48 protein-coding genes are annotated in these 57,671 nt (G+C 73.7%); 35 read left to right on the forward strand and 13 right to left on the reverse strand.

Features of this window, described 5'->3' with window-relative positions; translation table 11 throughout:
• Window positions 1-146: 146 nt before the first annotated feature.
• From I8N68_RS06630 to I8N68_RS06665, 8 genes are all read left to right on the forward strand, one after another.
• Window positions 147-1,127, forward strand: coding sequence for a hypothetical protein (locus I8N68_RS06630; protein ID WP_200208972.1), 981 nt, complete (start codon window positions 147-149; stop codon window positions 1,125-1,127).
• 290 nt (window positions 1,128-1,417) lie between these two features.
• The gene (gene rpsB / locus I8N68_RS06635; protein ID WP_200208973.1) at window positions 1,418-2,308 is read left to right on the forward strand and encodes a 30S ribosomal protein S2; all 891 of its coding nucleotides are present in this window, start codon (window positions 1,418-1,420) and stop codon (window positions 2,306-2,308) included.
• 134 nt (window positions 2,309-2,442) lie between these two features.
• A complete protein-coding gene (gene tsf / locus I8N68_RS06640) occupies window positions 2,443-3,270 on the forward strand; it encodes a translation elongation factor Ts (protein WP_200208974.1) in 828 nt (275 codons plus the stop codon).
• Between the two features lie 163 nt (window positions 3,271-3,433).
• A complete protein-coding gene (pyrH, locus tag I8N68_RS06645) occupies window positions 3,434-4,201 on the forward strand; it encodes a UMP kinase (protein WP_234038927.1) in 768 nt (255 codons plus the stop codon).
• A gap of 83 nt (window positions 4,202-4,284) precedes the next feature.
• Window positions 4,285-4,842 (forward strand): ribosome recycling factor, encoded by a 558-nt coding sequence (gene frr / locus I8N68_RS06650; protein ID WP_200208975.1) that lies wholly within the window; start codon window positions 4,285-4,287, stop codon window positions 4,840-4,842.
• Window positions 4,843-5,100: 258 nt separating this feature from the next.
• Window positions 5,101-6,591 (forward strand): phosphatidate cytidylyltransferase, encoded by a 1,491-nt coding sequence (locus I8N68_RS06655; protein ID WP_200209287.1) that lies wholly within the window; start codon window positions 5,101-5,103, stop codon window positions 6,589-6,591.
• Between the two features lie 104 nt (window positions 6,592-6,695).
• A complete protein-coding gene (gene rlmN, locus I8N68_RS06660) occupies window positions 6,696-7,844 on the forward strand; it encodes a dual-specificity RNA methyltransferase RlmN (RefSeq protein WP_200208976.1) in 1,149 nt (382 codons plus the stop codon).
• A 31-nt stretch (window positions 7,845-7,875) separates the two neighbouring features.
• Complete coding sequence (locus tag I8N68_RS06665) at window positions 7,876-8,922, forward strand: DivIVA domain-containing protein (RefSeq protein WP_200208977.1); 1,047 nt, start codon at window positions 7,876-7,878, stop codon at window positions 8,920-8,922.
• A gap of 76 nt (window positions 8,923-8,998) precedes the next feature.
• On the opposite strand, the gene I8N68_RS06670 is transcribed toward I8N68_RS06665, so the two are convergent.
• On the reverse strand, window positions 8,999-9,223 hold the full coding sequence (locus I8N68_RS06670) for a DUF2631 domain-containing protein (RefSeq protein WP_200208978.1): 225 nt from the start codon (window positions 9,221-9,223) through the stop codon (window positions 8,999-9,001).
• Window positions 9,224-9,460: 237 nt separating this feature from the next.
• Between I8N68_RS06670 and I8N68_RS06675 the strand changes: the two genes are divergently transcribed.
• The 3 genes from I8N68_RS06675 to I8N68_RS06685 all read left to right on the forward strand — a co-directional run bounded on the left by I8N68_RS06675 (window position 9,461) and on the right by I8N68_RS06685 (window position 13,345).
• Window positions 9,461-11,050: a Rieske 2Fe-2S domain-containing protein gene (locus I8N68_RS06675; RefSeq protein WP_200208979.1), complete on the forward strand. Its 1,590-nt coding sequence runs from the start codon at window positions 9,461-9,463 to the stop codon at window positions 11,048-11,050.
• Between the two features lie 141 nt (window positions 11,051-11,191).
• Window positions 11,192-12,544: an RNA-guided endonuclease InsQ/TnpB family protein gene (locus I8N68_RS06680; protein WP_307812696.1), complete on the forward strand. Its 1,353-nt coding sequence runs from the start codon at window positions 11,192-11,194 to the stop codon at window positions 12,542-12,544.
• 171 nt (window positions 12,545-12,715) lie between these two features.
• The gene (locus I8N68_RS06685) at window positions 12,716-13,345 is read left to right on the forward strand and encodes a TMEM175 family protein (RefSeq protein ID WP_200209288.1); all 630 of its coding nucleotides are present in this window, start codon (window positions 12,716-12,718) and stop codon (window positions 13,343-13,345) included.
• A 13-nt stretch (window positions 13,346-13,358) separates the two neighbouring features.
• Here I8N68_RS06685 and I8N68_RS06690 read toward each other — a convergent pair whose 3' ends face one another.
• Both I8N68_RS06690 and I8N68_RS06695 read right to left on the reverse strand, forming a co-directional pair.
• A complete protein-coding gene (locus tag I8N68_RS06690) occupies window positions 13,359-14,960 on the reverse strand; it encodes a phytoene desaturase family protein (RefSeq protein WP_200208981.1) in 1,602 nt (533 codons plus the stop codon).
• Window positions 14,961-15,024: 64 nt separating this feature from the next.
• Window positions 15,025-15,888, reverse strand: a complete 864-nt coding sequence (locus I8N68_RS06695; RefSeq protein ID WP_200208982.1) for a YhjD/YihY/BrkB family envelope integrity protein — start codon at window positions 15,886-15,888, stop codon at window positions 15,025-15,027.
• A gap of 51 nt (window positions 15,889-15,939) precedes the next feature.
• Between I8N68_RS06695 and I8N68_RS06700 the strand changes: the two genes are divergently transcribed.
• The 5 genes from I8N68_RS06700 (at window position 15,940) to ispG (ending at window position 20,915) form a co-directional block, all read left to right on the forward strand.
• Entirely contained in the window at window positions 15,940-16,485 is a 546-nt protein-coding gene (locus tag I8N68_RS06700; RefSeq protein ID WP_200208983.1) for a GNAT family N-acetyltransferase, read from the forward strand.
• 95 nt (window positions 16,486-16,580) lie between these two features.
• Window positions 16,581-17,132 (forward strand): hypothetical protein, encoded by a 552-nt coding sequence (locus tag I8N68_RS06705; protein ID WP_200208984.1) that lies wholly within the window; start codon window positions 16,581-16,583, stop codon window positions 17,130-17,132.
• A 142-nt stretch (window positions 17,133-17,274) separates the two neighbouring features.
• The gene (gene dxr, locus I8N68_RS06710; protein ID WP_200208985.1) at window positions 17,275-18,486 is read left to right on the forward strand and encodes a 1-deoxy-D-xylulose-5-phosphate reductoisomerase; all 1,212 of its coding nucleotides are present in this window, start codon (window positions 17,275-17,277) and stop codon (window positions 18,484-18,486) included.
• Window positions 18,486-19,733 carry a M50 family metallopeptidase gene (locus I8N68_RS06715; RefSeq protein ID WP_200208986.1) on the forward strand — a complete coding sequence of 416 codons (1,248 nt, stop codon included), beginning with the start codon at window positions 18,486-18,488 and terminating at the stop codon, window positions 19,731-19,733. The genes dxr and I8N68_RS06715 overlap by 1 nt, the downstream gene beginning before the upstream one ends.
• 9 nt (window positions 19,734-19,742) lie before the next feature.
• Window positions 19,743-20,915, forward strand: a complete 1,173-nt coding sequence (gene ispG, locus I8N68_RS06720) for a flavodoxin-dependent (E)-4-hydroxy-3-methylbut-2-enyl-diphosphate synthase (protein WP_200208987.1) — start codon at window positions 19,743-19,745, stop codon at window positions 20,913-20,915.
• Between the two features lie 163 nt (window positions 20,916-21,078).
• Here the strand turns inward: ispG and I8N68_RS06725 are convergent, their stop codons facing one another.
• Complete coding sequence (locus I8N68_RS06725) at window positions 21,079-21,663, reverse strand: PadR family transcriptional regulator (RefSeq protein WP_200208988.1); 585 nt, start codon at window positions 21,661-21,663, stop codon at window positions 21,079-21,081.
• 115 nt (window positions 21,664-21,778) lie between these two features.
• On the opposite strand from I8N68_RS06725, the gene I8N68_RS06730 reads away from it, so the two are divergent.
• From I8N68_RS06730 to I8N68_RS06755, 6 genes are all read left to right on the forward strand, one after another.
• Entirely contained in the window at window positions 21,779-22,066 is a 288-nt protein-coding gene (locus tag I8N68_RS06730) for a hypothetical protein (RefSeq protein ID WP_234038930.1), read from the forward strand.
• Between the two features lie 55 nt (window positions 22,067-22,121).
• Window positions 22,122-22,961: a GNAT family N-acetyltransferase gene (locus tag I8N68_RS06735; RefSeq protein ID WP_200208989.1), complete on the forward strand. Its 840-nt coding sequence runs from the start codon at window positions 22,122-22,124 to the stop codon at window positions 22,959-22,961.
• Between the two features lie 118 nt (window positions 22,962-23,079).
• On the forward strand, window positions 23,080-23,823 hold the full coding sequence (locus tag I8N68_RS06740) for an ATP-binding cassette domain-containing protein (protein ID WP_200208990.1): 744 nt from the start codon (window positions 23,080-23,082) through the stop codon (window positions 23,821-23,823).
• Window positions 23,820-25,970: a YhgE/Pip domain-containing protein gene (locus I8N68_RS06745; RefSeq protein WP_200208991.1), complete on the forward strand. Its 2,151-nt coding sequence runs from the start codon at window positions 23,820-23,822 to the stop codon at window positions 25,968-25,970. The genes I8N68_RS06740 and I8N68_RS06745 overlap by 4 nt, the downstream gene beginning before the upstream one ends.
• 86 nt (window positions 25,971-26,056) lie before the next feature.
• Window positions 26,057-26,650 carry a TetR/AcrR family transcriptional regulator gene (locus tag I8N68_RS06750; RefSeq protein ID WP_200208992.1) on the forward strand — a complete coding sequence of 198 codons (594 nt, stop codon included), beginning with the start codon at window positions 26,057-26,059 and terminating at the stop codon, window positions 26,648-26,650.
• A 105-nt stretch (window positions 26,651-26,755) separates the two neighbouring features.
• On the forward strand, window positions 26,756-30,256 hold the full coding sequence (locus I8N68_RS06755) for an ATP-binding cassette domain-containing protein (RefSeq protein ID WP_200208993.1): 3,501 nt from the start codon (window positions 26,756-26,758) through the stop codon (window positions 30,254-30,256).
• A gap of 14 nt (window positions 30,257-30,270) precedes the next feature.
• On the opposite strand, the gene I8N68_RS06760 is transcribed toward I8N68_RS06755, so the two are convergent.
• The 4 genes from I8N68_RS06760 to I8N68_RS06775 all read right to left on the reverse strand — a co-directional run bounded on the left by I8N68_RS06760 (window position 30,271) and on the right by I8N68_RS06775 (window position 34,567).
• A complete protein-coding gene (locus I8N68_RS06760; protein WP_200208994.1) occupies window positions 30,271-31,338 on the reverse strand; it encodes an NADH:flavin oxidoreductase/NADH oxidase in 1,068 nt (355 codons plus the stop codon).
• 98 nt (window positions 31,339-31,436) lie between these two features.
• Window positions 31,437-32,744 carry a dicarboxylate/amino acid:cation symporter gene (locus I8N68_RS06765; RefSeq protein WP_200209289.1) on the reverse strand — a complete coding sequence of 436 codons (1,308 nt, stop codon included), beginning with the start codon at window positions 32,742-32,744 and terminating at the stop codon, window positions 31,437-31,439.
• 241 nt (window positions 32,745-32,985) lie between these two features.
• Window positions 32,986-33,609, reverse strand: a complete 624-nt coding sequence (locus tag I8N68_RS06770; RefSeq protein WP_200208995.1) for a DUF998 domain-containing protein — start codon at window positions 33,607-33,609, stop codon at window positions 32,986-32,988.
• Window positions 33,602-34,567 carry a glutathione S-transferase family protein gene (locus I8N68_RS06775; RefSeq protein ID WP_200208996.1) on the reverse strand — a complete coding sequence of 322 codons (966 nt, stop codon included), beginning with the start codon at window positions 34,565-34,567 and terminating at the stop codon, window positions 33,602-33,604. Before I8N68_RS06775 ends, I8N68_RS06770 begins: the two co-directional genes overlap by 8 nt.
• A gap of 104 nt (window positions 34,568-34,671) precedes the next feature.
• Here I8N68_RS06775 and pcaF point away from each other — a divergent pair, with 104 nt between their 5' ends.
• The 11 genes from pcaF to I8N68_RS06830 all read left to right on the forward strand — a co-directional run bounded on the left by pcaF (window position 34,672) and on the right by I8N68_RS06830 (window position 50,702).
• Entirely contained in the window at window positions 34,672-35,877 is a 1,206-nt protein-coding gene (gene pcaF / locus I8N68_RS06780) for a 3-oxoadipyl-CoA thiolase (protein WP_200208997.1), read from the forward strand.
• Between the two features lie 200 nt (window positions 35,878-36,077).
• Window positions 36,078-36,896 carry an SAM-dependent methyltransferase gene (locus I8N68_RS06785; protein WP_200208998.1) on the forward strand — a complete coding sequence of 273 codons (819 nt, stop codon included), beginning with the start codon at window positions 36,078-36,080 and terminating at the stop codon, window positions 36,894-36,896.
• Between the two features lie 6 nt (window positions 36,897-36,902).
• On the forward strand, window positions 36,903-39,068 hold the full coding sequence (locus I8N68_RS06790; RefSeq protein WP_200208999.1) for a putative bifunctional diguanylate cyclase/phosphodiesterase: 2,166 nt from the start codon (window positions 36,903-36,905) through the stop codon (window positions 39,066-39,068).
• Window positions 39,069-39,182: 114 nt separating this feature from the next.
• Window positions 39,183-39,683, forward strand: a complete 501-nt coding sequence (locus tag I8N68_RS06795) for a DUF456 domain-containing protein (RefSeq protein ID WP_200209000.1) — start codon at window positions 39,183-39,185, stop codon at window positions 39,681-39,683.
• Between the two features lie 46 nt (window positions 39,684-39,729).
• A complete protein-coding gene (locus I8N68_RS06800) occupies window positions 39,730-40,476 on the forward strand; it encodes an MBL fold metallo-hydrolase (protein WP_200209001.1) in 747 nt (248 codons plus the stop codon).
• Between the two features lie 320 nt (window positions 40,477-40,796).
• Window positions 40,797-42,386, forward strand: a complete 1,590-nt coding sequence (locus tag I8N68_RS06805; RefSeq protein WP_200209002.1) for an amino acid permease — start codon at window positions 40,797-40,799, stop codon at window positions 42,384-42,386.
• Window positions 42,387-42,585: 199 nt separating this feature from the next.
• Window positions 42,586-43,950, forward strand: a complete 1,365-nt coding sequence (locus I8N68_RS06810; RefSeq protein ID WP_200209003.1) for a glutamine synthetase family protein — start codon at window positions 42,586-42,588, stop codon at window positions 43,948-43,950.
• Between the two features lie 107 nt (window positions 43,951-44,057).
• Window positions 44,058-45,413, forward strand: coding sequence for an aldehyde dehydrogenase family protein (locus I8N68_RS06815; RefSeq protein ID WP_200209004.1), 1,356 nt, complete (start codon window positions 44,058-44,060; stop codon window positions 45,411-45,413).
• Between the two features lies 1 nt (window position 45,414).
• On the forward strand, window positions 45,415-46,182 hold the full coding sequence (locus I8N68_RS06820; protein ID WP_200209005.1) for a 3-oxoacyl-ACP reductase: 768 nt from the start codon (window positions 45,415-45,417) through the stop codon (window positions 46,180-46,182).
• Window positions 46,179-46,892 carry a gamma-glutamyl-gamma-aminobutyrate hydrolase family protein gene (locus I8N68_RS06825; RefSeq protein ID WP_200209006.1) on the forward strand — a complete coding sequence of 238 codons (714 nt, stop codon included), beginning with the start codon at window positions 46,179-46,181 and terminating at the stop codon, window positions 46,890-46,892. The genes I8N68_RS06820 and I8N68_RS06825 overlap by 4 nt, the downstream gene beginning before the upstream one ends.
• A gap of 141 nt (window positions 46,893-47,033) precedes the next feature.
• Window positions 47,034-50,702, forward strand: a complete 3,669-nt coding sequence (locus I8N68_RS06830) for a SpoIIE family protein phosphatase (RefSeq protein WP_200209007.1) — start codon at window positions 47,034-47,036, stop codon at window positions 50,700-50,702.
• 7 nt (window positions 50,703-50,709) lie between these two features.
• Here the strand turns inward: I8N68_RS06830 and I8N68_RS06835 are convergent, their stop codons facing one another.
• Window positions 50,710-51,024, reverse strand: a complete 315-nt coding sequence (locus I8N68_RS06835) for an STAS domain-containing protein (RefSeq protein WP_307812659.1) — start codon at window positions 51,022-51,024, stop codon at window positions 50,710-50,712.
• A 94-nt stretch (window positions 51,025-51,118) separates the two neighbouring features.
• Between I8N68_RS06835 and map the strand changes: the two genes are divergently transcribed.
• Together map and I8N68_RS06845 are read left to right on the forward strand one after the other, a co-directional pair.
• Window positions 51,119-51,976: a type I methionyl aminopeptidase gene (gene map / locus I8N68_RS06840; protein ID WP_200209009.1), complete on the forward strand. Its 858-nt coding sequence runs from the start codon at window positions 51,119-51,121 to the stop codon at window positions 51,974-51,976.
• Window positions 51,973-52,689, forward strand: a complete 717-nt coding sequence (locus I8N68_RS06845) for a VIT1/CCC1 transporter family protein (protein WP_200209010.1) — start codon at window positions 51,973-51,975, stop codon at window positions 52,687-52,689. Before map ends, I8N68_RS06845 begins: the two co-directional genes overlap by 4 nt.
• 21 nt (window positions 52,690-52,710) lie before the next feature.
• Here the strand turns inward: I8N68_RS06845 and I8N68_RS06850 are convergent, their stop codons facing one another.
• The 4 genes from I8N68_RS06850 to I8N68_RS06865 form a co-directional block, all read right to left on the reverse strand.
• Window positions 52,711-53,433, reverse strand: a complete 723-nt coding sequence (locus I8N68_RS06850) for a nucleotidyltransferase domain-containing protein (RefSeq protein ID WP_200209290.1) — start codon at window positions 53,431-53,433, stop codon at window positions 52,711-52,713.
• A gap of 115 nt (window positions 53,434-53,548) precedes the next feature.
• Window positions 53,549-54,040 carry a nitroreductase/quinone reductase family protein gene (locus tag I8N68_RS06855; protein ID WP_200209011.1) on the reverse strand — a complete coding sequence of 164 codons (492 nt, stop codon included), beginning with the start codon at window positions 54,038-54,040 and terminating at the stop codon, window positions 53,549-53,551.
• A 27-nt stretch (window positions 54,041-54,067) separates the two neighbouring features.
• Window positions 54,068-56,779 carry an FtsX-like permease family protein gene (locus I8N68_RS06860; RefSeq protein WP_200209012.1) on the reverse strand — a complete coding sequence of 904 codons (2,712 nt, stop codon included), beginning with the start codon at window positions 56,777-56,779 and terminating at the stop codon, window positions 54,068-54,070.
• Window positions 56,776-57,510, reverse strand: coding sequence for an ABC transporter ATP-binding protein (locus I8N68_RS06865; RefSeq protein WP_200209013.1), 735 nt, complete (start codon window positions 57,508-57,510; stop codon window positions 56,776-56,778). The genes I8N68_RS06860 and I8N68_RS06865 overlap by 4 nt, the downstream gene beginning before the upstream one ends.
• Window positions 57,511-57,671 lie beyond the last annotated feature (161 nt).

The following is a 57,671-nucleotide window of genomic DNA, read 5'->3' on the forward strand; positions in this document are numbered from 1 at the left end:
CGGCCGGACGATCATGCCGGTGCCGTGTTAGGGGCGGACTCCGTCGTGACGGAGGGTGCGCCCGTGATGACTCGGCTCGCCGCCGTACTGACCTGGGGCGTCGGGGTGGGCGGCCCGGATGGCGCGGGTGGACCCCGTCGCATAACGTGCCCGTCGTGGACGGACGACGGAGCTTTCCCGAGGATCAGCAGGGGGCGCGCTGGAGCGACCCTGGGTACGCCGAATCGGACTGGCGCGCGGCGGGCGACCCGCGCTACCGCGACGACGACTTCCGGACGCCGGAGCAGCGCGCCGGCGCCGACGAGGGCCGCTACGGCGACCCGACGACTTCCCGGTACGGCGATTCGGGACGCTTCGGTGCGACCGACCCGCTCGGTGACGGACAGCCGGAGGGCGAGGGTTACCGGCCGTCCCGGTCCCGCCGTGCGGAGGACCCGGCCGAGATCTCCGGTGAGCTGCCCGGTGAGCGCGGCGGCCGGCGGGCGGCCCGGGAGGGCGATCCGCTCGCCACCGGTGTCCGGGAGGGCGCGGCCGGGCTGGACCCGCTCGCCATGGACCGGACCTCGGACGCGCAGCGACCCGCCCCGCTCGGCGGCTACCCGATCGTCGAGCCGACCCACGCCGCTCCGCCGCCGTTCATGGTGGGGGAGCGCCCGAGCGGCCCGAGCCACGGCGGTCCGATCCCGCTCACCGTCGGCGACCGCCCCGGCGGTCCGGGCGCGATCTCCGAGCCGGGGGTGGGGCCGGCCCCGCACCCGCTGGAGATGCCGACCGGCCCGATGCCCGCGGTCGGGCCCCGGCTGGACGCCCCGCCGGCCGGCGACGGCGTCTACCGGACCCGCCGGCCGGCGCTGGCGGTGCTCCTCGTCGTGCTGACGATCGTCTTCGAGATCCCGGCCCTCCGGGTCCTCCTGCACGGCCTGGTCGGCGACCCCGTCTCGGCCTCCGACGTGGTGGTGGGGACGTTCCTGGTGGCCGGGCTGCCGATCTTCGCCGCCGGCCTGTACGGGCTGCGCACCGGTGGGCTGGCCCTGGCCGACGGCAGCCGTGGCTGGCTGCGCCCGCCGACGGCCTACCTGACCGTGGGGCTGGTGCTCTTCGTCGCCGCCGCGCTCGGCGCCGGCTGAGCCGCGTCCGGGCCGGCAAGGACGCCGGGGACCGTCCGGGGCGTACGCCCGGAAAGTGACGGTCCGGGGCGTTCCCGCACCCCGGGACTGGCGGGCGGAGAAGGCGCGTACACTGGTCGACTGGCGACCGCCTCGCGCGGTCGACCTCGCGCGCCCTCTCCACGTTCCTCGTGGGGCGACGGCCTCCCTGGTCCCGATCCTGTCGGGCCCGTCACGGCCGCCGACCGGGCGCCAGGACGCCCGGCCGCCGGCCGGGCGGGACAACCAGGGAACACGAGGAGTACCCCACCATGGCCGTCGTGACCATGCGTCAGCTGCTGGAGAGCGGTGTCCACTTCGGGCACCAGACCCGGCGCTGGAACCCGAAGATGAAGCGCTTCATCTTCACCGAGCGCAACGGTATCTACATCATCGACCTGCGCCAGACCCTGGACTACATCGAGAAGGCGTACGACTACGTGCGCACCACGGTGGCCGAGGGCGGCAGCATCCTCTTCGTCGGCACCAAGAAGCAGGCCCAGGAGGCCATCGCCGAGCAGGCGACCCGGGTCGGCCAGCCGTACGTCAACCACCGCTGGCTCGGCGGCATGCTGACCAACTTCCAGACGGTGTACAAGCGGCTGCAGCGGATGAAGGAGCTGGAGGGCCTGGGTGACCTGAGCGGCACCGCCGCCGGCTACACCAAGAAGGAGACGCTGCAGCTCTCCCGGGAGAAGATCAAGCTGTCCCGCACCCTGGGTGGTCTGCGGGACATGCAGAAGCTGCCGGCGGCAATCTGGGTGGTCGACACCAAGAAGGAGCACATCGCCGTCGACGAGGCCCGCAAGCTGGGTATCCCGGTGATCGCGGTGCTGGACACCAACTGCGACCCGGACGAGGTCGACTTCCCGATCCCGGGTAACGACGACGCCATCCGCTCGGCGGAGCTGCTGACCAGGGTCGTGGCCGCCGCCGTCGCCGACGGCCTGATCGCCCGTTCCGGCCGTCGCCGGGGTGGCGACGAGAAGCCGGAGCCGGGTCAGGTCGGCTCCGACGAGCCGCTGGCCGAGTGGGAGCGCGAGCTGCTGGAGGAGCCGAAGAAGGCCGACGAGCAGCAGCCGGCCGTGCAGCAGCCGGCCGTGCAGCAGCAGCCGGGCGAGCAGCCGCAGACCGAGCAGCCGGCGGCCGCCGCCGCGGAGTGATCGCGCGCCGCGTCCCCACCGTCCGATTTCGCGGTCGGTGGGGCGCGGCGGGTACGCCGGGCACATCCGGCCCGGATTCGGGTAACCCGGCAGCCAGACCATCCCACCGCAGTCTCAACACCGAAGAGAGAGTCATGTCCAACTTCACCGCCGCGGACGTCAAGAAGCTCCGCGACCTCACCGGCGCCGGCATGATGGACTCCAAGAAGGCGCTGACCGAGGCCGAGGGCGACTTCGACAAGGCCATCGAGATCCTGCGCGTCAAGGGTGCCAAGGACGTCGGCAAGCGGGCCGGCCGCACCGCCGCGAACGGCCTGATCGCCCACTCCGGCAAGGCGCTGCTCGAGCTCAACTGCGAGACCGACTTCGTCGCCAAGAACGACGCCTTCATCGCCCTGGCCCAGCAGCTCGTCGAGCACGGCGAGCGCAGCGGCGTCAGCACCGCCGAGGAGCTGCTCGCCAGCTCGATCGACGGCAAGCCGGTTGCCGAGCTGATCCAGGAGCAGTCCGCCAAGATCGGCGAGAAGCTGGTGCTGAACCGCTTCGCCAAGCTGGACGGCAACGTCGCGGTCTACCTGCACCGCAAGAGCCAGGACCTGCCGCCGGCCGTCGGCGTGCTGGTGGAGTACGCGGGCAAGACCGACGAGGCCGGCGACGCCGACGCCCGCGGTGTCGCCATGCAGGTCGCCGCCATGCGGCCGAAGTACCTCACCCGGGACGAGGTGCCGGCCGAGGTCGTCGAGTCCGAGCGGCGCATCGCCGAGCAGACCGCCCGCGAGGAGAACAAGCCCGAGGCCGCGCTGCCGAAGATCGTCGAGGGTCGGGTGAACGCCTTCTTCAAGGACTATGTCCTGGTCGAGCAGGCGTCGGTGGCCGACAACAAGAAGTCGGTGAAGCAGATGCTGGCCGAGGCCGGCATCGAGGTGACCCGCTTCCTGCGGTTCGAGGTCGGCCAGGCCTGAGCCGCCAGCTCGGGCGCGTGACGCGCCCGTGGGCAAGCAACGTCGATGAGGAGGCCGCCGGTGTACGTGACAGGCACCGCGGCCTCCTCGTCACATAGGGTCGGCAGCGGCAGTTACGTGGTACGCGGCGCACGCGAGGTGCGCGACGGGAAGGGCGGGGCGGATGACGCAGCTTGTGAGTGACCGGAGCCTGGCGGCGGATGATCCGACCGCCCCACCGCCCGGCCGGGCCCGTCGGGTGGTGCTGAAGCTCTCCGGCGAGGTCTTCGGCGGCGGCGCGATCGGCGTCGACCCGGACGTCGTGCAGGCCATCGCCCGACAGATCGCCACCGTGGTCCGCCGCGGCGTGCAGGTCTCCGTGGTGGTCGGCGGCGGCAACTTCTTCCGCGGCGCCGAGTTGCAGAAGCGCGGCATGGACCGGGCCCGGGCCGACTACATGGGCATGCTGGGCACGGTGATGAACTGCCTGGCGCTCCAGGACTTCCTGGAGAAGGAGGGCATCGAGACCCGGGTGCAGAGCGCCATCACCATGGCCCAGGTCGCCGAGCCGTACATCCCGCTGCGGGCCATCCGGCACCTGGAGAAGGGCCGCGTGGTGATCTTCGGCGCGGGCGCCGGCATGCCGTACTTCTCCACGGACACGGTCGCCGCGCAGCGGGCGCTGGAGATCCGCGCCGACGTGGTGCTGATGAGCAAGAACGGGGTGGACGCCGTCTACACGGCGGATCCCCGGATCGACCCGACGGCGAGCAAGCTGGACTCGATCACCTTCTCCGAGGCGCTCCGCCGCAACCTCCGGGTGGCCGACGCCGCGGCGTTCAGCCTCTGCATGGAGAACGGCCTGCCGATGCTGGTCTTCGGCGCCCAGGGCGACGACACCATCGTCCGGGCCGTCAGCGGTGAGAAGATCGGCACCCTGATCACCGCCTGAGCGGCCCCCGCCGAACCAGTAGCGGTCCTCCGACACGAACCTGCAGTGCCCACGACGAGCAACAGAAGGAGGCGAGGAGACCGGTGATCGACGACACCCTCCTCGAGGCCGAGGAGAAGATGGAGCGTGCGGTCGAGCACGCCAAGGAGGAGTTCGGCGCCATCCGCACCGGTCGCGCCAACGCCGCCATGTTCTCCAAGGTCATCATCGACTACTACGGCACCCCCACCCCGCTGCCCCAGATGGCGTCGATCGGCGTCCCCGAGCCGCGCATGGTGATCATCAAGCCGTACGACAACTCGCAGATCAACGCCATGGAGAAGGCGATCCGCGACTCGGACCTCGGCGTGAACCCGAACAACGAGGGCAACCAGCTGCGCATCCTGCTGCCGCAGATGACCGAGGAGCGACGCCGCGAAATGATCAAGGTCGCCCGGCACAAGGGCGAGGAGGCCAAGGTGGCCGTCCGCAACATCCGCCGCAAGGGCAAGGAAGAGCTGGACCGCCTGGTCAAGGACGGCGAGGTCGGCGAGGACGAGGGTCGCCGCGCCGAGAAGGACCTGGACGACCTGACCCAGCGCTACGTCGCCCACGTCGACGAGCTGGTCAAGCACAAGGAAGCGGAGCTGCTCGAAGTCTGAGCCGCCCGACGACCCGCCACGGCACCGGTGTGCCGCCGCCTCCCGGGGCGGCGGGCCCGGTGCCGTCGCCGTGGTGGCGCCATCGTCCGCCGTGCCGGGTTCCCCAGTGCAGTAGGCTCGGCACGATTCCCGCCCACCACCGGGTGAACGGCGGGGATCCGCCGGCCGTCGGGCCGGTCAACCACAACAGTCGCGCCTGTAGGGGATGGTCTTGGTCTTGCGTCAAGTGGAACTCGTACCGCGTCCGCTCGGTGCGTGATGTCCCACCCCGACCCCTACGGCGCCGCCGAGCCCCGCAGCTGGGACCGGCCGGACGGCCCGTCCCCGTTGCCCTGGCCCGAGGCTGACCTGGAACCCGGCCCGCGGCGGCGGCCGGGCGGCAATCCCGAGCCGCACGCCGAGCCGCACGGCCGGCCGCGGCCGCCCGTTGAGACGTACCGCGGACCGGCCGGCGACGCGTACGCCCGCCCGGACGTCGACGGCCGGCGGCCCGGCCCGTACGACGAGCGGCCCGACCGTGCCAACGGCCATCCGGACCGTGACTACGACGGCCCCGGCTACCCGCACCGGGACCAGCGTGACCCCGGCCGCCGGGGCCCGGGGCCCGACGAGCGCGGCTACCGCGACGACTTCGCGGACCGGGGTCGGCGATTCGGCGACCACGACGGGCCCGGCCAACGCGACGTCGGCTACGACGACCCCGGCCGGCGACACGCCGGCTACGACGACCCGCGCCGCCCGGCGGGCCTCGATCGGGGCCACCCCGGTGGCGGGCCGTGGGATGACCGTCCCGGGGCGCCGGACGACGAGTACCCGACCGCCCAGATCGCCCCCGTGCGGGACGAACCGGATCCCGAACCGCCCTCGGGCCGGCGCCGGCGCGGGCGCCGCCGGGCCGGCGCCGACCGGCCGCCCACCCAGCAGGCCCCGACCGGCCGGGCCGGCCGCAACCTGCCGGCCGCGATCGCGGTCGGGGTGGGTCTGGGCGCGGCGATCCTGGTGCCGCTCTTCTTCTACCTGCCGGCGTTCCTCGCCGTCGTGATCGCCGCCGTGACGGTCGGCACCTGGGAGATGACCCGGGCGGTACGCCGCAGCGGTGCCCACCCGCCGCTGGTGCCGCTGGTGGCCGGTGGTGCGATCACCGTCGGGCTGGGCTGGTTCGCCGGCCCGGACGCGCTGAGCCTCGGCCTGCTCGTCACCGTGCTGGGCACGATGATCTGGCGGTTGGGCGACGGACCGGGCAACTACCAGCGGGACCTCACCGCCGCCACGCTGATCGCGGTCTACGTGCCCTTCCTCGGCGGCTTCGCGGCGATGCTGGCCGCCGCCCCCGGGGACGGGCAGTTGCGGGTGCTGGCCACCCTGGTCGCCGTCGTCCTTTCCGACACCGGCGGGTACGCGGCCGGCGTCGCGTTCGGCAAGCACCCGATGGCGCCCTCGATCAGCCCGAAGAAGTCCTGGGAGGGCTTCGCCGGTTCGGTCACCGCGGCGGCGGCCGGCAGCGCCGTGCTGATCTGGCTGCTGTTCGAGGTGCCCCCCTGGTGGGGCGCGCTGTTCGGGGTGGCGATCTCCTGCGCGGCGGTCCTCGGCGACCTCGCCGAGTCGATGATCAAGCGGGACCTCGGGGTCAAGGACATGAGCAACCTGCTACCCGGGCACGGCGGCCTGATGGACCGGCTGGACTCGATCCTCTTCGCGGTGCCGACGGCGTACCTGCTGCTGGCGGTCTTCGTACCGGTGGTGGGCTGAGGCATGAATCACGTCGGCGGGCGCCGCTCCTCCACGCGGTCAGGGCCGATTCGGCACGTACGGACGGGTGAGTCCCGCGTCCGGCGTGTCAGACTGGACGCGCCATGACGAGCCTCCCCGTGATCCCCGTAGACCCCGACGCGCGCGGTCGCCGACCCGCGATGCCGCCCCGTCACCTCGCCGACCTGGACCTGCCGGGCCGCCAGGCGCTCGTCACCGAGCTGGGTGAGCCGGCGTTCCGCGCCAAGCAGGTCTCCAACCACTACTTCGGCCGTCTGGTCCGCGATCCCGCGCAGATGACCGATCTGCCGGCCGCCACCCGGGAGCGGCTCGCCGAGTCGCTGCTGCCCGCCCTGCTCACCCCGGTGCGCGAGCTGGCCTGCGACGACGGCGCCACCCGCAAGGCGCTCTGGCGGCTGCACGACGGCTCGCTGGTGGAGAGCGTGCTGATGGGTTACCCGGACCGGGTGACGGTCTGCATCTCCAGCCAGGCCGGTTGCGGCATGGCCTGCCCGTTCTGCGCCACCGGCCAGGCCGGGCTGACCCGCAACCTGTCCACCGCGGAGATCGTCGACCAGGCGGTCTACCTGGCCGGCGTGGCCGCCTCCGGCGCGGTCGCCGGTTCGCCGCCGCGGCTGTCGCACGTCGTGTTCATGGGGATGGGCGAGCCGCTGGCCAACTACTCCCGGGTGGTCGCGGCGATCCGGCGGCTGGTTTCGCCGGCCCCCGAGGGCCTGGGCCTGTCCCAGCGGCACATCACGGTTTCCACGGTCGGGCTGGTGCCGGCCATCCGCCGACTGGCCAGCGAAGACCTCTCAGTGACTCTTGCGCTGTCGCTGCACGCCCCCGATGATGAGCTGCGCGACGAACTCGTCCCGGTCAACCAGCGCTGGAAGGTGTCCGAGGTGCTGGACGCGGCATGGGCCTACGCCGCCACGACGGGGCGTCGCGTGTCGATCGAGTACGCGATGATCAAGGACGTGAACGACCAGCCGTGGAGAGCCGATCTGCTCGGGCGGCTGCTGGCCGGCAAGCTGGCCCACGTGAACCTCATTCCGCTCAACCCGACCCCGGGCAGCCGTTGGGACGCCAGCCCGAAGCCGGTCGAGCGGGAGTTCGTCCGGCGGTTGCGCGACGCCGGGGTGTCGACCACGGTGCGGGACACCCGGGGACGCGAGATCGACGGCGCGTGTGGGCAGCTCGCCGCCGCCGAGGACAGGGACACCGATGCGCCGCGCGAAGCAACGGCGTGACCGGGCGTAGCGAACGAGACCAGGAGACATAGTGGCGAGTCAGGGTCAGCGTTTCCGGCGTAAGGCGCTCCGCCGGGGATACAAGGTCGACGAGGTGGACGCCTTCCTGGACCGGGTCGAGGCGACCCTCGCCGGCCAGCCGGTCGGCGCGCCCGTGGCCTCCCAGGAGGTCCACGACGTCGTCTTCCGAGTCCGCTTCAACGGCTATGACGAGTGGCAGGTCGACCTGCACCTGGACCGGGTCGAGCGGCAGCTGGCCGAGCTCGAGGAGCGCGGGGGCGTCCCCGGCGGGCGGGGCGGCGATCCCCGGATGGCCGACCGGCTCGGCCCGCCGATGCGCGACGACCGTGGCCTGTCCCCGGTGCCGCAGCCGCCGATGCCGCCCCGGGGGATGCCCGCGCAGGCCGGCCCGCCCTACGGCCGCTACGACGAGCCGACCGGGGCCTTCGCCGGCGGGTACGACGCACCCCGCGGCGGGTACGACGCCCCGCGCGGCCCGGGCGGCCCCGGGCCGATGGGACCGGGTGCGCCGATGGGTCACGGCGGCCCGCCGTCGCGCGGCCTGCCCCCGGGCCCGTCCGGGTACGGCCAGGAGGAGCCGCGCTTTGACGGCTTCGAGGCCGGCCGGCACGGCCGTACCGACATGACCGCCGAGATTCGGATGCCCGACCGGGACCCGCGTGATCCGCGGGGTCGCGGCCCGGCCGGCCCGCCGGCGCTGCCCCAGCAGGGCATGGGCGGGGGCCCGGGGATGCCCGGCCCGCCGATGGGTGGCCCGCCCGTTGGTGGCCCGCCGATGGTCGGCCCGCCGATGGCCGGCCCGCCCGGCAGCGACCTCTACCGGGTGGACCAGATCCGTCGCAGCTTCCAGGTGCGTCGCTTCGGCAGCGGGTACGACCCGGACCAGGTGGACCGCTTCTTCGAGAGCCTGCTCGGCGGCATGCAGGGCCGCAACCAGATGCCGGTGAACCCGAAGGACCTGGACACCCTGCGCTTCGGGCTGGTGCCCGGCGGCTACTTCGAGGCCGAGGTCGACGCCGCGCTCAAGGACGTGCAGGACATCCTCTTCGGCCGCTGACCCGGTACGACGACGAGGGCCCACCCCCGACGGGGGTGGGCCCTCGCGCGTGCAGCGGGTCCGGGGTCGGGCCGGGTCAGGACCGCAGGCCGTTACGGCGCAGCACCGAGTCGGCGACGACGATGGCGAGCAGCAGCAGGGCGATCCCGAACAGCCAGATGTCCTCGACCCTGCCCAGCTCGTTGCCGCAGAACGCCATCAACACCAAGAACACTGCCGAGAGCACCGCGCCGATCCGTCCGGACTTGCGGTGTCCGGGCCTGTGCTGATCTGGCGCGGTTACCGGCTCGCTTCCTGCCACTGTCGGTCCTTCCCTCGCGATCGGATCTCCGGTTAGTCTGGCACGCCCCGTACCGGGCCCGGCGCAGGGTCCGACCGGATCGGGACACCCGCATCGAGGACGCGGGCGGAGCGCTCGGGTCGTTGGGCCCCTCCTCGGCCGGGCGCATCGGCACTACCGGCGTCGCGGGGCGGTGGCCAGACTGCCTCCGGTAGCGTCTTGACGTACACCTTGATTGTCTTTTTGAGGGGGACTGCGGTGCGAGTGACCGGTACGGGGCATGCCAGCATGCGGATCGACACGGCCGCGGGCAGCATCCTGTGCGACCCGTGGGTCAATCCGGCCTACTTCGCGTCCTGGTTCCCGTTCCCCGACAATTCGCTGCTCGACTGGGAAGCCCTGGGCCAGGTCGACTACCTGTACGTCTCGCACCTGCACCGGGACCACTTCGACGCCAAGCAGCTGCGCGACTTCGTCTCGAAGGACGCCACCGTCCTGCTGCCCGAGTTCCCCACCTCGGAGATGGAGGACGAGCTGCGGGAACTGGGCTTCACCAAGTTCCTGAAGGCGCCGAACGAGCGGGTCGTGGAGCTGCCCGGCGGCTTGAAGATCATGATCCAGGCGCTGACCAGCCCGACCGACGGCCCGATCGGTGACTCCTCGCTCTGGGTGGAGTACGACGGCGTCCGGCTGCTCAACCAGAACGACGCCCGCCCCACCGACCTGAGCGTCTTCGCCGAGCTGGGTCACGTGCACGCGCACCTGCTCCAGTTCTCCGGCGCGATCTGGTATCCGATGGTCTACGAGCTGCCGCAGGCGGCGAAGACCGCGTTCGGCAAGCAGAAGCGGGACCGGCAGTTCGACCGCACCTGGCGCTACATCGACGACCTGAAGGCGGACCACGTCTTCCCGATCGCCGGCCCGCCGTGCTTCCTCGACGACGCGCTGTGGCAGTTCAACGACATCCACGGCGACGAGGGCAACATCTTCCCCGACCAGTCGGTGTTCCTGGAGGAGTACGCGAAGGTCGGCGGCACCAACGGCATCGTGCTGCTGCCCGGCAGCGTCGCCGAGGTCACCACCGAGGGCGCGACCACCACCCACCCGGTGCCGGTGGCGGAGTTCTTCGCGAACAAGGTCGCCCACCTGGAGGAGATGCGGGAGCGTAAGCGCCCCATCATCGAGGCGGAGAAGGCGTCCTGGCGGCACCCCGAGGTGGACGTGCTCGGCGAGCTGAAGCATCGCATCGAGCCGCTGCTGGACGAGTCGATCTACCTGGCCAAGGGGGTCGGCGGCCCGGTCCGCTTCGACCTGGTCGGCACCGACGACTCAGGCGGCGAGACGGTTGAATCGATCGTGGTGGACTTCCCTGGCAAGGAGGTCCGGCCGTACGCGGACGAGAAGGTCCGCTACCGGTTCCGTACCGAGCGGGCGCTGATCGAGCACCTGCTGCACATCGGCGAGGTGGACTGGGTCAACTCGCTCTTCCTGTCCTGCCGCTTCTCGGCGGCCCGGATCGGCCAGTACAACGAGTTCGTCTACGCCTTCTTCAAGTGCCTGTCCGAGGAGCGCCTCCAGTACGCCGAGGGCTGGTACGACGAGCACGAGCGGGCCGTCGACGCGGAGGACATCACGCTGGACGGCTGGGTGGTGCAGCGCCGCTGCCCGCACCTGAAGGCCGACCTGAGCCGGTTCGGCATCGTCGAGGGCGACCAGCTCACCTGCCAACTGCACGGCTGGAAGTTCGACATGTCCAGCGGCCGGTGCCTGACCAGCGTCGGCCACAAGATCCGTGCCCACCGCGCCGACGCGAGCACCCCGGCCCCCGCCGGCGAGGCGATCAGCTAGTTGCCGTGTCCACAAACGTTGGCCGGGTTGGTCGGGGTTCGGGAATTGTCGTAGGGGTGGTGTTGGCTTCGGTTCGTGCCTCGTCGTCGGGATCCTTCCGCGCCGCGGGTCGTGCATCGCACCGCGCGTGTCGCGTTGCGGGTGACGCCAGGGCAGCGGCGGCGGTGTTTCGGGCTGCTGCGGTCGGCCGGTGATGTGTGGGCGTGTGTGTTGGAGGTCAACGGGTGGCGGCGCCGCCGCCGGCACGTGCCTCTGTCCGGTTATCAGGAGTTGTGTCGGGAGTTGGCGGCGTCGGGGCCGGGCACGTTCGCGGAACTGGATTCCGTCGGTGCCCGGTCGGTGTTGCGCCGGTTTTCGGATGCGTGGTTCGCGGCGGCGAAGCGCCGCAAGGCCGGTTACGTGTCGGCGCGGTTTCCGCGTCGGCGGCGGGGGTTGGTGCCGGTGCGCTGGTATCACGGCACCTTCACCCTCGACGGGCGCCGGGTCCGGATCCCCACCGCGAAAGGCACGGCCTCGTTGTGGGTGAGGTTGGCGCGGGAGGTGCCGTATCCGGCCGAGCAGGTCCGGTCGGTCACCTTGCTGTGTGAGGGCGGCCGGCTGTTCCTGGACGTGACCGCCGAGGTGCCGGTGGTGGTCTACCCGCCGGGTGAGGGACCGGATCCGGGCAGGGTGGCCGGGGTGGATCTCGGGATCATCCACCCGTACGCCGTGGCCGGCCCCGCCGGGGAAGGACTGCTGGTGTCGGGGCGGGCGATCCGCGCCGAACATCGCATGCACCTCGCCGACACGAAAGCCCGCCGCCGTGCCGTGGCCCGTCGGGCCCCCAGGCCTGGTCAGAAGGGGTCGCGGCGGTGGCGCAAGTACCGGCGTCGGGCACGCCTGGTCGAGGGCCGGCACCAGCGACGGGTCCGCCAGGCCCAGCACGAAGCCGGCCGCACCGTCGTCTCCTGGGCGGTGCGCCAGCGGGTCGGTGTGCTGCACGTCGGCGACCCCCGCGGGGTGCTCGACATCGACGCGGGGCGGCGGCACAACCTGCGGTTGCGGCAGTGGCAGATCGGACGGCTCCTGCAGATCCTCACCGACAAAGCCACCCTCGCCGGCATCGCCGTACGGCTGGTCGACGAACGCGGCACCTCGTCCACCTGCCCCGCCTGCCACCGCCGGGTACCGAAACCCCGCGGCCGGACCTTGTCCTGCCCGCACTGCCGCTTTTCCGGGCACCGCGACCTGGTCGCGGCCGCCAGCATCGCCACCCGCACCCCGGGTGGTGGACCCACCACCGTGGCAACCGTTGTGCTGCCGCAGGTGGTCACGCACCGTCGAGCCGGCCGGCACCTTCCCGGTGCCGGCCGGTCCCGACGTGACCCCCGCCGCCCACCCCGGGCGGCGCGAGGATCAGTTGGCCCGCGCAGGCCCGCCCCACCACCCGGTGGGGAGTCGCTCGCCCAACAGGCGAGGATCCACAACACCCACCGCAAACCCGGTGAACGTTAGTGGACACCGCACTAGTTCTCCCTCCCGCCGCCCCGCTCGCGGCGATCATGGAGTTGTGGTGGGCCGCGAACCGGTGCGGACCGGGCGCCACCACGCCATGATCGACCGGGGGTGGGCGTGACGGGGCCGGGGGACGAGGGGACGGAGTATCAGTACGGGGCGCGCAGCGAGATGGCGCGGGACGCGTCGCGGGTGGAGGCGTTCAGCGACGCGGTGATCGCGATCGTGCTGACGCTGATGGCGTTCGAGCTGCTGCAACTGGGGCCGCAGCAGCCCGACCAGCCGGGGCTGGCCGGCGCGCTCGTCCGCGAGTGGCCGGCGTACCTGGCGTACCTGATCACGTTCGCCATCGTCGGGCAGGTCTGGCTCACTCACCACAACATGTGGCGGTACGTCGTCCAGGTGGACCAGATGCTGCTCGTGCTCAACCTGCTCCTGCTGCTCTTCGTGGCGGCCATCCCGTTCGCCGCCCGGCTGCTCTCTGACAACCTGCAGGGCACGGTGGGCGATCAGCGGTTGACCGCCGCGCTCTACGTCGGCACGGTCCTCGGCGAGGCGCTCTTCTTCAACCTGAGCTGGTGGTGGGCCCGCCGCCGTCACCTGCTGCACCCCGGCCTCGACCCGCGGCTGGCGAGGGCGGTGGCCCGCCGGTTCCTGCTCGGTCCGCTGCTCTACCTGATCGCCTTCGCGGTGGCCTTCGTCGACCCGATCCTCAGCCTGGCCGCCTACTTCCTCCTGACTGCCCTCTACGTCATTCGCGGCCCCGGCGACCTCCCCTCCTCCCGCCCCCGCCCCTCGTGAGCGGGGGTGGGGGTCAGCGGGTGAGGTCGGACAGGATGCGCTGGGCGGCGTTGTGGCCGGCGGCGCCGATGACGCTGCCGGCGGGGTGGCAGCCGGCGCTGCCGGCGTAGACACCGTCGATGCCGGTGGCGTACGGCATGCGGTCGGTGAAGGAGACGGTGTTGTCGACGTGGTGGATGTGGCCGCCGGTGATGCCGAAGTGCGCCTCGATGCCGGGCGGCGGGAGCGGTACCGCGTCGGCGATGAGGTCCCCGGCGCCGGGGGCGTAGCGTTCGCAGATCTCGATCAGGCGGGACACGTAACCGGGCAGCGCCGCGTCCCAGGTGGTGCCCGCCAGCTCGTACGGGACCGACTGGACGAAGAGCGCCGAGGAGTGGTGCCCGGCCGGGTCGGACAGCGACGGGTCGACGGTGGTGTGCAGGTACCACTCGATGGTCGGCTCCTCGGGCAGCCGGCCGGCCTGCACGTCCGCCCACATGGCGCGCAGCGCCGCCATCGGCGAGTCGCCGCCGGCGCCGACCAGCGAGGCCGAGCCGGGCAGCAGGTGGATGGTGGAGCCGAACGGGCTGGGCGCGTCGGCCGGCAGGCAGGAGAAGCGGGGCAGGCCGGTCAGCGCCAGGTTGAGCTTGAGCGTGGTGCCGGGGCGGCGGACCGCCGCCATCCGCTCGCCGAGCGGCGCGGGCAGCACGCCGTCGGGCAGCAGCTCCATCAGCCGGTACGGGTCGCAGGCCCCGAGCACCACGGGCGCGGCGACGGACCGGCCGTCGGCCAGCACCACCCCGCTGGCCGCGCCGCCGTCCAGGGTGATCGCGGTGACCGGCGTACCGGTGCGGATCGTCGCCCCGGCGGCCCGCGCGGCGTCGGCGAAGGTCCGGGACACGGTGCCCATGCCGCCCTCGGCGATCATCCAGGTGCCGTCCGCGCCGGGCAGCCGGCACATGTTGTGCACCAGGAAGTTGTGGCCGGTCCCCGGGTCGTCCGGGCCGGCGTTGAGCCCGGAGAGGCCGTCGGTGACCGCGTACATGCTGACCAGCAGTTCCGAGCGGAAGTCGAAGCGGGCCAGGTAGTCGGCGACCGAGCCACGGACCAGGTCGACGAAGACCTGCCGCAGGGCGGGCCGGACGTACCGCTCGGCGGTCTGGTCCACCGGCAGCGGCTCGGCCAGCCAGGCCGGCGCGAGGTCCGCGCGGAGCTGGGCCAGCTCCGCCTGCATCGCGTCGTCGGCGGCCTCGTCGGCGGGGGAGAAGAACTCGGCGAGCTGCCGCCGGGTGGCCGCGGTGTCGCTGCCGAAGAGGAGGTACGGCGCGCCCAGGCCGCCCGGGGTGGGCAGGAAGTAGTGCGGGTCGCGGCGCAGCACCGGGATGCGCACGTCGAGGGTGGCCAGCAGCTCCGGCGGCATCAGCCCGAGCAGGTACGAGCCGGTGGAGTGGCGCAGCTCGGGCACCTTCGGGAACGGGTTCTCGGTGCGGGTCGCCCCGCCGATCACGTCGGCGGCCTCCAGCACCAGCACGTCGAGACCGGCCCGGGCCAGCAGAATCGCCGACACCAGCCCGTTGTGCCCGGACCCGACGATCACCACGTCGGCGCGGGCAGGCAGCTCACTCGCTTCGCTCATGCCCGGGCAGCCTAGTGCGGCGGCGGCCCCAGCGGGAGGGCCGGCGCCCGCGGCACCCGGGTGGCTACGGCATCCGCGAGTCCGCCGAGCCCCGCCCGGCCACCCGGGCGGCCCGCCAGCGGCTCAGCGCCAGCGTCGCGGAGTAGCCGGCCAGGACGATCACGTGGAAGAGATAGAGCCAGAGGATCACCGCGATGCCGCCGCCGATCTCGTCGAAGCCGCCGAACGGCACGCCCAGGTCGAGCGGTAGCGAGCAGAACAGCACGAAACCGTGCAGGAAGCCGGAGAGGTTCGCCGCGGTGAACGAGCCCATCCCCAGCGTCGACAGCCAGTCCGGCGAGGCGGGACCCACCACCCGGAAGACCCAGATCAGCACCGGCGTGAGCACCAGCCACGTCGCCAGGAAGGAGAGCACCACACCGAGCGCGCCGACCCAGCCGCCCTGCCGGACCAGCTGGGTGGTGAGCGGCAGCGCCAGCAGGATCGCCAGCAGCAGGGCGGGGGCGGGCGCGAGCAGCGGAAGCAGCAGCAGGCGCCCCCGCCAGCCCACCAGCGACCCCGTCTCGCCGCGCGGCTCGGCCACCGAGACGAAGGCCCGGCGCAGCCCCTCGCCGTACAGCGACGCCGGCAGCAGCGACGCCAGCGCCAGCAGCGGGGTCAACCCCAGGCCGGCACCGACCAGCGCGGCCACCGCCCGGTGCGCACCGATCTCGGTGGGCAACGTGTTGATCGCGTACGAGGTGAGCCGCCGGACCCGTTCGTCGCCGGCGACCAGCCCGGTCATCCAGATGGCCAGCAGCGCCACCGGCACGACGGCGATCGCCCCGTAGAAGGTGATCGCGGCGGCGTGCAGCGACAGATCCCGGCCCCGTACCGGCCGGAACGCGGCGGTGGTGATCCGCTTCGTCCGCTGCCATGCGTCGCCCATCGCGATCTTCTTCCCCGTGCGGCCACCCGGCACGCATTACGATCCGGCGGCATGACCATCGTCTCGACCGAACGCCTGGTCGTCCGGGAGTGGACCACGGAGCCGGCCGACCTGGACCGGATCTACGACATCTACTCCCGGGACGAGGTGATGCGCTGGCTGGGCGGGGGAGCGGGGCGGCTGACCGACCCGGCGCAGGCGGCCGAGCGGGTCCGATCCTGGCACGACCGGTACGTCGGCTACGGCGACCGGTACGGGCTGTGGGCCGTCGTGCCCCGCGACTCCGCCCGGCCGGCCGGCAGCATCCTGCTCAAGCCGTTGCCCGGCCGCGACGGCGTCACCCCCACCGACGACATCGAGGTGGGCTGGCACCTCCACCCCGACTCCTGGGGGCACGGCTACGCCACCGAGGCCGCCCGCGCGGTGCTCGACCGCGAGTTCGCCACCGGCACCCGGCACGTCTACGCGGTGGTGATGGCCGGCAACGCGGCGTCGGTGGCGGTGGCGCGGCGGCTCGGCATGACCCACGTCGGCGTCCGGACCGACTGGTACGCCGGCGCCGAGCTGGAGACCTTCGTGCTGCACCGACCCGAGTGACCAAGTTCCCTCCCACGTTGCCGCCGCCGACTTTGAAGCTGAATCGCGGGTTCCGGGGTACCGGGACCGGCCCGTCGTCGGTAGGGTCGGCCGCCGTGGAGATCGAGTTCACCCATCAGCGTGACCGGGCGTACGCCCGACGGCTCGTCGCCGCCAGCACCGCCCGCAGCGGCGCCACCCACTTCGTCACCGGGCTGATCGCGGCCGCCGCGGGCATCGCCGCGCTGACCGCGGAGCCGGCCTGGACCTACCTCCCCGGCTGCCTCGGGCTCGGCGTCGGCGTCGGCTGGATGCTCAAGGTGCTCCTGCTCCCCCGCCAGGCGGTCCGGCGGCTGCCCGCGGCCTGGTTCCAGTCGCGCCGCTACCGCTTCGATGATGATGGGGTCGCGTGGACGTCGGCGTACGGCCGGTCCTGGGTCAGCTGGGCCGCCTTCGGCCGGGTCACCGTGCGTCCGTTCGCCTATCTGCTGTGGCAGCCCGGCGGCCTCGCGGTGTGGGACGTCCCGCGTGGATCGCTCACCCCCGAGCAGGACCGTCAGCTCGCCGCGCTGTTCGCCGCCCACCTCCCGGCCTCCACCGCACCGGTCGGGCCGTCCGGCGAGCAGGGACCGCAGGCGCCCGACCGGATCCGGCCTCCCGCGCCATAGCGGCGGCAGCGCCGCTGACCAGCGACGCACGTGGTGTGCGATCCGGCTGATCTGCTCGACGAGGAAGCGGCGACGGTGGAACCGGACGCCGGGGAGTGAGGCTCCCAGCGGGCGTTCAGGACGGCTGGGGAAGAATGGTCGGGTGACGTCTCCCCGCGACCTCGTTCTGCTCGGGTCCACCGGCTCGATCGGTACCCAGGCCATCGACATCGTCCGGCGCGACCCGGACCGGTTCCGGGTGGTCGCGCTCGGCGCGGGCGGCGGCAACGTCGAGCTGCTCGCCGCGCAGGCCCTCGAACTCGGGGTCGAGGCGGTGGGGGTGGCCAAGGCGTCCGCCGCGCAGGACCTCCAGCTCGCGTTCTACGCCGAGGCGAGCCGGCGCGGCTGGGCCACCGGCGACTTCAAGCTGCCCAAGATCGTGGCCGGGCCGGACGCGATGACCGAGCTGGCCCAGTGGCCCTGCGACATCGTGCTCAACGGGGTGGTCGGCTCGCTGGGGCTGGCGCCGACCCTCGCGGCGCTGCGCGCCGGTCGTACCCTCGCCCTGGCCAACAAGGAGTCCCTCGTCGCCGGCGGGCCGCTGGTCCGGGCCGCGGTGACGCGGCCGGGGCAGATCGTCCCGGTGGACTCCGAGCACTCGGCGCTGGCGCAGTGCCTGCGCGGCGGCAGCCGTGGCGAGGTGCGTCGGCTGGTGGTGACCGCCAGCGGTGGCCCGTTCCGGGGGCGGCGGCGCGACGAGTTGACGCAGGTCACACCGGAGCAGGCGTTGGCACACCCGACCTGGAACATGGGGCCCGTGGTCACGATCAACTCGGCGACCATGGTCAACAAGGCGCTCGAGGTGATCGAGGCGCACGAGCTGTTCGACGTGCCGTACGCCGACATCGAGGTGATGGTCCACCCGCAGTCGGTGATCCACTCGTTGGTCGAGTTCGTCGACGGATCCACCCTCGCCCAGGCCAGCCCGCCGGACATGCGGCTGCCGATCGCGCTCGGCCTCGGCTGGCCGGACCGGGTGCCGGGCGCCGCCGCCGCGGTCGACTGGACGACGGCCCACACCTGGGAGTTCTTCCCGCTGGACGACGCCGCGTTCCCGGCGGTCGCGCTGGCCAAGGCCGCCGGCGAGGCCGGGCGCTGCCGGCCGGCGATCTACAACGCGGCGAACGAGGAGTGCGTCGCCGCCTTCGTCGCCGGACGGCTGCCGTTCCTCGGCATCGTCGACACGCTCCAGCGGGTGTTGGAGGGCGCTCCCGACTTCGCCGAACCAGGTACCGTCGAGGACGTGCTCGCCGCCGAGTCGTGGGCGCGAACGCACGCCCACGAGATCATCTCGGCGTCGGTGGAAGGAGCTTGATGGCAAACCTGCTCGGGGTGGCGCTCTTCGCCGTGTTCATTCTCGTCTCGGTGAGCCTGCACGAGGCGGGGCACATGCTCACCGCCAAGGCGTTCGGGATGAAGGTCACCCGCTACTTCGTCGGCTTCGGGCCGACGCTCTGGTCGTTCAAGCGGGGCGAGACCGAGTACGGCGTCAAGGGCATCCCGCTCGGCGGCTTCTGCAAGATCGTCGGGATGACCCCGCAGGACGACGATGTCGACCCGGCCGACGAGCCGCGCGCGATGTGGCGGTATCCGGTCTGGAAGCGGACGATCGTGATGTCCGCGGGCTCGATCACCCACTTCGCGCTGGCCCTGGGCGCGCTCTGGATCATGGCGGTCGCCGTCGGCCTGCCCAATCCGGACGCCCCGACCACCGAGAAGGAGTTCCATGCCGAGCCGGCGGTGATCGCTCTCGCGCCCTGCGTGGTGGTGGAGAACGCCAACCGGGCCTGCCAGACCGGCGACCCGGCCAGCCCGGCCGCCAAGGCGCAGCTCCGCGACGGCGACCGGATCACCGCGGTCAACGGCACGCCGGTTTCCACCTGGGGCGACATGCTCGACGTGGTGCGTGCCGCCAAGCCGGGCACCGCCACCGTCGACTACGTCCGGGACGGCACCCCGGCCACCGCCACCGTCGACCTCGCCGCCGTGCAGCGGCCGCCGCTGGACGACCCGAAGGGCACCACCTCGTCGGTCGCCGCGCTCGGCGTCGCGCTCCGGCCGACCACCCCCCGGCTGATCGAGTACGGCCCGATCGCCGCCTTCGGTGCCACCGCCGACTTCACCGGCACCATGGCGGTGCAGACCGCGCAGGCCATGCAACGCATCCCGCAGAAGGTCCCCGCCCTGTGGACCGCCATCACCGGCGGCCAGCGGGACGTGGACACCCCGATCAGCGTGGTCGGCGCCAGCCGGCTCGGCGGCGAGTTCGTGGCGAACGACGCCTGGTACGGGTTCTTCATGCTCTTCGTCTCGCTGAACTTCTTCATCGGGGTGTTCAACCTGCTGCCGCTGCTCCCGGTGGACGGCGGCCACATCGCCATCATCTGGTTCGAGCGGGTCCGCTCCTGGGCGTACGCCCGGATCGGCCGCCCCGACCCGGGCCGCGTCGACTACCTCAAGCTGATGCCCCTGACGTACGCGGTGATCCTGATCGGTGGCGTGTTCACGCTGCTGACCATCACCGCGGACGTCGTCAATCCGATCACGCTCTTCCCAAGGTGAGTGCCTGAAGTGACCGCTGTCAGTCTCGGTATGCCCCCCGTACCGCCGCCGCCGCTCGCCCCGCGTCGGGCCAGCCGCCAGATCATGGTCGGCTCGGTACCGGTCGGCGGGGGTGCGCCGGTCTCGGTGCAGTCCATGACCACCACCCTCACCGCCGACGTCAACGCCACGCTCCAGCAGATCGCCGAGCTGACCGCCTCCGGCTGCCAGATCGTCCGGGTCGCCGTGCCCAGCCAGGACGACGTCGAGGCGCTGCCGGCGATCGCGCGCAAGTCGCAGATTCCGGTGATCGCCGACATCCACTTCCAGCCGAAGTACGTCTTCGCCGCGATCGACGCGGGCTGCGCGGCCGTCCGGGTCAACCCGGGCAACATCCGGCAGTTCGACGACAAGGTGAAGGAGATCGCCAAGGCGGCCGGCGCCGCCGGGGTGCCGATCCGGATCGGCGTGAACGCCGGCTCGCTGGACAAGCGGCTGCTCGCCAAGTACGGCAAGGCCACCGCCGAGGCGCTGGTCGAGTCGGCGCTGTGGGAGTGCTCGCTGTTCGAGGAGCACGGCTTCCGGGACATCAAGATCTCGGTCAAGCACAACGACCCGGTGGTGATGATCCGGGCGTACCGCCAGCTCGCCGAGAAGTGCGACTACCCGCTGCACCTGGGTGTCACCGAGGCCGGCCCGGCGTTCCAGGGCACCATCAAGTCGGCGGTCGCGTTCGGCGCGCTGCTGGCCGAGGGGATCGGCGACACCATCCGGGTCTCGCTGTCCGCCCCGCCGGTGGAGGAGATCAAGGTCGGCAACGCGATCCTGGAGTCGCTGGGGCTGCGCGAGCGGGGCCTGGAGATCGTTTCCTGCCCGTCCTGCGGCCGGGCCCAGGTGGACGTCTACAAGCTGGCCGAGGAGGTCACCGCCGGCCTGGAAGGGCTGCCGGTGCCGCTGCGGGTGGCGGTCATGGGCTGCGTGGTGAACGGCCCGGGTGAGGCCCGCGAGGCCGACCTGGGTGTCGCGTCCGGCAACGGCAAGGGGCAGATCTTCGTCAAGGGCAAGGTCGTCAAGACCGTCCCGGAGGCGCAGATCGTCGAGACGCTGATCGAGGAGGCGCTGCGGATCGCCGACGAGATGGGCGCCGAGATCCCCGAGGAACTGCGTGACATGGTCCCCGGTCCCCGGGTCACCGTGCACTGACGTCCCACCACACCGTCGAAAGGGCGGCCGTCCCCCACGGGGAACGGCCGCCCTTTCCTTTCGAACCCCAAACCCCGCTCCCCGCCGCACAGTTTCCCGGAAGAGTGGCTATCCCCCGTGGAACAGCCACTCTTTCGGGAAAGAGGGCGAGTTTGGGGGTGGGTCACTCGGATTCGGCGAGGATGGCGTAGAGCTTGCGGCGGGTCTCGTCGAGCACCTGGGCGGCCCGCTCGCGCTGGTCGTCGGTGCCGGTCATCATCACCTGGCGCAGCGCGTTCATCGCCTGCGCGCCGGCGTCCCGGATGTCGTGCCAGCTGTTGACGGTGTTCTCGGCGAACTCCGCCCAGGGCGGGGTCTGCGCCGCCTCGGTGGCCTCGGCCCGGCCCCCGTCGGTGAGGGTGAACCGCTTGCGCCCGCCGCCCGACCCGTCGGTGGCGACGATGACGCCCTCGTCCTCCAGCAGCTGGAGGGTCGGGTAGATCGAGCCGGGGCTGGGCCGCCAGGCCCCGCCGGTGCGCGAGTCGATCTCCTGGATCATCTCGTAGCCGTGCATCGGCCGCTCGGTGAGCAGGGCCAGCACCGCGGCCCGGACGTTGGGGCGGCGTCCCCGGCCGCGCCCGCCCCGGCCGCCTCGCCCGCCGTGACCGTGCGGCCCCGGGGGGAACGGCGGGCCGGGCGGGAACGGGGGGAAGCCGAAGCCGCGCATCCGCGCCTCGTGCATCGCGTGCATCCGGTGGTGGAATCCCATCGGATCCTCCTGTTCTTCGTAGTGTCGCTGATGCATCGACGATATATCGGCAACGCATCGGCGACAAGGAAAATGTTGCGGGTGGCGGTCGCCGACTCGGCGAGCCGGGGCGCCCGTGATCGGCGAGCTCTGGCACGCGGCGGCCGGCTGGGGGATCTCCTTCGGCCTGGCGCCGGCCCACGCACAGGGGCAGTACCAGGGCGCGTACGGGATGGGCATGCAGCTCGGCGGGATGATCGCCCCGGTGGTGGTGACCACCCTGGCGGTCGGCTGGGGCGTGCCGGGCTGGCTGCTGCTGGGCGGGCTGTTCCTGCTGCTCGGGCTGCTGATGCCGCCGGTGGTGCGGTGGGCGCGGCGGTCCCGCCCGGCCGAGCCCGCGGTCGCGCCGGTCCCGGTTGGCTGAGCGGGTCCTCAGGTCGACCGGCGCGCGGCCGGGGGAATCTGGCAGGCTGGTAGCCGTGCTGACGGTGCCGGTACGCCAACTGGGGGAATCGGAGCGCCGCGCGGTCGAGCGGCTGCTCGACCTCGACCCGTTCGCGGGCGCGCAGGTGGCGGAGCGGGTGGCTGCCCGCGGGCTGGCCTGGTGGCGGGCCGAGGGCCGGATCCTCGGTTACGGCGCCCGACGCAACCTCGAGTCGATCTGCTGGCTGGGCGGCAACCTCACCCCGGTGCTCGCCACCGAGTCGGCGGTCGCCGCCTTCGCCGAGCAGCTCGGCACCGAGGAGCGGCTCTGCTCCTCGATCGTCGGGCGGGCGGACGCGGTGCTCGGGCTCTGGGACCGGCTCTGCGGGCAGTGGGGTCCGGCCCGGGACGTACGCCCCAACCAGCCGCTGCTGGCCACGGACGCGCTGCCGGCGATGGCGGGCGACCCGGAGGTGCGCCGGGTGCGCGGCGGCGAGATCGACCGGCTCTTCCCGGCCGCGGTGGCGATGTACACCGAGGAGGTCGGGGTCTCCCCGCTGGCCGAGGACGGCGGGCGCGGGTACCGGCGGCGGGTGGCCGACCTGGTCCGCGCGGGGCGCGCGTACGCCCGCTTCGTCGACGGGAAGGTGGTCTTCAAGGCCGAACTGGCCGTGGTGACCCGGCGGACCGCCCAGGTCCAGGGGGTCTGGGTGGCGCCGGAGTGGCGGGGCCGGGGCATCGCCACGGCGGCGATGGCGGCGGTGGTCCGGGACGCGCTGGTGAGGGTCGCGCCGACGGTCAGCCTCTATGTCAACGACTTCAACCTGCCGGCCCGGCGGGTCTACGAGCGCTGCGGCTTCCGGCCGGTCGGCACGCTCGCCACCGTCCTCTTCTGAGCGGTCCCCGGCCGGGCATGGCCGGGATCACGTCGTATTGAACTGCACCGAACCGGACGTCCGGCGCTATGCTGACCATGTTTTTGTACTGACTAGTCAGTTCAATGAAAGTGGGACGATGAAGATCGTCGAGGCCAGCCGGCTGGGCCTGCGGACCCGCCGGGGCTGGGTGTACCGGGACGTCGACCTCACCGCCGGGATCGGCGAGCTGCACGCGGTCACCGGACCACCCGGCAGTGGGCGTACCTCCCTGCTGCTCGCGCTGGCCGGTCGCTTCCCGCACACCGAGGGGGAGCTGCGCCGCCGTGGCCCGGCCGCGCTCGGCCAGGTCGCCGGGGTGCACGAGCCCGACCCGACGCTCACCGTGGCCGAGCACATCCAGGAGCGGCTGCTGCTGCTCGGGCCGGTGCCGCGCCGCCGCCGGCAACTCGTCCCGGTCGCCGCCGTCCGGGCCCGCCGGGCCTACCGCAGGGACGCCTACGCCGCCGCGATCGCCGGCGCCGGCTTCACCGACACCCCGCTCGACCCCGACGTGTACGGCCGCGACCTGACCCCCGTGCAGCGGCAGGTGCTCGGCCTGGTGCTGGCCAGCCTGAGCGGCCCCAATCTGATCGTCGCCGACGACGTGGACGCCGGCTCCGACGCGCCCGAGCGGGCCTGGCTCTGGGCCGCCCTGTCCCGCCTCGCCGGCCAGGGGTACGCCGTGATCGCCAGCGCCCGCGCGGTCGAGCCCGGCAGCGCCGCGATCGTGCACCGGATCGGCGACCCCACCCTGCCCACCCGCACCGAGCTGACCCTGCCCCCGGCCGCCCTCGTCAAGCCCCGCGCGGCCGAGGACCAGACCCCCGAGGTGACCCGATGAGCGTTGTCCGCCTCGCCCTGTTCGAGCTGCGCCGGATGACCCGCGGCCGGCTGCCGCGCGCCGCGCTCGCCGTCCTCACCGTCATCCCGCTGCTCTACGGCGCCCTGTACCTCTACGCCTTCTGGGACCCGTACGGGAACCTGGACCGGATCCCGGTCGCCCTGGTCAATGCCGACCGGCCGGCCAAGGCCAGCGACGGCACCGAGGTGCACGCCGGGCAGGACCTCACCGACGAGCTGATCGACCGCAGGGTCTTCGGCTGGACCGTGACCGACTCCGCCGACGCCACCGCCGGCCTGCGCACCGGCCGCTACCACCTGGTCTTCTCCATCCCGGCCGACTTCTCCGCCACCCTGGCGGCCAGCCCCGAGCCGGACCAGCCGGCCCACCGGGGCGAGCTGAAGGTGGTCAACGACGACGCCACCAACTACCTGTCCGGGTTGCTCGCCCGCTCCGCGTTCAGCGAGATCCGGGCCGCCGCCGCGGAGAGCACAGCCGCGTCGTACTTCGACAAGATGCTGATCGGGTTCACCGACGCCAAGGCCGAGACCGGCCGGGCGGCCGACGGGGCCGGGAAGATCCACGACGGGCTGGGCGCGTCCGAGGACGGCGCCGGCAAGATCGCCGACGGGCTGGACGCCTCCTCCGACGGCGCCGGGCAAATCGCCGCCGGGCTCGACAGGTCCGTGCGGGGCGCCGACCAGCTGGCCAGCGGGCTCGACCAGCTCTACACCGGCGCGGCGCAGATCGCCGACGGCACGAACCGCGCGGCGACCGAGACCCGGGCCGCCGCCGCCCAGGTGAACGCCGCCGCCGACAAGTACGAGCCGCTGCTGCGGGAGAACGCCCAGGACATCCAGCGGGCCGCCACGCTCGTCGCCGAGGGCGCGCAGGCGCTCGCCGACGGCATCGACGCGCTCCCGGCGAAGGCGGACGCGGTGGTGATCCAGGCGGAGCAGGTCCGCGACCGGCTCGACGCGCTCGCCGAGGCCCACCCCGAGCTGGCCGACGATCCGAACCTCGTTGCCGCCCGGCAGGCCGCCGACAAGGCGGTCACCGCCGCTAAGGCCATCGTCGCCACCCTCCACCAGACCGACCTGGCCGCGCTGCGGAAGCAGATGACCGAGGTCGCCGCCACCGCCCGCGAGGTCGCCGCCGCCGCGCCGCACCTCGCGGACGACGTCGCCTCGGCCCGGGCCAAGGTCAACCTGCTCGCCAGCGGGCTGACCACCCTCGCCGACGGCAGCGCCAAGCTGCGCGACGGGCTGGGCGACGCCGCCGACGGCGCCGACCAGCTGCGCGGCGGGCTGTACCGGCTCGCCACCGGCGCCCGCCAGCTCGACGGCGGGCTGGCCCAGCTCAGCAGCGGCGGCGACCGGCTCGCCGACGGGCTGACGAAACTGGAGGGCGGCGCCGGCGACCTCGCCGACGGGCTCGCCGCGGGAGAGCGGAAGCTGCCCGGCTACCACGACGCGGACCGCCGCTCCGACATCCTCGGCGATCCGGTCGGACTGATCCGCGACTCCCAGCACCCCGCCGGGTCGTACGGGGTGGGCTTCGCCCCGTACTTCCTCGCCCTGGCGCTCTGGGTCGGCGCGATGATCACGTACATGCTGCTGCGGCCGGTCAACCGGCGGCACGTGATGTCCGGCGCCCCCGGCTGGCGGGTCGCGCTCGCCGGCTGGCTGCCCGCCGCGGCCATCGGCCTGGCCCAGGTCGGGGTGCTCTTCACCGTGGTGACCCTGGCGCTGGGCCTGAACCCGGTACGCGACCTGGCCACCCTCGGCCTGCTCGCGCTGACCTCGCTCGCCTTCACCGCGATCATGCAGCTGCTCGGCGCGGCGCTCGGCCCGGCCGGCCGGCTCGCCGCGCTGGCCCTGCTGATGCTCCAGCTCACCTCCTCGGGCGGCACCTACCCGGTGCAGACCTCGCCCGGCTTCTTCCAGGCCGTCCACCCGTGGCTGCCGATGAGCTACGTGGTGGCCGGGCTCCGGCACACCATCAACGGCGGACCCGCCGGGCCGGTCCTCACCGGGGTGGCCGTGCTGGTCGCGTTCGGGGTGGGCGCAGTGCTGCTCACCATCGGGGCGACCCGCCGGTCCCGCCGGCTGACCCCGGCCAAGCTGCACCCCGAGCTGGCCATGTGAGGATGCTGATGGGCCGGACGGTGGTGACGCCGGGCTCCGGCACGCGCCGGCCCACCGGCGCGCCGGGGTTCGGGACGGGGGGACGAGTGACGGACGGACGGTCGCGGCGGCGGGAGGACACCCGCCAGCGCCTCTTCGTGGCGGCGGTGGAGCTCATCGCCGAGCAGGGCTTCTCCGCCACCACCGTGGACGACATCGCGGCCCGCGCCGGGGTGGCCAAGGGCACCGTCTACTACAACTTCGAGTCCAAGACGGTGCTCTTCGAGGAGCTGCTGCGGCACGGCATCGGGCTGCTCACGGCCGACTTCCGGGCCGCGGTGGCCGGGCAGCCGCCGCGCGAGGCGCTCGCCGCCCTGGTCCGCGCCGAGCTGGAGTACATCCGCCGGTACCGGGCCTTCGCCCAGCTCCTGCTCTCGGAGATGTGGCGGACCAACCGGGAGTGGCAGCAGACCCTGCGGCTGCTGCGCGGCGAGGCCATCGAGGTGATCGCGGAGACCGTCCGGGCCGGGGTGGCCAGCGGCGACCTCCCCGCCGACCTGGACGTGCGGACGGCCAGCTCGGCGCTGTTCGGCGTCGGGCTGGTGGTGGCCGTGGACTGGCTGGTCTTCCAGCCCGAGCGGCCGATCGAAGACGTGCAGGAGGCGCTGCTCGGCATCGTCCGGCGGGTCGCCCAGACCTGAGCCGGGCCGGTGTGATCCGGCGTAAATGCGTTGAGCCGTCGGGGTCGGACGGGCGAGGCTGGGGTCACCGCCCCGCCCACCCGAGTCCGGAGGACCCACCGTCCCATGCGTCTGCTCCGTGATCTCTGGGCCACCGCACCGCGCCGGATGGCGGTCGTCGTCGCACTGATCCTGCTCGGCGCCGGTGGCCAGGCCGCCGCCTCCGCGCTGGCCGGGCCGGTGCTGGTGCACCGCTCGGCCGGCTGGTTCGCCACGCTGGCCGTGGCCCTGGTCGCCGCGGTGGTCACCGACGTCGCCGTCGGGCTGCTGATGGCCGGGCTGACCGCCGACTGGTCCGCCGACGTCCGCCGTCGGCTCTGCCGGGTGGCGCTCGGGCAGGATTTGCCCACCCTGGAGACCACCCCGGTCGGTGAGCTGCTCGACCGGATCGACAACGACGTCTACCAGGTCGCCGCCGAGATGCGGAACACCGGCGTCCGGCTCGTCCAGGGCGTCGCGGTCTGCCTGCTCGCCACCGCCGGCGCCCTGCTCGTCTGGTGGCCGGCCGGCGTCGGGATGATCCTGCTGACCGCACTGCTGGGGGTGTTGCTGCGCCGCCCCACCGCCCGCATCGCCCCGGCCCGGATGGCCGAGGAGGAGGCCTGGTCGGACCTCGCCGCCGTGATGGAGGAGGCGGTGCACGGCCAGGACGACGTCCGCACCAGCCTGGCCCGGCCGTACGTGCTGCGCCTCTACGCCCGCCGGGCCGCCGAGGTGATCGCCCGGGGCGGCCGGGTGTTCCGGCTCTCCGCCCGGGTCACCGCCCTCGCCGCCGGCGGGGTCCGGGTCGGCATCGCTGCCGTGGTACTCAGTGGTGCGTGGGCGCTCGCCACCGACCGGATCGACGGTGCCCGGCTGACCGCGATCTGGCTGCTCGCCCTCGCCTTCGGCGGGACCGTCGAGCACATCGCCCGCTGGGTGCCGCACCTGCAGCAGGCGCTCGGCGCCTGGGCCCGGGTGCAACTGCTCGCCGGCTCCCGGCAGGAACCCGCCGGCGGCGCCGCCCCGGCCGACGGCGACCTGACCGTCCGCGGGCTCACCTTCCGCTACCCCTCGGGCGGGGACGACCGGGGGCCGGCGCTGCGCGACATCCGGCTCAGCTTCGCCCGCGGCCGGTCGTACGCCCTGGTCGGCCGGACCGGGTCGGGCAAGTCGACGCTGGCCAAGGCGCTCACCCGGGCCGTGGAGGTGCCGCGCGGCACGATCTTCCTCGGCGACACCGACCTGGTGGACCTGGACGTCGAGGCGCTGCGCCGGTGGATCGCCGTGGTGCCGCAGCGCACCGAGATCCTGGCCGGCACGCTCGCCGAGAACGTCGCGCTCTTCGACCCCGACCTGCTCGACGACGCCGCCCGGGCGCTGGCGGAGCTGGGGCTCGCGGGCTGGATCGCCGAACTCCCCGACGGCGTGGACACCCGGCTCGGCGAGGGCGGGCACGTCCTCTCCGCCGGGCAGGAGCAGCTCGTCGCGTTCGCCCGGATCCTGGTGCGCGACCCGCACGTGGTGATCCTCGACGAGGCCACCGCCCGGCTCGACCCGGTCACCGAGAGCCGGGTCCGGCAGGCCACCGAACGCCTGCTCGCCGACCGGATCGGCATCGTCATCGCGCACCGGCTCTCCTCGGTGCGCCGGTGCGACGAGGTGGTGGTGATGGCCGACGGCGCGGTGCTGGAGGCCGGCCCGCTGCGCGAGTCGGAACGCTTCGCCGAGCTGCTGGCCACCAGCCACGCCAGCGCGTACGCCCCGACCGGGGGTGGGCGCGGCGGGGTGGACCTGCTGGATGGGCCGCCGCAGGAGTGGGACGACGTCGAGTCGCCGGCCGCGGCGGTCGCGACCGGCCGGCCCGATCCGGTGGCCGTACCGAAGAGCGACCCGCCGCCGCAGCCCCCCGCGCCGGCCGCGCGGACCATGCGGGAGATCCTGCGGCTGGGCACCAACGACCCGCGGTACGGCCTCGTCTCCGTCTGCCTCTTCGTGGTGATGACGCTGCTCGGCCTGGACGGCTCGGTGCTGCCGTGGCTCTGGGCCGACGTGGTCGGGGGCGGCGACCCGTGGCTGCCGGCGCTCGGCATCGTCGCCGCGCTGCTGGTGGTCCTGCCGCTGCCCTACCTCACCAACCTGTGGTTCCCGCAGTGGTGGATCCGGCAGTTGCTGCGGATCAGCCTGCGCCTGGTGCACGGGCAGACCGGGGCGCGCCGGGTCAGCGGGCACACCCCGGCCGAGGTGGTCGCGCAGGGCGGCGACACCGACCGGGTGGTGCAGCTCGCCGACAACCTGATGGACCAGTTCATCTCGGTGGCCATCGTGGTCACCATGACCGTGGTGACCGGCAGCTTCGTGCCGGCGCTGTTCTTCGCCGGGACGATGCTGGTCTCCGGGCTGGCGGCGACGCTGTTCGGGCCCCGACTGGAACGTACCGCCGCCGGCACCGTCAAGGCCCGGGCCGCCTTCGCCACCGCGCTGGTCTCCTCGCTCTCCGCCGCCCGTACGGTGAAGCTCGCCGGCGCCACCCGCCCGGTGCTGGACCACCTCGCCGCGCTGGACACCGTCCGCAGCGACCGGCAGCGCCGGGAGATCGCCATGCAGGTGTGGGCGCGGTCCACCCCGTCGGTGGTCAGCGGCCTGCTGCCGATCGGCGCGTGGGGGCTCTACCTGGCCGGCGGGCTCTCCGCCGGCGCGACCCTGGTGGCGGTCTCCACCCTCGGGGCCGCCCGCTGGTTCGCCTGGACCACCGCGTCGCTGGTCTCGCACTACCCGTCGGCCCGGGTGTGGACCCGGCGGACCGTGGCGATGGCCGGGATCGCGGAGTACTCGGCGGCCGTACCGGGGGTCGATCTCGCCGCCGGCGCCGCGCCCGCGCCCGAGCCGCCGCCGCGGCACCCGCTGCGCCGGCTCGACCTGGCCGGTTTCGGGGCGCTGCACACCGACGGCACCCTCGCCGTACGCGACGTCGACCTGACCGTCGACCGGGGACAGCTGGTGCTCGTCGTGGGACCGGTCGGCGCCGGCAAGTCCTCGCTGCTGCGGGCCCTCGCCGGCATCGTGCACCACACCGGCACGCTGCGCTGGAACGGCGAGCCGGTCACCGAGCCGGAGCTGTTCCTGCGCCCCAACCAGGTCGGCTACGTCGGCCAGTTGCCCCGGGTGCTCTCCGGCACGGTGGCCGACAACATCGCGCTGGGGCACGAGGTCGACGCCGCCGACGCGGTGACCACGGCCCAGTTGGAGCACGACCTGGCCGCGGCCGGCGGCGGGCTCGGGCTGCTCATCGGGCACAAGGGCACCCGGCTCTCCGGCGGGCAGCTCCAACGGCTGGCGCTGGCCCGGGCGCTCGCACCCCGTACCGAGCTGCTGATCGCCGACGACGTGTCGTCCGCGCTCGACGTCACCACCGAGCTGGCGCTCTGGGCGGCGCTACGCGAGCACGGGGTGACCGTGGTGGGCTCGACGTCCAAGCGGGCGGCCCTGGTCCGGGCCGACCACGTGGTGGTGCTGATCGACGGCACGGTCGCCGCCCAGGGCCCCTGGCGCGACCTGGAGTCCCACTGGTCGCACCTGGCCGGCTGACCCAACTTGGGGGGTTAGAAGGCGCGGGCGTACTGGTTGGGCCAGTGCGGTTCGGCGGTCAGCTTGGCGGCGGCGCGGCGGGGCCAGTACGGGTCGCGGAGGAGTTCGCGGCCGAGGAGCACCAGGTCGGCCTCGCCGGCGGTGACGATCTGCTCGGCCTGCTCGGGCTCGACGATCAGGCCGACCGCGCCGGTCGGCACGCCCGCTTCGCGGCGGATCCGGGCGGCCAGGGGGACCTGGTAGCCGGGGCCGATCGGGATGGCCGCGCCGGCCGAGGCGCCGCCGGAGGAGGCGTCCACCAGGTCCACGCCGGCGGCGGCCAGCTCACCGGCGAGCAGCACGCTGTCCTCGACGGTCCAGCCGCCGGAGACCCAGTCGGTGGCCGAGATCCGGGTCAGCACCGGCACGGACTCGCCGACCGCGGCACGGACCGCCCGGGCCACCTGCAGCGTCAGCCGCATCCGGCCGGCCCGGTCGCCGCCGTAGCCGTCGGTGCGGTGGTTGGTCAGCGGGGAGAGGAACTCGTGCAGCAGGTAGCCGTGCGCCGCGTGGATCTCCACCGCGGCGAAGCCGGCGTCCAGCGCCCGGCCGGCGGCGGTGGCGAACGCGGCGACCACGCCGGCGATCCCCGCCTCGTCCAGCGCGGTCGGCTCCCGGTAGTCCGGCAGGAACGGCTCGGCGCCCGGGCCGACCGGGGTCCAGCCGCCCTCGGCGTCCGGCACCCCGCCCCGGTGGTCGGCCCACGGCCGGTACGTCGAGGCCTTGAACCCGGCGTGCGCCAGCTGCACCGCCGGCACCGCGCCCTGCTCGGCGACGAACGCGGTGATCGGGCGCCAGGCGTCGACCTGCGCGTCGGACCAGATCCCGACGTCCTGCGGGCTGATCCGCCCCTCCGGGGCCACCGCGCTGGCCTCGGTGATGATCAGACCGGCGCCGCCGACGGCGCGGGAGCCGAGGTGGACCCGGTGCCAGTCCGTGGGCAGGCCGTCCGGGCCGGCGCTGTACTGGCACATCGGCGCCATCGCGATCCGGTTGGGCAGGGTGACGCCGCGCAGGGCGAGCGGGGTGAACAGGGCGCTCATGTGGTTGATCCTCCGTGACAGGGGTCGAGGAGAGCCCTCCGGGGGGAGGGCCCTCCTCGATCAGCGGTCCGTGCGGTGCCGTCGGAGCCGGCCGCGGCTCAGGCGGGCACGGGGCTCAGCTCGTCGGACCGGGCCGGCCGCTCGGCGGGCTCGGCGGGGTCCGGCTCGACCCGGGCGCGCGTGCCGGCGGAGTCGTACGCGGCCCGGTCGAGGGTGCCCTCCCGGGCGGCCACGATGGTCGGCACGAGCGCCTGGCCGGCCACGTTGGTGGCGGTACGGATCATGTCCAGGATCGGGTCGATGGCCAGCAGCAGGCCGGCGCCGGCCAGCGGCAGCCCCAGCGTGCTCAGGGTCAGGGTGAGCATCACGATCGCGCCGGTCAGGCCGGCGGTGGCCGCCGAGCCGACCACCGAGACGAAGGCGATCAGCAGGTAGTCGCCGACGCCCAGGTCCACCCCGAAGACCTGCGCCACGAAGATCGCGGCCAGGGCCGGGTAGATCGCCGCGCAGCCGTCCATCTTGGTGGTGGCGCCGAACGGCACGGCGAAGGAGGCGTACTCGCGGGGGACGCCGAGCCGCTCGACGGAGCGCTGGGTCACCGGCATGGTGCCCACCGAGGAGCGGGAGACGAAGGCCAGCTCGATGGCCGGCCAGGCGCCGGCGAAGAAGCGCAGCGGGTTGAGCCGGCCGGCGGCCACCAGCAGCACCGGGTAGACCACGAAGAGCACGATCGCGCAGCCGACGTAGACCGCGGTGGTGAACTTCGCGAGCGGGGCGAGCAGGTCCCAGCCGTACGAGGCGACGGCGTGGCCGATCAGGCCGAGGGTGCCGATCGGGGCGAGCCGGATCACCCACCAGAGCGCCTTCTGCACGATGCTGAGCACGGACCGGTTGAACTCGACGAACGGCTCGGCGGCCTGGCCGACCAGCAGCGCGGCGGCGCCGACCACCAGGGCGAGGAAGACGATCTGGAGCACGTTGCCCTCGACGAACGCGCCGACCGGGTTGGTGGGCACGATGCCGGTGAGGAAGTCGGTCCAGGAGCCGGTCTTCTTCGGTGCGGCGGCGCCGGAGACGTCCAGGGTGACGCCCTTGCCGGGATTGGTGAGCAGGCCGAGGCCGATGCCGACGCTCACCGCGATCAGCGCGGTGATGCCGAACCAGAGCAGGGTCTTGACCGCCAGCCGGGCGGCGTTGGCCACGCCGCGCAGGCTGACCACGCTGACCACGATGGCGGTGAAGACCAGCGGCGGGACGGCCAGCTTGAGCAACTGGACGAAGAGGCCGCCGACGGTGTCGAGGGTGCTGGCGAGCCAGCTCAGGTCGTTGGCGCGGGCGAGGAAGCCGAGCGCCACGCCGAGCACGAGGCCGAGCAGGATCTGCACGGAAAAGGGGATCTTGCGCAGGGCGGAAGCCATGATGATGCGTCCAAGGTCTGTCGGAGGGTCGATCGGGGCAGCGTCAGGAACGAGGCTGCGCCGGACAGACGCCGCTGGCCTGCAGTCGGAGGTCGACGTACAGGCGCACGGTGAGGTGCCAGACGTTGGTCATCGCCTGCCGACGCTACTCCCGGCCGGTCCACAGCTGGAAGGAGTGACCGTCGTGACGATCCTTACATGACCCGGTCCGGACCCGGCGCCCGGTTCGTCAGGACCGGCGGTGGGCCAGGCCGAGCGCGGTGGCGGTGGCCAGTCCCCAGCCGGCGGCCACCGCCAACAACAGCCGCTCCAGCACGCCGACCAGGCCGCCGCGTCCCACGGTCAGCATGGCCAGGCCGATCGCCGCCGACAGCGGCAGGGCCAGCGCCGCCCCGAGACCGGCGATCCGGCGCAGCCCCGGGACCGCCGCCGGGGAGACGAGCAGGGCCAGCATCGCGAAGACCACCGCGGCGGTCGCCGCGATGCTCGCGCCGCCGTGCACCAGGTCCGCCGCGGTGGCCGTCTCGAACGGTGGCAGCGGGCAGCCGGCGCTGCACGTCACCGCCCCGGAGAGCAGGGTGAGGACGCTGCCGGCGGCGAGCAGCGCCGCGGCCACCCGCAGCGCCGGGGGCAGCGCCACCGCGAGCAGCAGCAGCGCCGCGGCCACGGCGAAGATCCCGATCCGGTACGCCGGGGCGTACGGGCTGTCGGCGACGCCGGCCTCGCTGACGTACCCGGTGGGGCCCGGACCGGGACCGGCGACCACGGCGACCGTCACCGCGACCGCGCCCGCCAGGGTGCAGCCGGCGGCTGCCGACGCGGCGACGACCCGGCCGAGGCCCGGGTCAGCCACGCCCGTGCGGCGTGGTCCAGCCGGAGGTGTCCGGCCCGAGCGGCACGATGCCGGTCGGGTTGATCTCGCGGTGCGTGGCGTAGTAGTGCCGCTTGATGTGGTCGAAGTCCACCGTCTCGCCGAAGCCCGGGGTCTGGAACAGGTCCCGGGCGTACGCCCAGAGCACCGGCATCTCGGTCAGCTTCTGCCGGTTGCACTTGAAGTGCCCGTGGTACGCCACGTCGAAGCGGACCAGGGTGGTGAACAGCCGCACGTCCGCCTCGGTGATCGCGTCGCCCATCAGGTAGCGGCGCCCGGCCAGCCGCTCCGACAGCGCGTCCAGCCGGGCGAAGAGCGCGCGGTACGCCTCGTCGTACGCCTGCTGGGAGGTGGCGAAGCCGCACCGGTACACGCCGTTGTTGACGTCCCGGTGGATCTCGGCCATCAACGCGTCCATCTCCGGCCGCAGCTCGACCGGGTAGAGGTCCGGCGCGCCCGGGGAGTGGAACCGCCGCCACTCGGTGGAGAAGTCCAGGGTGAGCTGCGGGTAGTCGTTGGTGACCACCCGCCCGGTCCGCGTGTCGACCAGCGCGGGCACGGTCACCCGGCCGGTGTAGTCCGGGTCGGTGGCCAGGTACGCCTCGGAGAGGTAGCCGATGCCGAGCACCGGGTCGAAGCCGTCCGGGTCCAGCGCGAACCGCCAGCCCCGCTCGTCCCGGATCGGGTCGACCGTGCCCAGCGAGATCACCTCGTCCAGGCCGAGCAGGCTGCGCACGATCCGGGCCCGGTGCGCCCACGGGCAGGCCCGGCACCAGATCAGCCGGTACCGGCCCGCCTCCAGCGGCCAGCGGTCCTGATCGTCCGGGCCGCCGCCTTCGGGGGACGTGGAGTGCGGGGTGACCCGACCGGTGAACCGGTTGGGCTGGCGGACGAACGCACCGCTGCCGGTGCTCTCTGCACTGAACTGGGCCCGGGCCATGCCGCCAACCTATCGGCTCCGGGCGCGGATATCCTGGCGCCGGGCGTCCCCGTGACCCGGCGGCGCCGCCACCGAGCCCTTCCCACCCCCGAAGGACAGCGCCGATGACCGTGGCATACCTGGTAGCCGGAGTCCGCACCCCGATCGGCCGGTACGCCGGCGCCCTCGCCGGGGTACGCCCCGACGACCTCGCCGCGCACGTGATCCGCGAGCTGGTCGCCCGCCACCCGGCGGTGGACTGGGCCCGCACCGACGACGTGATTCTCGGCTGCGCCAACCAGGCCGGCGAGGACAACCGCAACGTGGCCCGGATGGCGGCGCTGCTCGGCGGCCTGCCCGAGGAGGTCCCGGGCAGCACGGTGAACCGGCTCTGCGGCTCCGGCCTGGACGCGCTGGCCAGCGCCGCCCGCTCCATCGTGGCCGGCGAGGCCGACCTGGTGGTGGCCGGCGGCGTGGAGAGCATGAGCCGGGCGCCCTTCGTCATGCCGAAGGCCACCACGCCCTTCTCCCGCGCCGCCGAGGTCTACGACACCACCATCGGCTGGCGGCTGGTCAACCCCCTGATGAAGAAGAGGTGGGGCACCGACTCGATGCCCGAGACCGCGGAGAACGTCGCCGCCGAGTACGGCATCGACCGCGCCGCGCAGGACGAGTTCGCGTACCGCTCCCAGCAGCGGGCCGCCAAGGCCCAGGCCGACGGCCGGTTCGCCGAGGAGATCGTGCCGGTGACCGTGCCGGCCGGACGGCGCGAGACGAAGCTGGTCGAGGTTGACGAGCACCCGCGGGAGACCTCGCTGGAGAAGCTGGCCGCGCTGCCCACCCCGTTCCGCGACGGCGGCACGGTGACCGCCGGCAACTCCTCCGGCGTGAACGACGGCGCGGTCGCCCTGCTGGTCGCCTCCACGGCGGCCGTCTCCCGGTACGGCCTCACCCCGCTCGCCCGGATCGGCGGCGCCGCCGCGGCCGGCGTGCCGCCGCGGACCATGGGGATGGGCCCGGTGCCGGCCACCCGCAAGCTGCTGGACCGGCACGGCCTGGGGCTGGAGGCGGTCGACGTGATCGAGCTCAACGAGGCGTTCGCCGCGCAGTCCGTGGCGGTGCTGCGCGAGCTGGGCCTGCCCGAGGACGCCGAGCACGTGAACCCGAACGGTGGCGCGATCGCGCTCGGTCACCCGCTCGGGGCCAGCGGCGCCCGGCTGGCGTTGACCGCCGCGCTGGAGCTGCGTCGCCGGGGCGCCCGGCGGGCGCTGGCGACCATGTGCGTCGGCGTGGGCCAGGGCATCTCACTGCTGCTGGAGAACGCCGCCTGACGACAGTCCGGTCCGCCGCCCGCCGGCGGCGGACCGGTGTCCGTCGCAGACCGAAAAGTCGATCTCCCGTAGCGTGACGGACGGGCCTAGAGTGGTCAGCACCACACGATCCGCGGGTCGGCCGGTGTCGATTCCGCGCGCCCCCGCGCGCCCGGACGCCGCTGCCAGCCCGCGCCGCGGCGACGAACTGGGGCGACGTGATGCAGATGCCGGACGGACTTCCCGCCGAGATCGACCTGAGCCGGCCCAGCGCGGCCCGGGTCTACGACTACTTCCTCGGCGGCGCGCACAACTTCGAGATCGACCGGCAGCTCGCCGAGCAGATCGCCAGCATGACCCCGAACCTGGCCGCCACCATGCGCGCGGGCCGGGAGTTCCTGCGCCGGGCCGTCCGGGTGCTGCTCGACGCCGGCATCGACCAGTTCCTCGACATCGGCTCCGGCATCCCGACCGTCGGCAACGTGCACGAGGTCGCCCAGGCGGCGAATCCCGAGGCGCGGGTGGTCTACGTCGACATCGACCCGGTCGCGGTGGCGCACAGCCGGGAACTGCTCGCCGGCAACGACCACGCGATCGCGATCCACGCCGACCTGCGCGAGCCGAAGCTGATCCTGGACCGGGCCCGCGCCAGTGGCCTGATCGACTTCGACCGGCCGGTCGGCATCCTGCTCGCCGGGGTGGTCCACTTCATCCCGGACACCGACCGTCCCGGCGACCTCCTGGCCACCCTGCGGGCCGCCGCTGCGCCCGGCAGCTACCTGGTCATCTCGCACTCCACCTTCGAGGACCAGCCGCAGGAGATGCTCGACGCGCAGCGACTGTCGGCGCGGACCGCCACCGAGATCACGCTCCGCTCACGCGCCGAGATCAGCGACTTCTTCGGCGACTGGACGATCCTCGAACCGGGCGTGGTGCACATGCCGCTGTGGCGCCCCGACTCGCCGTCCGACGTGGACGACCACCCCGAGCGGTTCGGGGCCTTCGGCGGGGTCGCCCGCTACGACCAGCCCGCCGGCTGAACCGGCATGCGCGCCGCGCCGGATCCCGGCGGGGAGGACTTCAGCCGGCCGGGCGCCCAGGCGTACGCCGTGCAGTGGGGGCGGGCGGTACGCCGGCTCGGTTTCGTGCCGCTGAGCGCGGCCGAGACCGAGCGGCTGCTGCACGTGCACACGGTACGGCTGGCCCAGGCCCTTCTCGCACCGGCGTTCTCCGCCGACGCGGCGGAGGACGTCGGGCGGGCGCTGGTGGACGCCCACCTGACCGAGCCCGGCGTGCTCGACTGGTCGGTGCGCGCGCTCGGCGACCGCTTCCTGGCCCGGGTGCTGCCCAGCCGGGCGGAGTGGACCGAGACCCGCGAGCGGGTGGCGGCGTTGCAGGGCGCATTCTCCGCCGGCTTCGCCCGGGCGCTGCGCGATCGCACCTTCAGCCAGCAGGAGCGGATCGCCCGCTCCGCCTGGCAGGCGCGGGACGCCGTCGAGCAGGCGCTGCGCGACAGCGAGGCCCGGTTCCGGGCGGTCTTCACCGGCGCGGCGATCGGGATCGGCATCGCGGGCACCGACGGCCGGGTCATCGAGGTCAACCAGTCCTTCGCCGACATGCTCGGCTACACCGTCGACGAGCTGCGCGCGATCAACGTCGCCTCGCTCTTCTACGCCGACGACGCGGCCGGCATGTGGGAGCTGTACCAGGAGCTGATCGAGGGCAAGCACGACAGCGCCCGGGTGGAGAAGCGCTACCTCCGCAAGGACGGCACGATCGTCTGGACCGACCTCGCCGTCTCGCTGATCCGGTACGACGACGGCCGCCCCCGGTTCACGGTGGCGATGATCGAGGACATCACCGAGCGGTACGAGCTCCAGCAGCGGCTGCGCTTCCAGGCGCTGCACGACCCGCTCACCGGCCTGCCGAACCGGACGCTCTTCTTCGAGACGCTGGGCCGGGTCTTCGACACCGCCGGCGAGGAGCAGCGGGTCGGCGTCTGCTTCCTCGACCTGGACGGCTTCAAGGCGATCAACGACAGCCTCGGTCACGACCTCGGCGACCAGCTGCTCGTCGTGATCAGCCGCCGGCTCGCCGACTGCGTCTCCGGGCGCGGCCACCTGGTCGCCCGGATGGGCGGTGACGAGTTCGTGATCCTGGTCGACTCCGGCGGCGGGATCGACGACGCGGTGGAGGTGGCCGAGCTGGCGCTGGCCGCGGTGTCCGCCCCGGTGAAGGTCGGCGACCAGCAGCTCGCCGTCTCGGCCAGCATCGGCATCGTCGAGTGCCCGGCCGCGGAGACCAGCGTCTCGGAGCTGATGAAGGCCGCCGACACCACCCTGTACTGGGCGAAGGCGGAGGGGCGGGGCCGGTGGGCGGTCTACGACCCGGAGCGCAGCGCCGCCGACATCGCCCGCTCCGCGCTGGCCGCCGGCCTGCCGGCCGCGCTGGACCGGGGCGAGTTCGTGCTGCACTACCAGCCGATCGTGTCGCTGCTGGACGGCACGATGCTGGCGGTGGAGGCGCTGGTCCGCTGGCAGCACCCGGAGCTGGGGCTGATCGGGCCGGACCGGTTCATCGGGCTGGCCGAGGAGACCGGGCTGATCGTCCAGCTCGGCGCCTGGGTGCTGCGCCAGGCGTGCCGGGACGCCGAGGGCTGGCGGCGGGCGTACCCGGACGCGCGGCTGGTGGTCAGCGTCAACCTGGCCGCCCGGCAGGCCGACGACCCGGCGATCGTGGAGACGGTGGCCGAGGCGCTGACCCGCACCGGGCTCCCGGCCGAGCTGCTGCAACTGGAGCTGACCGAGAGCGCCGTGATGGGCACCGCCGGGGAGCCGCTGCGGTCGCTGCACCAGCTCGCCGAGCTCGGCGTACGGCTGGCCATCGACGACTTCGGCACCGGGTACTCGAACCTGGCGTACCTGCGTCGGCTGCCGATCCACTGCCTGAAGCTGGCCGGACCCTTCGTCGAGGGCATCCGGGCCGACGGCGCGGACGCCGCGGCCGACCACCGGGACGAGCGGATCGTGGACGCCCTGGTCCGGCTGGCGCACGCGCTGGAACTCTGGGTCACCGCAGAGGCGGTGGAGACCGAGGAGCAGGCCGAGCGGCTGCGGGCGCTGCGCTGCGACACCGGGCAGGGACGCTGGTTCGGCGCGCCGACGCCAGCCGCGCAGATCCGCGCCCGGCTCGCGGGCGGGGAGGCGGCGTGAGCGCGAGGAGTGAGCCGGTGTTGCGAGCCCCGCGGTCGCGAGCTGAGGAGCTGCCGTGAGCGCGAGGAGTGAGCCGGTGTTGCGAGCCCCGCGGTCGCGAGCTGAGGAGCTGCCGTGAGCGTCACCGACACGCAGGCGGCGGTCTCGGTGGTGGCCGGGCTGGCCATCCTGGCCGGGCTGGCCGGGGTGGTGGTGCCCGGGCTGCCGGCCCTGCCGCTGTGCTGGGGCGGAGTGCTGGTCTGGGCGCTCTTCGGCCACGCCGGTCCGGGGCGCTGGGCGGTGCTCGCCGCCGCCACCGTGGTCGCCGTCGGCGGCACGGTGGTCAAGTACCTCTGGCCCGGGCGCAACCTGAAACGGACCGGCGTGCCCACGTCGTCGCTGCTGGCCGGGGGCCTGCTGGGGCTGGTCGGCTTCTTCGTCATCCCGGTGGTCGGCCTGATCATCGGCTTCGTGGCTGGAGTGTGGGGCACCGAGCGGCTGCGGCTGGGCAGCAACCAGCTCGCCTGGCCGGCCACGATGCAGGCGCTCAAGGCGGCCGGTCTGTCCATGCTGGTCGAGTTCCTCGCCGGCCTGGTGATCGCGGCCCTCTGGGTCGCCGGCCTGCTGCTCGCCTGATCCCTTCCCGGCGACGCGGGGCGGCGCCGGCGGCTAGGGTCGGGGGGTGCGGATCACCGTCCTGGGCGGTCTCGGCGCCTGGCCCACCGCCCGCCAGGCGTGCTCCGGCTTCCTCGTCGAGCACGAGGGCTTCCGGCTGCTGATCGACCCGGGCTACGCCACCCTGCAGCCATTGCTTTACCGCGTGCCGGCGGCGCAGGTGGACGCCGTGTACGTCAGCCACGGCCACCCCGACCACTGCGCCGACCTGCAACCCCTGCTGCGCGCCCGGGTACTGGCCGACCGGTCCGGCCCGCCGTTGCCGGTGTACGCGCCGGCCGGCAGCCTGGACCGCCTCCTCGCCATCGACGAGCCGGGGCTGGTCGACGGGGCGTACCGCCTGCACGGGTTCGACCCGGGGGAGACGTTCGGCCTCGGTCCGTACACGGTGGAGACCGGGGCGCTGCCGCACTGGGTGCCCAACGCGGGAGCCCGCGTCACCGGCCGCGGCGTGGTGCTCGCCTACACAGGGGACACCGGGAGCAGCCCGCATCTGGTCGACCTGGCCCGGGACGCCGATCTGCTGATCGCCGAGGCCACCTACGTCGACGCCATCCCCGACCGGCACGCCGGAAACCTCTCGAGCGCCGCCGAGGTCGGCCGGTACGCAGCCGCCGCCCGGGCACGCCACGTGCTGCTGACCCACCTCTGGCCCGGCACCGACCCGCAGGCGGCGGCCGCGGCAGCCCGCCGCGGGTACGACGGACGGGTCGAGGTCGCCGAGCCCGGCCTGGTGCGCACGATCCCGGCGTAGTGCGTCGCCGTGGGCCGACCGTCGTGACGGCCCCAGGTGCGTCGGCGCGGGGTGCCCGGAAGGTACGGCGGATCGCCGTACGAGTGAGAGAGAGGTGAGCACCCCGCGCCGTCGCGGACCGGGCGTTGCCGAGCGCCCGGCGGTGGCCCGTCGTGATCGGGCCTGGTCACGGGGTAAAGGATGGGGCCGGGAGGGCCGGTCCGGCAACGGAATTAGCCGCGCCGGCGGTGAGATTCCCACGGCCGTCGTATTGACCCCCTTGATCGACGGGACCACACTTTGCCCACTCGTACCGGGGAACCACCTCGAGGAGGTGTGCAGTGGCCACGACGCCCGCGCCAACCGCCGAGCAACCGATGGACGACGACGCCCGAAGGCTCGCCGAACTCGGTTACAAGCAGGAGCTGCACCGCAAGTGGAGCGGCTTCTCCAACTTCGCCATCTCGTTCTCGATCATCTCGATCCTGGCCGGCTGCTTCACCACCTTCGGGCAGGCGTGGAACAACGGCGGGCCGGTCGCCATCTCCTGGGGCTGGCCGCTGATCTCGCTGTTCATCCTGATCATCGGCTTCTGCATGGCCGAGTTGGTGTCCGCGTACCCGACCGCGGGCGGGATCTACTGGTGGGCGGCGAAGATGGGTCGGCCGGTGCACGGCTGGTTCACCGGCTGGCTCAACCTGATCGGGCTGGTCGCGGTGACCGCGTCGGTGGACTACGGCTGCGCCACGTTCCTCAACCTCACCCTCTCCGCGCTCTTCGACGGCTGGGCCGGGACGCTGCACCAGACGTTCGGGCTCTTCGTGGTGATCCTCGCCCTGCACGGGCTGATCAACATCTTCGGCCACCAGATCATCGACGTACTGCAGAACGTCTCGGTCTGGTGGCACGTGGCCGGCGCGGCCGCGGTGGTGGCCATCCTGCTGCTCGTCCCGGACGACCACCAGAGCTTCCGGTTCGTCTTCACCGAGCGGTTCAACAACTCCGGCTTCGGCGACGGGGACACCGGCGGGCTCACCTTCTGGTTCTACGTGCTGCCGCTGGGCTTCCTGCTCACCCAGTACACGATCACCGGCTTCGACGCCTGCGCGCACGTCTCCGAGGAGACCCGCGGCGCGTCGCAGGCCGCCGCCAAGGGCCTCTGGCGGTCGATCTTCTACTCCGCGGTCGGCGGCTGGATCCTGCTGCTCGCCTTCCTCTTCGCCGCCACCGACGTGGACGCCATCAACTCCGCCGGCGGCTTCTCCGGGGCGATCTTCGAGACCGCGCTGACCCCGTTCTTCTTCAAGGCCGTCATCATCATCTCCACCATCGGCCAGTTCTTCTGCGGGATGAGCTGCGTGACCTCGATGTCCCGGATGACCTACGCGTTCAGCCGGGACCGCGCGGTGCCGGGCTGGCGGCTCTGGTCCCGGGTGGACCGCAACGGCACCCCGGTCAACGCGATCATCGGGGCAACTCTCGCGGGGCTGGTGCTCACCCTGCCCGCGCTCTACCAGAAGGCCGGCGTACCGATCGCCTTCTACGCGGTGGTCTCCGTCGCGGTGATCGGGCTCTACCTGTCGTTCCTCATCCCGATCTTCCTGCGGCTGCGGATGGGGGACCGGTTCGTCCCGGGACCGTGGACGCTCGGCCCGAGGTACAAGCTCCTCGGCTGGATCGCGGTGATTGAGATCGCGGTCATCTCGGTCTACTTCATACTGCCGATCGTCCCCGCCGGGGTGCCCGGCAACGCGGACTTCACCTGGTCGGCGGTGAACTACGCACCGATCGCTGTCGGCGGGTTGCTGCTGCTGGTCGCCGTCTGGTGGTACGCCTCGGCCCGGAAGTGGTTCACCGGCCCCCGCCGTACCGTCGAACTCCCGTCGCCGCGACCGGCGTCGGACGGCGCCCGGGCCGACGAGCCGGCCTGACGGACGCCGGGCGCACGGTTGCGTGGGGGCGGTATGCGCCCGGCACGGTTGCGGCACGCCGGTGGTGAAGCGGAGGACGCGGTCGTCGTCCGCCGCCGGTGTGCCGCGACCGTCGCGGTTCCCCGTTTGCGGTGGACCCGGTCGGGGGCATTGACGGTGATCCGGTTTGTCAGTAGACCTTGGTGATGGAGGCTCGCCGATGAGGAAAGCTCCGCTCTCGCTGGAAGAACTGCGGGTCGCCATCCGGGGCGGCGAGATTGACACGGTGGTGCTGGCCCTGACCGACATGCAGGGCCGGTTGCAGGGCAAGCGGTTCCACGCCCCGTACTTCCTCGACGAGGTGGTCTCCCACGGCAGCGAGGGGTGCAACTACCTGCTCGCCGTCGACGTGGACATGAACACCGTCGACGGGTACGCGATGTCGTCCTGGGAACGCGGCTACGGCGACTTCGCGATGAAGCCGGATCTGGCGACCCTGCGCCGGGTGCCCTGGCAGCCGGGCACCGCGATGCTCCTGGCCGACCTGGAGTGGCTGGACGGCTCCGGCCCGGTGGTCGCCTCGCCCCGGCAGATCCTGCGCCGGCAGCTCGACCGGCTGGCCGCGCACGGGTTGACCGCGTACGCCGGCACCGAGCTGGAGTTCGTGCTCTTCCGCGACTCGTACGAGGAGGCGTGGCGGCGGGGCTACCGCGACCTCACCCCGGCCAACCAGTACAACGTGGACTACTCGCTGCTCGGCACCGCCCGGGTGGAGCCGCTGCTGCGGCGTATCCGCACCGAGATGGCCGGCGCCGGGCTGACCCCGGAGAGCGCCAAGGGCGAGTGCAACCTCGGCCAGCACGAGATCGCCTTCCGGTACGACGAGGCGGTGGCCTGCGCCGACCACCACGTCATCTACAAGAACGGGGCCAAGGAGATCGCCGCCCAGGAGGGCATGTCGATCACGTTCATGGCCAAGCCGAACGCCCGCGAGGGCAACTCGTGCCACATCCACTTCTCCCTGCGCGACCGGGACGGCCGTTCGGCGATGCTGGGGGACGGGCCGGCGCACCTGAGCGTCACCGGGCGGCGGGTGCTCGCCGGGCTGCTCGACACGATGCGCGAGTTCAGCCTCCTCTTCGCCCCGAACGTCAACTCCTACAAGCGGTACCAGCCCGGCTCGTTCGCCCCGACCGCGCTGCGCTGGGGCACCGACAACCGCACCTGTGCGCTGCGGCTGGTCGGGCACGGGCAGGGCATGCGGGTGGAGAACCGGGTGCCCGGCGCCGACGTCAACCCGTACCTGGCGATCGCCGCCCTGGTCGCCGGGGCGGTGCACGGTATCGAACGGGAGCTGGAGTTGGCCGAGGAGTGCACCGGCAACGCGTACGACGACCCGGCCGCCGACCGCGTCCCCGCCTCCCTCCGCGACGCCCTCACCCGCTGGCAGTCCTCCACGCTCGCCAAGGACGCCTTCGGCGACGAGGTCGTCGCCCACTACGCCAACCACGCCAGGATCGAACTTCAGGCCTTCGACGCCGCCGTCACCGACTGGGAACTCACCCGTGGCTTCGAACGCCTCTGACCGTCACCCCGGCGATCATGGACTTGTGGCGCCCGGTTGAGGAGGATCAGGGGAGTTCGTTCGGTGCCAGAACTCCATGATCGGCGAGTAGTGGGAGGGCGGGGCGCGTGACCGAGGTGGTGAACCCGGCGAGCGGCGAGGTCGTGGCGACCGTGCCGGCCACGTCGCTGGCGGAGGCCGATGCGGCGATCTCGCGGGCGGCGCTGGCGTACGAGTCGTGGCGGAAGGTCGCGCCGGGGGAGCGGGGGCGGCTGTTGCGGCGGTTCGCCGCCGTGGTGGACGCGCACCGGGAGGAGTTGGCGCTGCTCGAGGTACGCAACTCCGGGCATACCATCGGCAACGCGCGGTGGGAGGCGGGCAACGTCCGGGACGTGCTCGACTACTACGCGGGGGCGCCGGAGCGGCTGACCGGGCGGCAGATCCCGGTGCCCGGCGGCCTCGACGTCACCTTCCACGAGCCGCTCGGCGTGGTCGGGGTGATCGTGCCGTGGAACTTCCCGATGCCGATCGCCGGCTGGGGCTTCGCCCCGGCGCTCGCCGCCGGCAACACCGTCGTGCTCAAGCCCGCCGAGCTGACCCCGCTGACCGCGCTGCGCCTGGCCGAGCTGGCCCTCGACGCCGGCCTGCCGGAGGGCGTGTTCACCGTCCTGCCCGGCCAGGGCAGCGTGGTGGGGGAGCGGTTCGTCACCCACCCCGCCGTCCGCAAGGTCTGCTTCACCGGCTCCACGGAGGTCGGCACCCGGATCATGGCCGGCTGTGCGGAGCAGGTGAAGCGGGTGACGCTGGAGCTGGGCGGCAAGTCCGCCAACCTGGTCTTCGCCGACGCCGATCTGGCGAAGGCGGCCGCCACCGCGCCGTACGCGGTCTTCGACAACGCCGGCCAGGACTGCTGCGCCCGGTCCCGGATCCTGGTCCAGCGCTCCGCGTACGACCGGTTCCTGGAACTCCTCGAACCGGCCGTGCGGGCGTTCCGGGTCGAGGACCCGGCCGCCGAGAGCGCCGAGATGGGCCCGCTGATCTCCGCCGCCCACCGCGACCGGGTCGGCGGGTACGTCGACGGCGCGAAGGTCGCCTTCACCGGCTCGCGTCCCGACGGCCCCGGGTTCTGGTACGCCCCGACCGTGCTGCTCGCCGACTCGGCGGCCGACCGGCACTGGCGGGAGGAGATCTTCGGCCCGGTGGTCTCGGTGCTCCCCTTCGACGACGAGGCCGACGCGATCCGGCTGGCCAACGACACCGAGTACGGCCTCTCCGGCTCGATCTGGACCCGGGACGTCGGCCGGGCGCTGCGGGTGGCCCGCGCGGTGGAGTCGGGCAACCTGAGCGTCAACTCGCACTCCTCGGTGCGCTACTGGACCCCGTTCGGTGGGATGAAGCGCTCCGGCCTCGGCCGGGAGCTGGGCCCGGACGCGCTGCACGCCTTCACCGACGTCAAGAACGTGTTCATCAGCACGGAGGAGTGAGATGCAGGGACGGCTACAGGACCGGGTCGCCGTGGTGACCGGTGCGGGCAGCGGGATCGGGCTGGCCACCGTGCGGCGGTTCGCCGCCGAGGGGGCCCGGGTGGTCTGCGTCGACATCGACGCCGAGGCGGGCAAGCGGGCCGCCGACGAGGTGGCCGGGGAGTTCGTCGCCGCCGACGTGGCCGACGAGGCGGCGGTCCGGGACCTCTTCGACGGGGTGGTCGCGCGGCACGGGCGGGTGGACGTGGCGTTCAACAACGCCGGCATCTCCCCGCCCGACGACGACTCGATCCTGGAGACCGGCCTGGACGCCTGGGAGCGGGTGCTGCGGGTCAACACCACCAGCGTCTACCTGTGCTGCAAGCACGTCATCCCGCACATGCGCCGGCAGGGCAGGGGCTCGATCATCAACACGGCGTCCTTCGTCGCGCTGATGGGCGCGGCCACGTCGCAGATCGCGTACACGGCGAGCAAGGGCGGGGTGCTGGCGATGACCCGGGAGCTGGGCGTGCAGTTCGCCCGGGAGGGGATCCGCGTCAACGCGCTCTGCCCCGGCCCGATCGCCACCCCGCTGCTGCTGGAGTTGTTCGCCAAGGACCCGGAGCGGGCCGCCCGGCGGCTGGTACACGTGCCGATGGGCCGGTTCGGCCAGCCGGAGGAGATCGCGGCCGCGGTGGCCTTCCTGGCCAGCGACGACTCGTCGTTCATGACCGCCGCGCAGTTCGTGGTGGACGGCGGGATCACCGGCGCGTACGTCACGCCGCTGTGAGTCGGCCGCTGATCGGGATCACCGCGTACGTCGAGCCGACCGGCTGGGCGGTGTGGCGGGACGTGCCGGCGGCGTTGGTGCCGCAGGCGTACGTCGAGGCGGTGACCGCCGCCGGTGGCCGGGCCGTGTTGCTGCCCCCGGACGACGCCGACACCGACGTGCTGCGGGTGCTCGACGGGTTGCTGCTGGCTGGCGGGGCCGACATCGGCCCGGAGCGGTACGGCCAGCCACCCGACCCGCGTACCGAGAGTCGCCCCGACCGGGACGCGGGCGAGCTGGCCCTGCTCACCGCGGCGCTCGCGGCGGACCTGCCGGTGCTCGGCGTGTGCCGCGGCATGCAGCTGCTCGCCGTCGCCCGCGGGGGCGCGCTGCACCAGCACCTGCCGGACGTGATCGGGCACGACGGGCACCGCCCGGCGCCCGGCGTGTACGGCGCACACCCGGTCCGGTTCGCTCCCGGCAGTCTGGCCGGGTCGGTGATGGCCGGGGTCGACCGGGTCAACTCGTACCACCACCAGGCGGTGGCCGACCCGGGCGACCTGGTGGTCACCGGGTGGGCCGACGACGGGGCGGTGGAGGCGCTGGAGGACCCGCGGCGGCGCTTCCTGCTGGGCGTGCAGTGGCATCCGGAGAACGATCCGGACCCCCGCCCGGTGGCCGCGCTGGTTCGGGCGGCCCGCGCCGGCCGGCCCAGTTCGGCGACTGTGTAGCGCAGATCACATCGATCCGCGTAGGTAATCAGCGACCCACGCTCGCCGTGCGTTACGTTGCTCCTCCGCCGGGGTAGTAGGCGGGGACGGTCGGCGAGGCTTCGCCGGCCGTCGTGGACATCGGCCTGAGCGGGAGGCTGCATGGGCTCGGCCCAGGGGGGCGAGGGCGGGCGACGCCCGCCCTCGGCGACCGGCGAGGCGGAGCTGCCACCGCTGCTGACCGCGGCCTTCGCCGCGGGGGGCGAGATGGGTGCGCGGCTGCGGGCCTTCGACTGGTCCGCCTCCCCGCTGGGCGTCCCGTCGACCTGGCCACCCGCGCTGTGTCACTCCGTCAGCATGATGCTCTCCTCCCGCGCGCAGATCGTCTTGTTCTGGGGCGCGGAGCACCGCGCCTTCTACAACGACGCGTACCGGCCCACCATCGGGGCGAAGCACCCGGCCGTGATCGGGCAACCGGCCCCCATCCACTGGGCGGAGACCTGGCACGTGCTCGGGCCGCTGCTGGACGGGGTCCGCCGCACCGGCGAGCCCTACCGGGGGGAGAACCACCCCTTCGTCATCGACCGGCACGGCTTCCTCGAGGACGTCTACTTCGACGTCTCGTACGACCCGATTCGGGACGCGGACGGCACGGTCAGCGGCATCTTCTGCTTCGTCAACGAGACCACCGGACGGGTGCTCGGCGAGCGGCGGCTACGGGCCCTGGCTGAGCTGGGCTCCCAGCTCGCCGACGTGCCGAGCGCCGCGGAGCTCGGCCGGGCCGCCGCCCGGATCCTCGGCGGGTACCGCGCCGACGTGCCGTTCAGCCTGATCTGGCTCGCCGACGCCGACGGCGACCCGGCGCTGGCCGGCTGCGCCGGTGTCGACCCCGGTCGGGTCCTCGGTGGGCCGCCCGAGCCGCGGGTCGCCGTCGGCGACACACCGGCGTCGGCCCGTACCGTGCGCGTCGCCGACCTGCTCGACGGGCCGCCGGCGGACGCGGCCGAGCACGCCCTGGTGCTGCCGATCACCGCGGCCAACGAGCCGGCCGGGGTGCTGGTGCTCGGGCTGGCCCGTCGGCTGCCGTTCACCGCGGAGTACCGCGACTTCGCCGACCTGATCGCCGCCCAGGTCTCCCGGGCCGTCGGCACGCAGCGGGCGTACGAGCAGGAACGCGCGCGGGCCGCGGAGCTGGCCGCGCTGGACCGGGCCAAGACCAACTTCTTCGCCAACGTCAGCCACGAGTTCCGCACCCCGTTGACCCTGGTGCTGGGCCCGCTGGAGGAGCTGCTCGCCGACCCCGGGCTGCCCCCGGCGTACACCGATCGGCTGACCATGATGCACCGCAACGCACTGCGGCTGCTCAAGCTCGTCAACACCGTGCTGGACTTCTCCCGGCTGGAGTCCGGCCGGCTGGCCGCCCACTATCAACCCACCGACCTCGCCGACTACACCTCCCGGCTGGCCAGCACGTTCCGCTCGGCGATCGAGCGGGCCGGGCTGCGCCTGGTGGTGGACTGCCCGCCGCTGCCCGCGCCGGTCCACGTCGACCGGGACATGTGGGAGAAGATCGTCCTCAACCTGGTCGCCAACGCGGTCAAGTTCACCTTCGACGGCGAGATCCGGGTCCGGGTACGCGCCGCCGACGGGGCCGCCCGGCTGGAGGTCGTCGACACCGGGGTCGGCATCGCGCCGGAGGAGCTGCCGCACGTCTTCGAGCGGTTCCACCGGGTGCCCGGCGTCCGGTCCCGCACCCACGAGGGCACCGGCATCGGGCTCGCGCTGGTCCGCGAGCTGGTCGAGATGCACGGCGGCACAGTGGACGTGCGCAGCCGGGTCGACGAGGGCAGCACCTTCACCGTGACCGTCCCGTTCGGGCAGGCCCCCCTGCCCGCCGACCGGGTCGCCACCGTCGCGCCGCTGCCGCTGGCCGAGCCGGAGCAGGCCCGGCTGTACGTCGCCGGGACCGCGCTCTGGCCCGACGAGATCACGCCTCCCGCGGGCCTGCCCGAACCGGTCCGGGCGCCGGCCGGCGCCGGCCGGATCCTGCTCGCCGACGACAACGCCGACCTGCGGGAACACGTCACCCGGCTGCTCGCCCACGCCTACCAGGTGGTCGCCGTGCCGGACGGCCTGGAGGCGCTCCGGCTGGCCGTCGACTCCCCGTTCGACCTGGTGCTGACCGACGTGATGATGCCCCGGCTGGACGGCTTCGGGCTGGTCACCGCACTGCGGGCAAACCCGGTCACCCGGTACGTGCCGATCGTGCTGCTCTCCGCCCGGGCCGGCTCGGCCGAGGCGGTCGCCGGGCTCTCGGTCGGCGCCGACGACTACCTGACCAAGCCCTTCTCCAGCCATGAGCTGATCGCCCGGGTCCGGGCCAACGTCGAGCTGGGCCAACTGCGCGGCCAGATCATCCGGCGGCTGCACGCCCTGGCCGACGCGGCGGTGGCGATCAACACCGCCCGCTCCACCGCCGACGTGGTGCAGGTCGCCGCCCGGCACGCGCTGAGCCTGGCCGAGGCCGCCCGGGTCGTGGTCACCGCCGCCGGGGCCCGCTACGAGGCCGACGGCGGCGGCGTGGCCGGCGCCGAGCCGTCCGTGGTGCTGCCGCTCAGCGGCACCGGCGGGGAGCAGCTCGGTGAGCTGCGGGTGTGGCGGCGCGAGGACGACGGCACCGAGCAGGCGGCGCTGACCCAACTGGCCCGCCTGGTCGGCGTGCGGCTCGAGAACGCCCAGCTCTACGAGGCCGAGCACCGGATCGCCACGACCCTCCAGCACAGCCTGCTGCCGCGTACGCTGCCGCAGCTGCCCGGCGCGCTGGTGGCCAGCCGGTACCTGCCGGGCAGCGCCGACGTCGAGGTGGGCGGCGACTGGTACGACGTGATCGGCGCGGCCGACGACGAGTTGGTACTGGTGATCGGCGACGTGGTGGGCAAGGGCGTCCGGGCCGCCGCCACGATGGGTCAGCTGCGCAACGCGCTGCGGGCGTACATCCTGGAGGGCTTCGACCCGGGCCGGGCGCTGACCCGGCTGAACCGCCTCGTCGGCTCCACCGAGGGCGGCTCCTTCGCCACCGTGATCTGTCTGTGGTTCTCCCCGCGCACCGGCCGGCTGCGGTACGCCAGCGCGGGTCATCCGTCCCCCCTGCTGATCCGAGGAGACGACGTGGCGTTCCTGCACGATCGAGCCCTCGGCCCGCCGATCGGGGCGCTCCGGCAGGCGGCGTACCGGACCGTCGACGGCGAACTCGCCCCCGGCGGTCGCCTGCTGCTCTACACCGACGGCCTGATCGAGGACCGGCAGCTCGGCATCGACGCGGCGCTGGAGCAGCTCCGGCTGGACGCCGCGACCCCCGGGCAGCACGTAGCCGACCTGGTGGACGCGGTGGTCGAGCGGGTCGCCGGGCGCCCCCGGCACGACGACGTGGCGGTGCTGGCGCTGGAGGCGGCCGAGCTGAACCAGTTCGCGCTGCGGCTGCCGGCCGACCCGACCCGGCTCAGCGTGCTGCGCAAGCGGCTGGAGGACTTCCTCACCGCCCACCGGGTCGGGGACGACGACCTGTTCGACCTGACGGTGGCGATCTCCGAGGCGGCCGCGAACGCGATCGAGCACCCGGTGTCGCCGGTCGAGCCGGTGATCGACGTCGAGGTGACGATCGAGGACCGGACGGTCATCGCGACGGTCCGCGACAGCGGGCGGTGGCGGGAGCCCACCGGCACCGGGTTCCGCGGCCGGGGACTGGCACTGATCAAGGCGCTCGGCGACCTGACGGTGCGCCGTACCGACCAGGGCACCGAGCTGACGCTGCGCCGACAGCTCCGGGACTGAGCCGGGCTCAGACCGGCCGCAGCCACTCCTGCTCGCCGAGGCCGGAGATCTCCAGCACCCGGCGGACCTGGCGGGACGGCAGCACGGTCAACGTGCCGGGGAGGCGTTGGGCGAGCCGCACCAGGGCGTGGATCGCCGCGGAGTCGAAGAAGGTGACCGCGCGCAGGTCGAGCTCGACCCGCCCGGCCGGCTCGCGGGAGGCGGTCTGGAGCATGGTGTCGGCGGTTGCCATGTCGACCTCGCCGGTCACCACCACGCGGAGCTGATCACCGTCGACCTCCGCCGTGGCGGAGAAGATGGGAGGTGCGCCCCCTTGATCCACGCAGCCACAATGGCACAGTGGGCCGGGCGCGGCAACAACCCGCGCGAGCAGGCCGTGGCGGGGGTCACCCCGGCCGCGGCGATAGGCTGTCGCCATGACCGTCCGTGCGCCCCTGACCCCAGGCACGCTCTCCCCGTGGCGAGCGGTCCCCGCCCACATCCCGCGCCCGGAGTACGTGGGCAAGAAGCGTCCGCAGGAGTGGCGCGGCTCGCACGTGCAGACCCCGGAGACCATCGAGAAGATGCGGATCGCCGGCCGGCTCGCGGCCCAGGCCACCCAGCTCGCCGGGGAGCACTGCAAGCCCGGGGTCACCACCGACGAGATCGACCGGGTGGTGCACGAGTTCCTGGTCGACCACGGTGCCTACCCGTCGACGCTGGGCTACAAGGGCTTCCCGAAGTCCTGCTGCACCAGCCTCAACGAGGTGGTCTGCCACGGCATCCCCGACTCGACCGTGCTGACCGACGGCGACATCATCAACGTCGACGTCACCGCGTACATCGGTGGGGTGCACGGGGACACCGACGCCACGTTCTGCGTGGGTGAGGTGAGCGAGGAGGCCCGGCTGCTGGTCGAGCGGACCCACACGGCGATGATGCGGGGCATCAAGGCGGTCGCCCCGGGCCGGCAGATCAACGTGATCGGCCGGGTCATCGAGTCGTACGCCAAGCGGTTCGGCTACGGCGTGGTCCGCGACTTCACCGGCCACGGCATCGGCGAGGCCTTCCACAGTGGCCTGTACGTGCCGCATTACGACAGCCCCCGGCCGACCGACCTCATGGAGCCGGGGATGACGTTCACCATCGAGCCCATGATCACCCTCGGTACCTATCAGTACGACATGTGGGACGACGGCTGGACGGTGGTCACCAAGGACCGGAAGTGGACGGCCCAGTTCGAGCACACCATCGTCGTCACCGACGACGGCTACGAGATCCTGACCCTGCCGTGACGGAGACCCCGGCGGCGCTGCGCGAGGCGCACCACGCGGACGTGTCCGGCGGCTGGCTCCGGCCGGCGGTGTTCGGCGCGATGGACGGCCTGGTCACCAACATCGCCCTGATCGCGGGTGTCGGCGGTGGCGGCGTGTCGCCGAAGAGCATCGTGCTGACCGGCATGGCCGGTCTGGTCGCCGGCGCCATCTCGATGGGCCTGGGGGAGTACACCAGCGTCCGGTCGTCCAACGAGCAGGTCGCCGCGGAGGTGGCCAAGGAGCGGCGGGAGCTGGAACGGCACCCGGAGGCGGAAGCCCGCGAGCTGGCCGAGGCGTGGGTGGCCCGCGGCCTGCCACGGGACCTGGCCATGCAGGTCGCCGACGCGGTGCGCCGCAACCCGGAGGAGGCGCTGCGGATGCACGTCCGGGAGGAGTTGGGCGTCGACCCCGACGAGCAGCCGAGCCCCTGGGCGGCCGCGATCTCGTCGTTCCTCTGCTTCTCGGTCGGTGCCCTGGTGCCGCTGCTGACGTACCTCGCCGGCTTCACCAGCCTGTGGCTGGCGCTCGGCGTCGGCGGGGTGGGGCTCTTCGTGGCCGGAGCGATCGTCGCCCGGTTCACCAACCGCTCATGGTGGACCAGCGGCCTGCGTCAGTTCCTGCTCGGTGCCGCCGCGGCCGCCGCGACGTACCTGGTCGGCACCCTGATCGGCATCCAGGGCGGGGTCGGCTGAGCTGCTCCTTCGACGGGGCGGTCAGCCGTCGAGGAGGTCGTCGACGGTGCCGTCGACCGGTCGGCCGCGGGCGGCCAGCTCCTCGGCCTGGCGGGCCAGCACCGCGCCGACCTCGGTCATGTCCGCGCTGGCCAGCCCGGTGCGCCGGACCGCGTCGCCCGGGTCCCGGAAGTAGGTGCGGCTGAGCAGGCCGTGCACCGTGGCCGCCGCCAGCCGCGCCTCGCCGAGCATCAGCAGCGCCTGGTCGGTCTCGTACCACTCGGCGAGCCGGGCCGCCCGGGCGTGCGCCGCGCTGCCCCGGTACCACGCCTGCCGGGCGGCGGTGCTGAAGTCGGCCGGCCGGGCCCGGGCCAGCCGCGCCAGGTGCTCGTCGCGCAGGGCACGCAACCAACCGGTCGGGTCGTGCAACGCGCGGGTGGTGACGTACCGGTCGGCGGTCAGCGGCCAGAGCGCGGAGATCGTGCGGGCCTGCCCCAGGTAGTCGTCGGCCCCCGCCACGGTGAGGTCGACCAGCACCCCGTCCACCCGACGGGTGGCCGGCGCCGGACCGCTGCCCGGCCGGTAGGTGGCCAACAGCAGCCCCACCTCGCCGTTCCCACCACCGTCGTCGTCACCGTGCGCCAGCGGGCCGTGCACCGCGATCGCGAGGAGGTCGGCCGGGAACCGGCGCAGCGCCGCCGCTCCCACCCGCTCGGCCACCCGCCACCGTGGATCGTCCAGGTGCGGGTCGGTCCCCAGCTCCATGTCGCTGGTGTCCACGCGTCACCTCCGTCCGGGCGCGGGCCGCCGGTCCGCCCGGCGACGTCGCCGCCCACCACCCTAGCCAGGGCGGTCCGCCGCGCCGGGGCGCCGCGCGGGGTCAGGCCAGGTCGGCCGCCGGCGGCGTCCCGCCGACCGGAACCAGCCGGAAGACGTGGATCTCCCGCCCGCCGGCCCGCTCGGCGTACGTCCGGTAGGCGGGCCACTCGGTGACCAGCAGCTGCCACAGCCGTTCCCGTTCGGCGCCGGTGGCCAGTTCGGCGCGGACCGGGATCCGGCGCCCCTTGACGTCCACCTCGGCGGCCGGCTGTGCCAGCAGGTTCAGCGCCCAGCCGGGCTGGTGCCGTTGCCCCCAGTTCGACCCGGTCACCACGTACGCGTCGCCGTCCGCCACGTACAGCAGGGGATTGCTGCGCGGCTGGCCGGAGCGGCGGCCGGTGGTGGTGATGACCAGGGAAGGCACCAGGCCGAGCGCGACGACCCGGCCCTTGGTGAGCCGGCCGACCATCCGGTCGGCGGGGACCAGCAGGCGCATGGCGCGGAACCACCTGCGGTGACCGAGGCGGCGCGTGAGGGTTCCCAGGACGGACACGGGCCCAGTCTGCCGGCATCCGCACTGTCAGTCGAGGCGGCGTTCCACCGGCAGCCGGGACCGGGTCACCAGCCCGGCCCCGAGCATCGCCAGCAGCGGCACCACCACCAGCACGCCGAGGGTCGACCAGGGCACCACCACCGGGTACGGGGTCTCGACCGGCCACGCCGCCGCGTACCGGCGGTTCACCGAGGCGAGGATGATCACCGCCGAGCCGAGGCCGGCGACGATGCCCAGCACCGAGCCGAGCACCGCGATCACGCCGGCCTGGCAGAGCGAGAGCACCCGGCGTACCCCCGGGCTGGCGCCCACCGCGGCCAGGATGGACAGGTCCCGCCGGCCCTCGGCGGCGGCCAGCCCGGTGGCCACCCCGGCGGCGCCCAGGGTGATCAGGCCGGAGCCGGCGGCCAGCAGAAGCAGCAGCGGCCGCCGGTCCGAGGCCGGCCCCGCCCACGCCACCTGCACCTGAAGCTCGGCGAGCGGGGCCAGATCGGCGGTGAGCCGATCCTGCGCCGCCGGGGCCGGCGGCGCGGTGGTGCCGACCACGTACCCGAGCTGCTCGACCGCCAGGCCGAGCCGGTCGGCGGCCGCCGCGGAGAGAAAGAGCCGGTCCACCGGCAGGCCGCCGCGCAGCGCGTGGCCGGGCAGGCTGGCGGTGGTGGTCTGTGGGACTTCCGCCCCGTCGGTGGTCCGGCTGGCGGTGACGGTCACCCGCCCGTCGACCACCTGCCGCGGGTCGGTGACCACCACCCCGCCGGCCCGCAGCACGCGCGCCGCGGCGACCACCTCGTCGGCGGGGGCGCCGGTGAGCGCGGGCACTGCGGAGCCGTCGTCCACGTACGCCGGGAGGGAGAAGCCGTCCGGACTGCGGAGCGGCCCGGTGCACCGGGGATCGGCGAGGGCCCGGCGGCGGCCGTCGTCGGTCAGGTACTCGGACGGCTGGTACGGGCACGCCCGGTCGGCCGGCACCACCGCGGCGGCCAGGCAGTAGTCCTCCGGAGACGCCGGTGCGGCGCACGCGGGCCCCGCCAGCCGGGCGACCGTACCGCCCGGCAGGGTGGCCCGGATCCGGGTGGCGATCTCCGCCGGCGGGGGCAGCGGGCTCCCCGGCGAGTCGGCACGCAGCAGCATGACGTTGCCGGGCGGCATGCCGGGCTGCCAGTCCGCCCGGGCCCGGGCCTCGTCGCTGGCCAGGTAGACGCCGAGCGCGACGCTGCCGGCCACCGCGGCCATCACCGCGGAGATCGCCGGGGCGGCGGAGGAGCGGTTGCGGCTGGCATCGCGCAGCGCCAGCCGCGGCGCCAGCGGCAGCAGGCGTCCCGCCCGGGCGAGCAGCCCGATCAGCGTCGGGGTGGCGAAGACCAGGCCCAGCTCCCCGAGGATCAGCCCGGTCAGGATCACCGTCGGGCTGGTCCGGGCAGCGCCGAGCGCCGCGACGGCGGCACCGCCGACCGTGAGCAGCATCCCGAGGAGCAGCCAGCGCCGGCGCCGCCGGGGCGGGCTGCGCCGCCCGGCCAGCCCGGCCACCACGTCCTCGCGGGCGGCCGCCCAGGCCGGCGCCAGTGCGGCGAGCACGCCGGCCAGCACCGCCACCGCGGCGATCGCGGCCAGCGCGGCCGGGAAGACGCGGTACCCGCCGGAGCGGGCAAAGGTCAGGTGCTGCTCCACCAACGAGCGGCCGGCGAACGCCGCGGCGGTGCCGAGCAGCAGCCCGAGCGTCGCCCCCGCCGAGCCGAGCACCACCCCGTCGGCCAGCACCACGCGACGCAGCTGCACGTGGTCCCCGCCGGCCACCGCCAGCAGCGCGAGGTCCCGGCGCCGCCGCCGTACGCCGACCGCGAAGGCCGGCCCGACCAGCAGCACCACCTCCAGCAGGCCGAGGCCACCCACCAGCACCGCGTTGCCCGCCTCGGCCGGGTCCGGCGCCGGTGTCGCATCGAAGGGCGCGTCCTCGCGACCGGGCAGGGCGGTGCGGGCGCGCACCGTCAGGCCGTGCGCGTTCAGCCGGTCCACCAGCGCCGGCCCCAGCCGCCCCGGCAGGTCCACCAGCCAGCTGTCGTCGGGCGGGGAGAGCGAGCCGGTCGGAGCCTGCGGCCCCAGCGCGACCACCTCCCGCAGGTTGTCGGGGAACTCCACGGTCCCGACCACCCGGTACATCCGGCCGTCCCTGGTGCGCACCGGGTCGCCGAGGCGTACGCCCAGATGGCGCAGGGCCGGCGGGCTGACCGCGATCTCGTCCGGCGCGGCCGGGCGGCGTCCGGCGCGCAGCGTCGCCAGCCGCCCCGCGACGGGGTCGCTCAGGTCCAGGCTCCGGGCGTCGAACGGCACCGTCCGGCCGTCGAGCCGTACCTCGAACGGGACCGACCAGCGGACCCGGCTGACCCGGCTGCCCGGCGGCAGCAGCCCGGTCACGTCGGCGGCGGTCACCGGGCGGGCCCGCGGCACCAGCTCGCCCCGGGCCGACCAGGAATTCTCCCCCCAGGCGTCCTGGACCACCGCGTTCTCCGCCGACCAGCGCAGCTCCGCGTCGGCGCCGCCGAGCCGCCGCTCCAGCTGCTCCGCCCGGGTCAGCCGGGCCATGTCCCAGCTCACCGCGGTGAAGCTCAGCGCCAGCACGGGCAGCGTGATCATCGCTAGTACCAGCGCGGTACGCCCGCGGGCCCGCCGCGCCTCCCGGCGCGCGATGCGGAGCGCGACCAGCCACGAGCCGACCGCCCCGGCGAACCGGCCCCGGCTCACCGCTCGCTGCCGGTCAGCAGCTGCTCGACGCCGGCCAGCGGCGCCGTCGAGTCGACGAGCACCCCGTCCCGGAGGAAGATCACCCGGTCCGCCCAGCCGGCGTGCCGAGCCTCGTGGGTGACCAGCACCCCCGCCGCGCCGGCGTCCACCCGGCGGCGCAGCAGGTGCAGCACCGCCTCCCCGGCCTGCGAGTCCAGCGCCCCGGTCGGCTCGTCGGCGAGCACCAGCCGGCGCTCCCCGACCAGCGCCCGGGCGATCGCCACCCGCTGCTGCTGGCCGCCGGAGAGCTGGTCGGGAAAGCGGTCGCCCAGCCCGGTCAGCTCAACCTCCGCCAGCGCGGCCAGGGCCAGCCGCCGGGCCTGCCGGACACCCGTGCCGTCGAGCTCCAGGGGCAGCGCGACGTTCTCCGCCGCAGTGAGGCTGCCCAGCAGGTTGAGATCCTGGAAGACGTAGCCGATCCGCCGCCGCCGCAGCCGGGCCAGCTCGCGGCGGCCCAGCCCGCCCAGCGCCGCTCCCTCGACCAGCACCTCGCCGCCGGTCGGGCGGTCCAGCCCGCCGGCCAGCGCCAGCAGGGTCGACTTACCGGAGCCGGAGGGGCCCATCACCGCGACCAGCTCGCCCGGCTGGACGGTGAGGCTGACGCCGCGCAGCGCGTGCACCGCGGCCACGCCGGCCCCGTGGGTCCGGTGGACCTCCCGCAGCTCCAGCACCGCGGCGCCCCCGACGGTCATCGGATCGGCTCCGTTCGCGACTGGGGGGCTCGCACACCCGGCTCACTCTTCGCGCTCACCGGGCCGCCTTTCGTTCGCGACTGCGGGGCTCGCAAACCCGGCTCACTCCTCGCGCTCACCGGTGGGCCTTTCGTTCGCGACTGCGGGGCTCGCAAACCCGG

This window comes from Micromonospora coerulea (assembly GCF_016598485.1).
Classification (GTDB): Bacteria; Actinomycetota; Actinomycetes; order Mycobacteriales; family Micromonosporaceae; genus Micromonospora; species Micromonospora coerulea.

What these genes read in the sequence shown, in the direction of transcription:
- tsf (WP_200208974.1), top strand. Translation starts at nt 2,443, where the DNA reads ATGTCCAACTTCACCGCCGCGGACGTCAAGAAGCTCCGCGACCTCACC.
- I8N68_RS06830 (WP_200209007.1), top strand. Translation starts at nt 47,034, where the DNA reads ATGGGCTCGGCCCAGGGGGGCGAGGGCGGGCGACGCCCGCCCTCGGCG.
- I8N68_RS06865 (WP_200209013.1), bottom strand. Translation starts at nt 57,510, where the DNA reads ATGACCGTCGGGGGCGCCGCGGTGCTGGAGCTGCGGGAGGTCCACCGG.
- I8N68_RS06775 (WP_200208996.1), bottom strand. Translation starts at nt 34,567, where the DNA reads ATGGCCCGGGCCCAGTTCAGTGCAGAGAGCACCGGCAGCGGTGCGTTC.
- I8N68_RS06655 (WP_200209287.1), top strand. Translation starts at nt 5,101, where the DNA reads ATGTCCCACCCCGACCCCTACGGCGCCGCCGAGCCCCGCAGCTGGGAC.
- I8N68_RS06755 (WP_200208993.1), top strand. Translation starts at nt 26,756, where the DNA reads ATGCGTCTGCTCCGTGATCTCTGGGCCACCGCACCGCGCCGGATGGCG.
- rlmN (WP_200208976.1), top strand. Translation starts at nt 6,696, where the DNA reads ATGACGAGCCTCCCCGTGATCCCCGTAGACCCCGACGCGCGCGGTCGC.
- I8N68_RS06740 (WP_200208990.1), top strand. Translation starts at nt 23,080, where the DNA reads ATGAAGATCGTCGAGGCCAGCCGGCTGGGCCTGCGGACCCGCCGGGGC.
- rpsB (WP_200208973.1), top strand. Translation starts at nt 1,418, where the DNA reads ATGGCCGTCGTGACCATGCGTCAGCTGCTGGAGAGCGGTGTCCACTTC.
- I8N68_RS06695 (WP_200208982.1), bottom strand. Translation starts at nt 15,888, where the DNA reads ATGGGCGACGCATGGCAGCGGACGAAGCGGATCACCACCGCCGCGTTC.
- pyrH (WP_234038927.1), top strand. Translation starts at nt 3,434, where the DNA reads ATGACGCAGCTTGTGAGTGACCGGAGCCTGGCGGCGGATGATCCGACC.
- I8N68_RS06745 (WP_200208991.1), top strand. Translation starts at nt 23,820, where the DNA reads ATGAGCGTTGTCCGCCTCGCCCTGTTCGAGCTGCGCCGGATGACCCGC.
- I8N68_RS06850 (WP_200209290.1), bottom strand. Translation starts at nt 53,433, where the DNA reads ATGGAGCTGGGGACCGACCCGCACCTGGACGATCCACGGTGGCGGGTG.
- I8N68_RS06715 (WP_200208986.1), top strand. Translation starts at nt 18,486, where the DNA reads ATGGCAAACCTGCTCGGGGTGGCGCTCTTCGCCGTGTTCATTCTCGTC.
- I8N68_RS06760 (WP_200208994.1), bottom strand. Translation starts at nt 31,338, where the DNA reads ATGAGCGCCCTGTTCACCCCGCTCGCCCTGCGCGGCGTCACCCTGCCC.
- I8N68_RS06820 (WP_200209005.1), top strand. Translation starts at nt 45,415, where the DNA reads ATGCAGGGACGGCTACAGGACCGGGTCGCCGTGGTGACCGGTGCGGGC.
- I8N68_RS06700 (WP_200208983.1), top strand. Translation starts at nt 15,940, where the DNA reads ATGACCATCGTCTCGACCGAACGCCTGGTCGTCCGGGAGTGGACCACG.
- I8N68_RS06725 (WP_200208988.1), bottom strand. Translation starts at nt 21,663, where the DNA reads ATGGGATTCCACCACCGGATGCACGCGATGCACGAGGCGCGGATGCGC.
- I8N68_RS06785 (WP_200208998.1), top strand. Translation starts at nt 36,078, where the DNA reads ATGCAGATGCCGGACGGACTTCCCGCCGAGATCGACCTGAGCCGGCCC.
- map (WP_200209009.1), top strand. Translation starts at nt 51,119, where the DNA reads ATGACCGTCCGTGCGCCCCTGACCCCAGGCACGCTCTCCCCGTGGCGA.
- I8N68_RS06810 (WP_200209003.1), top strand. Translation starts at nt 42,586, where the DNA reads ATGAGGAAAGCTCCGCTCTCGCTGGAAGAACTGCGGGTCGCCATCCGG.
- pcaF (WP_200208997.1), top strand. Translation starts at nt 34,672, where the DNA reads ATGACCGTGGCATACCTGGTAGCCGGAGTCCGCACCCCGATCGGCCGG.
- I8N68_RS06790 (WP_200208999.1), top strand. Translation starts at nt 36,903, where the DNA reads ATGCGCGCCGCGCCGGATCCCGGCGGGGAGGACTTCAGCCGGCCGGGC.
- I8N68_RS06690 (WP_200208981.1), bottom strand. Translation starts at nt 14,960, where the DNA reads ATGAGCGAAGCGAGTGAGCTGCCTGCCCGCGCCGACGTGGTGATCGTC.
- I8N68_RS06685 (WP_200209288.1), top strand. Translation starts at nt 12,716, where the DNA reads ATGGCGCGGGACGCGTCGCGGGTGGAGGCGTTCAGCGACGCGGTGATC.